Genomic DNA, 54,170 nt, shown 5'->3' on the forward strand with positions numbered 1-54,170 from the left:
ATCGAGGATCCGCACGATCAGGGCGGTGCCCTCACTGACCGCGTGGGCGTAGCCGCCCCAGCCCAAGCAGTGCGAGAGCGCCTGTCCATCACTCTCAAGGTCCAGGGGATGGCGGGCGAGTCGCACCTGCCACGCGCCGCCCGGCCACGAAAGGCAGCGCTCCAGCGCCAGGTTCTCCGGCGTCAGGTGAAAGGGGGGCTGGCCGCTGAGTTTCTCGTCCAGGGCTTCGGTGGAGACGCCGACTTCCGAGCAAGCCTCGGCGCGCAGCCAAGCAGCCGTGGCGGCGCGGATGTCGTTGTACCCGGCCAGCGCAGCGTAAACCTGTGGCAGGCCAGGAATCAGTTTCAGTTGCCCGTCGTCCAGTTCTGGTTCTTCCTTGCCAGGCCGGGCGCGGGCGCCGATCCGCAGGTGTCCACTGCTGGAAAGAATGGCTTCCAGGCCCGTGAGCGGCAGGGTGCCGTCCCGGCTCAGCTCACACAGGCTCCAGAAAACGTCACGGATCTCGGAGGTGGCATGAATCAGTTCGCGCTCTGCAAAGGCGCTGTCGTCCCCGGCTCCCCGGAGGGTAGGGATGAGCGCGCCGAGGTCCTGAGCAGCGGCGGCTTCAGTACCCAGGGTGCCGGCCGCCGTCATGTCGGCGGCGGCGCCCAGCAGCCAGGCTTCGCGCCTCGCGCGCCCCTCTCCCGCAGCGCGCAGGGTCAGGCCCAGGCCGCCTTCATGCATGGAATTGCCCTCCGCAAGCTGGGTTTCAAAGACTCCAGCTACCCTCTGCAACGTCCGGGCACTGACGTCCGGGGCCAGCCGGGCGAGCAGTACCTGAGCGCTACGCGCACCTTGCACGGCGCCGTCCACGGTGGCCGCCTCGAAGCCCCGGGCGGCAGGGGACAGCGTCCAGGCCAGCGCCTGACGCGCGCGGGCGATAAAGGCGGCCCCACTGGGGTCGCCCAGTTGTCTGCTGACCTGCTCCTGGATCTGGCCCAAGTACATCTCGTTCTGGCTGCGGCGCTTGACGCGGCTGCCTTTGTCCCAGGGGAGCAGGCCTGGGCAGGGATATCCAGTGAAGTCGCTCAGGGTGGCGCTGACCAACACGGCCGTTCGGATGTCCTCGGCCCACCACGCGGGGTTCTTTTCTGTCCCCGGTCCGCCGGGGTTCCAGCGGCGCAGGTCCCAGAGGTGCCAGCGGTCCTCGGCGCGCCGCATTCAGTGCATGTCATCCCGGTGGAGGGTGGCCCGGGTGCCGCTAGGCCAGCCGTGGGTAGGTCCGGGAGCATCTACCCATGACGCGCTCAGGTCAAGAACGCTGCGCAGCCCAAGGGCGCCGCGCAGCCGGCGGGTCAGGGCTTTGGAGGCGCGCGCATCTTCAGGATTCACGCCAGCCAGCGGAACGAGCAACTCCGGAAGGGCGGCACCGTCGGCCACGATCTGGGCGTAAAGTGCGCCGAGGACGGCGTCGAGGGTTTCTCTGGGCAGCAGTTGCCACGGCACAGCGGTGGCCTGCCCCAGCTTGACGGTGATCTGCCGGGGGCCAGCCAGGATGGCGGCGTTCTCTTCTAGGCCGTTCGCTGGATCAGCGGGTACGTCCACGCGCGTGATGAAGTGGCCCAGCGCCTTCTGGCGCAGAAGATGCCCGGCGATCACCAGGGACAGCAACGGGTTGTTGCGCCGCAGGGCGCGGGCGCTCTTGGTGAATGTGGTCAAGCTGGGAGGTCTCCGGGCATGTTGTTCAAGATGGTCATGATAGCCGCGCCTCGCTGCGCTCAGCGGTGTACATTCTGCGGCGCTGCATCTCGGAAAAGCCCTGACCTTGAGCACCTGATGCTCAGCGATGGACTGGTCAGTGAGAGTGGGTGCCCATCAACGGAAAATGCGTAGCACGTCTTCACTGATCTTCTGAATGAATTTGCGAACATAGAAGTCGATTTCGGTGGGATTCATGGGCCGCCATGTGCCGCCCTGGTCCCCTTTTTGCTCCCAACCGAATGAGTCGATGGTGGCCTTCAGGGTGTCCTCGGTCATCACCATTTCCTGGGCAAACATCTTCCCCGAGCCGATGTACACGGCCTGTCCTGTCGTGGCGGCCTCGATGAGCGCCGGTACGTTGGCCGGTGTGCAGGGCAGAATCTCGAGCTCCAACCCATACCAGGGATCATGACGATGCACGGTGGTTCCCTCCAGTCCGGCGCACCAGACGTCGTAGGCGGCAACCGCCGTCGACTCGTTGTCGTAGACGCCCAGCACACGCGGTGGGAAGAGCGTCGATGTGTGGGAAAAAAAGTGGTTGGACGCGATGATCAGGGTGACGACTTTGTCGCCGGCGTGGATATTTTGTGGGATGTAGTGGTACATGGTGGCTCTCCTGTGGTGTGGTTGGCAAAAGGCGCGGTGCCAGGATTCTCCCTGTGGGTGCCGCGCCTTTGTGCTGTGTGGGACATGGATTTTTGAATCATTCGACGGTGTGCTGATGACGCAGGACGCTCCCGCGCCGTCCTGGGGCTCAGACCATCAAATCCACGGACCAGTGCATGGCCCCGTCGCGCCACGCGTGGTGGATGTAGGCCAGCTTCTGGCTGGGGTCGACGTTGATGCCCCAGGAGGCTGCCGGAGAATGCGCAACCTGATCACCGAACAGCTCCACCCAGGCGTGCTCCGAAACGCGCGCCGGGTTCATCGGTACGGTGCCCACGCCCAAGACATCCACAGCGCTGTGCGCCACCCGGGTGACCAATCCAGCGCCAGCCACCAGAAACGGTGCAGGAAGGGTGTTTTAGGTCAAGAGAAGGACACAGGGCAACAGTTGGCTTATCAAAGTCACCGACTGGGCTTCCGAGCTATCGCCAGGAACACAGATTCCCGAACTTTCATTAGACCTCCTGCGAAAGTCCCTGGTCAAGCTGTATGAGTGATGCACAGCCGTCTGGAACGCACGCTGAAGATGAACCGCACGCGCTTCAAACGGCGTACCGGGATCTCCCCCGAGACCTTTGCCAAGATGGAAGCCGTCCTGACCCGGCGGGAACGCGCCAAAAAGAAATCCGGCAGGCCCGCCGCCCTCAGTCCTGGTGAACAGCTCCTCCTGACTCTTGAATTCTGGCGGGAATACCGCACCTTCGCTCACCTCGGCGACGATTGGAGTGTCCATGAAACCACCGTGCAGCGCACGGTGGAACGCGTCGAAACCGCCCTGATCCAGAGCGAAGAGTTCCGACTCCCCGGCAACAAGAGCCTGAAACAGGAAGAAAACGTCTTCCAAATCATCGCCGTGGATGCCGCTGAAACCCCATGTGAGCGGCCAATCAAAAAGCAACGCCGCTGGTACAGCGGCAAGAAGAAACGGCACACCCTGAAAACGCAAGTCGTGATCAGCGTCACCACCTGCATGATCCTGTCCGTTGCTCCCGCCTTCGGGTCCATGCATGACCTCACCCTGTTTCGGCATTCGGGCGTCCGTGTCCACCCCGAGACGGCGCTGATCGGCGATGCCGGCTACCAGGGCATCTGGCGGCATCACGGTCATTCGATCACACCGCACAAAGGAACAAAAGCAACACCGCTGACGCCTGAACAGCGTCAGCAGAATCGGGAACTGGCGTCGACCCGCAAGCGGGTCGAGCATGTCATTCGGCGTCTGAAGATTTTCCGCGTGCTGAAGGCCATATACCGTCACCGAAGGCGGCGCTTTTCCTTACGCGTCAATCTCATTGCGGCAGTGTGTAACCGCTCCATTGCCGGCGTGGCATGACTTTCGCATGAGGTCTACTGAGCCGGAGGAGGAGGCGATACTTTCCCTTGGCGGCCAACCATAAGCAGTCCCATTGAGCCTGCTCCAGCAGGGTCCAGCACAAGAATATTCGTTCAAGAGGCGACTGAGCACACTCTTGCTGACCAACTCAGCGCGGTGGAGTGCCGTCTTGGTCGCCGTGTCCAGGAACATGAAGAGCGCAGCCCCCAGGCTGCGCTGCTGATACGACGTGGCGGGGACGGCCAGGAACTCATCTGCCAGAATGCGGACGCGCTCCCCCGGAATCTGTGACTTTAACATTCCCAGATTCTCTCGGCTGGGAGCGCTTTGCGGTCAGTTATACAGGTGCAACTCCTGAGTAAAAATCTTGAGATTATTTATCTGCAAGGAGTGATGAATAGCTTTGTAGCCGACTTCAGCATTCGTCAGCCTGTCTCAGCAAATATCAACATGTTTTTTATCTATCAAATTCCAGTTCCCCGACTTACTCTTGCCTCCCCCCAGTTCCAACCCATCGTTCAGGCGGCGGCGCGGCTGATCCGCACCGCGCCGGAGTTTGATGACCTGGCAAAAGCGGCGCGGCAGACGGCGTAACCGACGAGGCGGGTCAGGCCGCTCTGCATGCCGAACTCGACGGGCGCGTGGCCCACCTGTATGGCCTGACCGAAGCCGAGTTCACCCACATCCTGGCCACCTTCCCCCTGGTGACGCAGAAGGTCAAGGACGCGGCCCTGGCAGCTTACCGGCGACTTGGTGGCGCTGCGCCTACTGAGGCCCCGCAAGGTGCCTTGCAAGGCTGAAACCGGCGGCGTAAGAGTCAGGCGAAACGTTGGATGACCCTGCCGATCTCGTGGGGGACCGACTCGTCGTTGACTGAAACACTGGAGGCTGCTGTATGCAGCCAGATATTCAAAATCCACACCAGAAACAGCCATTTTTGCCAGTTTGGCTGTCAATGGCTGTCAGGATTTTGTCCCTCTAGGGACAACAAATGAAAAAACCCGCGCTAGGCGGGTCTTTAATTGGTGGGCGGTATAGGACTTGAACCTACGACCTCTCGCGTGTGAAGCGAATGCTCTACCACTGAGCTAACCGCCCGAACCTGTTGAACGTCGCCGTGCTTGTGGTGGGCCTTGCCGGATTTGAACCGGCAACCAATCGGTTATGAGCCGACTGCTCTAACCGTTGAGCTAAAGGCCCGCAGCCTCTGGCACTTTCCTTCCAAACTGCCACGGGTGCGGCGGTTCTTCAGGCGAGGGGAAGTGTAGCAACGGCCCCGCAGCTTGTCAAACCCCGCATGTCGCCAGAAGCCCCAGTGGCGGGTACAGTGTGGGCCATGCGTGTTGTTCATGTGGCCTCGGAAGTGTTTCCATTCTCGCGTTCGGGCGGGCTGGGGGACGTGCTGGGCGTCCTACCGGAGGTGCTGGCGGGCCAGGGCGCCCAGACCACCGTGGTCTCGCCGTGGTACGGCTCGCTGGCGGGGCAGCCCACCGAGCTGTGGCGCGGCGTGCTGCCGGAGCTGACTTCCGGCCCTGCACCCATCTACGAGGTCCGGGTGGGCGAGATCGTTCGCAACAGCGTGCAGTACCTGTTTATCGACCTGCCGGAGTTTGACCGTCCGGGGCTGTATTTCGATGACGACGTCCACCGCTTCTGCCTGTTCGGGCGCACGGTGCTGTCGGTGCTTCATCAGATCGGGGTGGTGCCGGACGTGGTCCACGGGCATGACTGGCAATCGGGGCTGGTGGTGGCTTACGCGCATCTGGCCGGACTCAAGACCGTTTTCTCGGTGCATAACCTGCAATACCAGGGCCGCTGGAATATCGAAGAGGCCGCGCGCTGGACCGGCTTGCCGCAGTGGACGCTGGGGCCGGACGCGCTGGAATACCACGGCGATCTCAACCTGATGAAGGCCGGGCTGACCTTCGCAGACGCCGTGACCACCGTCAGCCCCACCTACGCCCAGGAAATCACCACCCCCGAATACGGCGAGGGCCTCCAGGGCCTGCTGATCCGCCTGACCATCGAGGGCCGTCTGAGCGGCATCCTGAACGGGCTGGACCAGGAGCGCTGGGACCCGCGCACCGACCCGGACGTGCCGCAGTTTGGGGACCCGGCGGGCAAGGCGGCGGCCACCGCGCTGCTGCGGAAAGAATTCGGGCTGGACGACGCGCCGATCCTGGGCGTGGTCAGTCGGCTGGCCGATCAGAAGGGGATTGATCTGCTGATCGAGGCGCTGCCTGAGCTGACTCCGCACTGGAACGTGGTGGTGCTGGGCGGTGGCGACCCGTTGCTGACCGCCGCGCTGTCAGGCTGGGCACAGCACCCGCGCGTGGCCTTCGTGGGCGGTCTGAACGAACCGCTGGCCCACCGCATCTACGCCGGGGCCGACATCTTCGCCATGCCCAGCCGTTTCGAGCCGTGCGGGCTGTCCCAGATGATCTCCATGCGCTACGGCACGCTGCCGGTGGTGCGCCTGACAGGTGGGCTGGTGGACACCGTGCCCGCCGACATCGGCTTCCGCTTTGCCGACGCCACCCCGCAGGCACTGAGCGCCGCCTGTGCCGAGGCCCGCGCCGAATATGACCGCCCGGACGCGTGGCAGGCCCGCATGGAACGTGCGATGGCGCTGGACTTTAGCTGGCAGGGTCCGGCGGCGCAGTACATGACCCTGTACGAGCGACTGAGCCGGTGAGCTTCAGGATTCAAACTCTGCCGCCCGCCGAACTGCTGCCCGCCTTCGCGGCCCTGTACGGCGCGTCCCCGGAGGACCTGGCCTGGATGGCCGTCGCCTGCACGGCAGGTTTCGTGGCGCTGGATGACGGGGAGGAACTGCTGGGCGCGATCGGCACCCGGCCCAGCCCGCAGCACGGCGCGGAACTGGTGGGCGGCGTGTTCCCTGGCCCGCAGCGCGATGACGTGGCGCTGGCCCTGATCCGGGCGGCCCATGAAGCGGTGGGACGGGTCTACGTGTTCGCAGAGGGCTACCTCTTCCCCGCCGAGGCGCTCCTCTCCGCCGGGCTGCGCGAGGTAGGCGCGTACCGCCGCCTGAGCGGGCGCGTGCCGTACCGCCATGTGGACCCGCCCGCTGGTGTGCAGTTGCTGCCACTGGCCGGGGTGCTGGACGCCGAGACCCGGCTGCAAGCTCTACAAACCTACGAGGACCGCGTCGGCCACCATGCCGTGACCTCCGATGCGACGGCGGACGGCGCAGGCGGCTTCGATTCGCACCTCAGCGTGGTTGCGCTGGACGACACGGGGCGCGGCGTGGGCGTGTGCCGCGCGGCCATCGAGGACGGCGAGGCGCGGATAGACTCGCCCGGCGTGGCCTCCGAGTGGCGGCATACCCATTTGCGCGCCGCGCTGCTGAACGAGGCCAATACCCGGCTGCGTGCGGCAGGCATCACGCGGGTCAACGTGGATTCCTGGGGTGACACGGCAGAGGAACTGGCGCATGACCTGAAACTGGGTCTGGACATCCGGGAGGAAACGCCGATTCTGGCGCTGGGGTAACGGGTGAACGTTGCCCCCACATCCCCGCCCCCTGGCCTGCTAGCATTCCGCCCGTGACTCTGGCTGTCGTCCTCGTTTCCCCCAAAACCCCCGGCAATATCGGCTCGGCGGCCCGCGCCATGTTGAATATGGGCGCCAAAGACCTGCGGCTGGTGGCCCCGCGCTGCAACCATCTGGATTCAGGGGCGGTGGCGATGGCCGTCCACGCCGCCGATCTGCTGCGTGGCGCGACGATTTACCCCACCCTACGTGAGGCGCTGGCGGACCGCGATCTGAGCGTGGGCACCAGCGCCCGCATCCGCTCTGATCTGCCGCAGCCGCAGCATCCGGCACAGATCCGGCCCTTCGTGCGCGCGGCCACCGCCCCGGCCCTGGTCTTTGGGCCAGAGGAATCGGGCCTGACCAACGCCGATCTGGAGCAGTGCCAGATGACCGTCCGCATTCCCACCGGGGATTACGCCAGCCTGAATCTGGCGCAGGCGGTGCTGCTGGTCTGCTACGAGTTCCTGCAAGGCCAGGACGAACCTCTGGACCGCACCCGCAAGACTGCCACGCGCGAGGAGATGGAGGCCATGTACGGCCACCTGCACGACACCATGCACCTGATTGGCTACACCGACGCCGTGCGCGCCCGCCACACCCTGCGCCTGTGGCGCGCACTGCTGGACCGCGCCCTGATGAACAGCGCCGAGAGCCGCCTGTTCCGGGGTCTGCTGCGACAGGTGCAGTGGAAGGTGGAGGACGCGGCAAAACGCGGCACGACGGAGCCGAGGCCAGGGCAGGCGGTCGAGGCTCTGGATCAGGATTGAGCGGGCTGGAATCTCAATCCGGCTTGGAAGACAGCGATTCCAGCCACGCCACCGCCTCTGACGCGTCCAGCAGGCGTGCGCCGCGTTCGGGGGGAAACCAGGCCAGCAGCTTTGCCTGTGCTGCCGCCTCGGCTCCAGACTGAGGGTCTACTGCGAAGATGACCTTGTGATCGCCGTCCAGCAGAGAGAGCAAGCCCAGCACGGGCATCTCCAGCACGGTTCCCACCTTCAGGGCTGGCCCCAACCATACGGCGTCAATCTCCGCACCGTCGGCGGGATTCAGCGTGCCCGGCAGACAGCCGTAGTTGACTGGGGCTGGATAAGGCTCGGTTCGCAGCGGCTCAATTCTGCCCTCACGCCACACGAACCGCTCGCGCGTTCCCGCCGTCCACTCCACCACGCCCCGGTAAGAGCCAGGAATCAGGGCAGGACCTCGTACAACTCCACCTGCCGCATCACCGCGCCGCCAAAACTCAGCACCGCGCGGTATGCGCCCTCATCGGGGGCGGTCAGCTTGAAGGTCGCCGTGCGCTGGCTGGCATCCAGATACACGCTGTCGCTGCCGATGGCGCGGGTGCTGTCGAACCAGTTCACGCTCAGGTAACCCGGCTCGAAACGGCCATCCACTGTGGCGGTCACGGTCAATTGATCTCCGTCGCGCTTGAGGCTGGCGTCCGTGACGCGTGGTGGCAGATTCGGGGCCACCACCGGGGGCAGCAGCGGCACGAAGTTGTAGCGGCACCCACCAAGGCCCAGGGTCATCGGCAGGGCCAGGACACACAGCAGGGCGGGACGCAGAAAAGCGGGCATGGCGGCATGCTAGAGCCTTCAGGTGTGAATGCATCCAGGAAAGCCCGGACGACTGCGGGATGGCGGGAGCCGGGCGTCCTCTCCTCTTCCCTAGAGCGGGTAAGTTGGGGCAGTGCCGACTTGGTTCAGAGCAGCAAACCTCAAGCCAAAAAGGCTCTACCAGCTTTTCGGATCGCTTTCCAGTTCCTCTGCGAGCAGCCACAACTGGCGGCCATGCCCGGCGGCGTCGCGCTGGGCGTCGAGCATCACGCGCTCCAGCTCGCCGCTCAGGCGGGGGTGGCGACGGCGGAAATGCTCGAAGTCGCACAGCAGCAGGCCCAGGCGGGGGGGCCGCACTTCAGCATCGGTCAGCACGTCGTACAGGGCGTCCCAGTTGCGCCCGAAACTGTCGGTCAGGGCCAGACCGCGCAGCACCGCCAGCATGAGGGATTCCTTGTCATGCACGTCCAGAAAACTGATTTCCCGCAGAGACACCTGATAGCCAGCGGCCAGGATGCGCGGATCGTGCGGGGCCTTCTGAATGCCTTCCGGGGCCTGATCGAACACTTGCATCACGGGCGAATCCTCCTGAAGCTGGCGTAGTGATCGGCGGTGTAATAGCACTCGGCGGTGCTGGTCACGGGCTGGCCGCCGCACACGATGCGCCGCGCGCCCCGGTCCCCCTCGCCGGGGGTGGGCACGGTGTATTCGCGGTAGTAGCCGCTGTTCTGCCGGGGCAGGATGCGCTCGCGGTTGCCAAAGGTTACGCCGTCCTTGCTGTAGCGGAATTTCCCGCCCTGGGAAATGGTCCGCAAAAGCTGCGTGCCCTCACGCGGCAATTCACTGGCATTGACCCAGTTCAGGCCGCTCTGCGGGTCACGGCTGGCGGTCTGATTCTGCTGGGGCTGTGGGGTCTGGGTTTGCTGAACCTGAGTCTGGGCCGGAGGTTGACTCTGCGCCGTCTCCTGACCCTTGGCAGGCAGATCGCACGCGGCGAGGAACACAGCCAGCAGGGGGGTCAGGAAAAGGGCGCGGAAGTTCACGTCCCTCACTCTAGAGCGCCCGCGCGTCCAGCCAGATGAGGAGGTCAGGCATGACCCCAAGCAAACCCTTGTAAGTCTGCTGCTCTAGCGTCATGGTCCGTAGCGCCGCAGCCAGCGCACTGGCCTGGGCTGGGGTTTGAGCGGCGAGGTGCAGCGGATAAAGGTAGGGCCGGATGGTGAACAGCGCCCCGTGCGCCGCCGGAAAGCCGATCAGCGTCTGCCGCTCCACGCGCAGGAAAGCTGTATTGGGGTCAAATGGGGCCTCCGCCTCCACGGTACTGGGATGATGGTCCAGCCGATCATCCGGCGCGACACCCCAGGCGAAGCGCACGAAGGGGCCGCGCCCGATCACCGCGTCCATCAGCCGAGGCGCGGTGGCGTTCATGGGGCCACTGCCCGCCACCGGGGAATGCACCGCCACGAAGTCCCGCCCCAGCTTGTCGCGGGGGTCCCAGCGCTCCGGTGACAGCACATGCGTGGCTGCCAGCCAGTCGCGCCCAGTCTGCCCGTCACGCGCGATGATGGCGAGGTCTTCCTGTGCATTCAGGCACAGGAAATCCAGTGCGCCCAGCGGTTCGAGGTCACCACGCAACCCAGCCAGCGGTGCGTCGAAACGGCGCAGGTCCGCCACTCTCCCCCAGCACAAATCCAGCCGCGCCTCCCAGCCCAGCAGGGAATTGTAAAACGTCTGACCGTCCCAGGTCATCGCCCCGCCACTCTCGGCAGCCAGGGTGCGTGCGGTGAATTTAAGGGCTGCCCCACGCAGTTCGGGAGACAGGTTCGCCTCGCCCGCGTATTCGTGCAAGGCCCGGCGGTGGGCCGCCCACTTGCTGACCACGAACCGTTCGTAATCGTCATCCAGCGAGAAGGTGTGCATTTCCGCCGCGCCGTCCTCGCGCCAGGGGATCACCTGACCTGTCGAAGCCGCCCCCAACCGGAACAGCCCTGCCGAAACGGTATACATGCCGTTCAGGAAGGGGCGATAAATAGTGGGCGCGGGCATGGGGAAATTGTGGCAGATGGAGGGCCGCCCCCTCTCACCTTCCAATTCTGGAAACGCGTCCGCGTTAGCCTGAAGCCATGCCTGAACGTCCCCGGCGACTGCGCCGCACCCCCGCCCTGCGCGCCCTGACCCGCGAAGTCCATCTCAGCCCGGCGCACTTTATCTACCCGATCTTCGTCCATGAACTGCCGGACGAGTCTCCCATCGCATCCATGCCCGGCATCAGTCGCCACAGCATTAACGGCGCGGTGGCGCAGGCGCGTGAGGCCCTGCGGCTGGGCGTTCCCAGCGTGATCCTGTTTGGCATTCCTGACCACAAGGACGCACACGGCAGCGGCGCGTATGCCGAGGATGGCATCATCCAGCGGGCCACGCGCGCGATCAAGGCGGCAGTGCCGGAACTGACGGTCATGGCCGACACCTGCCTGTGCGAGTACACCGATCACGGCCACTGCGGCCCGCTGTGCGAGGTGCCCGGCCAGAGCGGCGCGGAAGCATGGACGGTGGACAATGACCGCAGCCTGGAACTGCTGGCCCTAACCGCTGTTTCGCAGGCCCGCGCAGGGGCCGATGTGGTGGCCCCCAGCGCCATGATGGACGGGCAGGTGGGGGCCATCCGCGCGGCGCTGGACGCGGCAGGCTTCAGCGATATTCCGATCATGAGCTACGCGGTCAAGTACGCCAGCGCGTATTACGGCCCCTTCCGCGACGCGGCAGGCAGCACCCCCAGCGTGGGCAACCGCGCCACCTACCAGATGGACCCGGCGGGCGGCCACCGTGAGGCGCTGCGTGAGGCCCGGTTGGATGCCGAGCAGGGCGCGGACACGCTGATGGTCAAGCCCGCGCTGGCCTACCTGGATGTGGTTCGCCTGCTGCGCGACAATTTTGACCTTCCACTGGTGGTCTACAACGTCAGCGGCGAATATTCGCTGGTCAAGGCGGCGGCGCAACTGGGCTTCATGGACGAGCGCCGCACCGTACTGGAAAACCTGACCGCCATGCGCCGCGCCGGGGCCGACTCGATCATCACGTACCATGCGCTGGACGCTGCCCGCTGGCTGCGCGAGGACGTGTTGCAGGAAGACGCCCTGCGGCCAATTACGGAGCCAACTTTGGAGACAACCCAGGAGACAGTGACGTCCACGCAAGACACCGTGCCGGAGAATGGCGCGTGATCTCTTCCTCCAGCCCGAAGCATGAAAACCCTATTCGCGTGGACTGGATTCCCACCGGCCTGTGGCCCGGACGGCTGGGCCTGACCTTTGCCCCCGGCAAGAAGGGCCGCAGCGTGGTTCAGAAGGGCGTGACGCATGACCGCGACGTGTACGGCGACATGCAAACCCTGGCGGCAGACGGCGTAAACGTCCTGGCCCCGCTGATTGAGGACTTCGAGTTCGACATGCTGGGCATGGACGGCTACCACGCCGCCGCCGATCTGAACAATCTGGAAGTCAAGGCCTACGCCATCCCCGATCAACACGCCCCTGGCAAGCGCACCGATTTTGCCGCCTTCATTGACGAACTGATGACCGATCTGCTGGATGGGCGCGGCGTGGTGGTCCACTGCCGGGGCGGACTGGGCCGCGCGGGACTGGCCGCCGCCTGCCTGCTGGTGCAGGGCGGCATGACAGCGGACCGGGCCATCGAACTGGTCAGAGAAACCCGTGACCGCAAGGCCATCGAAACGAGCGAGCAGATGCAATTCGTCCACGACTTCGCAGACGCCCTGCCCGTCCAGCACCGCTCCTGAAAGCTCCCGCCAGAAGGTGAGCGCCCCTGACATTCAGGCTCATGGCCCCGTCAGGCCCGGCGTTTACACTGAGACTCTCCCCCTTTCTGCTGAGCGCCGCCTTCGCGGGCGTGCTGGCCTCCTGCGCCCCCACCGTCACCGGCCCGCAGGTGGGCCGCATCGTCAACAGCGTCACCGGGCAGGAGGGAACCGTCAGCTTTGTGCGCGGCACGCTGCAACCGCGTCTGGGCGATCCTTTCGCCGCCGACAACGCCACCATCCGTATCGGGGGCCAGACCTACAGCGGGCGCACCGCCATCGTGAACGGCGGGCCAGTCAGTCCCTTGCCCGCTGGCCTGGGTGTCAGCCTGTCGCTGGGCGGCACCGCAGCCATCGGCAGCAACGGCGCGGTGGGCATCGGCACCCGCGTGGACACCCCTCGTCCGCGCGCCGCCGTGACCCGCAGCGGCAACCTGATCGCCCGCACCGCCAGCGCCCCAGTCCTGACCCTGACCTGCACCATTACCGTGGACGAGTCCGAACACGGCATCGGCGAATGCAGCGGCAACGACGGCGTGAAATACGCCCTGCAATTCTGAGCCGCAAACTTTGAATCAGGACCGTCCGGTGATCGTCTGCCTGTGCGGCAGCGTGCGCTTTCTGGACGGGTTCGATGCAGCCTCCCTGGCAGAAACGCTGGCAGGCCGCATCGTGCTGAGCGTGGGCAGCCACCTCCGCCACGACTCCGACATTTTTGCAGGGCTGACGGCGGCAGAGAAACAGACCGCGCTGGAAAGCCTCGCCGAACTCCACCGCCGCAAGATTGATCTGGCCGACGAGATTCTGGTGATCAATGTCGGCGGCTAAGTGGGCGAAACCGCTCAGACAGAAATCGAATATGCACGCGGGCAGGGCAAAAGGATTCGCTGGCCCGAACTGCAAGAAGGAGGGCGCGGAAAGCCGTAGCCTCCGCGCCCCGCTCTGAACTTTTTGCTTACGCCTGCTGGTACATCACCGCGCGCTTGACTTCCTCGATCAGTTGCGTGATCGGGATGTCGCGCGGGCAGGCTTCCGTGCAGTTGTAGGCGGTGCGGCAGCGCCAGACGCCCGTATTCTGGTTCATGATGTTCAGGCGTTGCTGCGTGGCTTCATCACGGGTGTCGAAAATGAAACGGTGCGCCTGGACAATCGCGGCAGGTCCGAGGTACGAACCGTTGACCCAGAAGATCGGGCAACTGGTGGTGCAGCACGCGCACAGGATGCAGTTGCTGGACTGGGCCATACGCTCGGCCTCTTCCTCGGACTGGATGCGCTCGGCGGCGGGGGCCGGAGACTCGTTGATGAAGTAAGGCATGATCGCCTTGTAGGAGTCGAAGAACGGCTCCATATCCACCAGCAGATCCTTTTCCACCTTCAGGCCACGGATCGGCTCGATGGTGATGGTGCCGCCGTCCTTGGCCACGTCGCGCACCAGCGTCTTGCAGGCCAGTCGGTTGCGCCCGTTGATCAGCATGGCGTCGGAACCGCAGATGCCGTGCATGCACGAGCGCCGGAAGGTCAGGCTCTGGTCTTGATACCACTTGACCTCGTTGATGACGTCCAGCACGCGGTCGCCGGCCTGGGCCTGGGCCTCGTAGGTTTCCCAGTGCGCTTTGCGGTCCTTCTCGGGATCGAAGCGCAGGATCTTGACTTTGATATGCAGCATCGGCAACGCCTGCTTGGCAGCGGCGGGCGCAGTGCTGGTCTCGTGTTGCATCTGGGTCATTTACGTTCCTTTGAGGGAGCTTGCCATGCAGACAGCCCGCCCCCTCCGTTCTCAATCAGTAGACGCGGGCTTTCGGCTCGAAGGCGCGGGTGAAACCTTTCAGCGCCACGTCTTTATAGCCGATCTGCACGTTGCCGGGCTTGTCCAAGTCCTTGTAGGCCATGGTGTGCTTGAGCCAGTTCACGTCGTCGCGGCTGTGGTAATCGGCGCGGTCATGCGCCCCACGCGACTCGGTGCGGTTCAGGGCGCTGGCGGTCATGGCCTCGGCGCAGTCGAGCATGAAGCCCAGTTCCATGACCTCAATCAGCTCGGAGTTGTAGCGCAGGCTGGGATCGGCCACGTTCACGTCCTGATAACGCGCCTTGAGGCCCTTGATGATGTCCACCTGAGCTTCCATGTCCGGGCCGTTGCGGAAGATGCCGACGTTGTTCATCATCGACTCCTGCATTTCCTTACGGATCAGTGCCGGATTTTCCTTACCGCTGCCGTTCTTCAGGCCGTCGAACAGGTCCCTGGTGCCACTCTGGGGATCATCGGGCAGATCAGGGAATTCCACCTGACGGGCGTACTGCGCGGCGTAGATTCCAGCGCGGCGGCCAAAGACTACCAGATCGCCCAGACTGTTGGTACCCAGACGGTTTGCGCCGTGCAGCGACACGCACGCCTGCTCGCCCGCCGCATACAGACCCTCGATGCTGCCACCGTTGCCGTCGGACAGGCACAGACCGTTCAGATCGGTGGGAATACCGCCCATCGCGTAGTGCGCCGTGGGCTGCACTGGCACGAGATCTTTCACCGGGTCCATGCCCAGATAGGTGCGCGCCAGATCGGTGATCTCGGCCAGCTTGCCCTCGATGACCTCGCGCGGCAGGTGGGTCAGGTCGATGTTGACGGCATCGCCGTCGCGGCCCACGCCCCGACCCTCACGGATCTCGCTGATGATGCTGCGCGAAACGATGTCGCGCGGCGCGAGGTCTTTGATGGTGGGCGCGTAGCGTTCCATGAAGCGCTCGCCGTCTACATTTCGAAGGATGCCGCCCTCACCGCGAATGCCCTCGGTGACCAGGATTCCCAGCTTGGCCAGACCGGTGGGGTGGAACTGGTAGAACTCCATGTCCTCCAGCGGCAGGCCCTTGCGGTAGTAGATGCTCATCAGGTCGCCGGTCAGCGTCAGCGCGTTGGACGTGATCTTGAAGATGCGCCCATAGCCGCCCGCCGCCAGAATCACGGCCTTGGCATGAAAGGTATGGGTCTCGCCCGTCGCCAGTTCGTAGGCCACCACACCCCGGCAGCGCCCGTCCTCGATCAGTAGATCGGTGACGTGGAACTCGTTGAAGAACTTGGTCCCTTCCTTGACATTCTGCTGGTACAGCGTCTGGAGGATCATGTGGCCAGTACGGTCCTTGGCGTAGCAACTGCGCTCCACTGCGGCCTTGCCGAACTCGCGGGTGTGGCCGCCGAACTTGCGCTGGGCGATCTTGCCGTCCGGCGTGCGCGAGAAGGGCAGGCCCATGTGTTCCAGCTCGTACACGGCGTCGATGATGTCCTTGGAAAACACCTCGGCGGCGTCCTGATCGGCCAGATAATCGCCGCCCTTGACCGTGTCGAACATGTGCCATTCCCAGTGGTCTTCCGCAATGTTGCCCAGCGCTGCGCCAATGCCGCCCTGCGCCGCTCCGGTGTGCGAGCGGGTGGGATACAGCTTGGAAATACACGCCACCGAGACATTGCCCTTGGCCGCGTACAGGGCGGCCATCAGCCCCGCGCCACCTGCGCCGATTACCAGTACGTCATAACGATGTTGCATAAGTCAGTTCCGTCCTTTTGGTGCCTGGAGGAGAAAAATCAGATGGAGAACAGCCCGATGGTGCCAAAGGCGAAGATCAGCCCCACCACGGTGTAGAAAACGCCCTTAACCCAGGCCCGGTTGGGGCGGGTGCGAACATAGTCCTCGATGGAATAGCGTGCGCCGTTGGTACCGTGCATCAGCGCCAGCGCCAGGATCAGCCAGTCATAGAACTTCCAGGCCGGGTTGGCCAGTTTGCCCACCACCGCCGTGAAGGTGGCATCGGACTCGGACACCTGAATAAAGGTCATGTAGATGTGGCCCAGCACCAGGAACACCAGGATCAGGCCGCTGATACGCATGAAGATCCACCAGTTCAGCTCGGCGTTGCTGTGGGACTGCGTTTTGGCGTCCATAAACGTTCTTGCGCGGATCATCTCAGTAGCCTCCGATCAGGCGCGGCAGCAGGGTCCAGGCCGCGTACAGCCCGCTGATCAGGGTAATGACCATCACGCCGTACCACATCTGGCGCTGGTAGGCCACGCCCGCCCCGGTAAAGTCCATCACAATAATTCGCAGACCATTGAAGGCGTGATACACCACACCCGCCGTGATAAAGACCAGTCCAACGCGAAATCCCGGCCAGTCGTAGGTCTCGTGAATCGCCATGTAAAACCGCTCACCGAACATGAACGAGCCGATGCTGAAGACATGAATCAGCAGGTAAGCCAGGATTGCGATCCCCGACAGGCGGTGAAGCAAAAACGCCCATTGCCCCTCTCTTCCCTTGTACATTCGTTCCTCCCCAGGTTGCCCGTGGGCCTTTAAAACCTGCAACCCACAGCCCGGACTTCTGCTCGTCTCATATGTTAAGGCGGACATTTTGCCGTGTGGGTAACTAAACTGACCGTTTACTTCGGATGATTTTCAGCTCCCGCAGGATAACACCCGGTCCCGCAATTCACGTCCCGGCCCAGCCCTGTCGCGGCGGGCGTCCCTGTCACCGCGCGGGGAGCAGGCCCCCAGCAAAGGCCGTTTTCCCGGTGGCGGCGCACACGCGCTACTCTGGACCCCATGAGCGATGCCAATCCCTTCAAGACCCCCGAACAGGAGGCCGAATTTACGCGCAAGCTGGTGCTGGGCCTGCTGAGTACCCTGGAAACCAAGGGGCTGCTGAGTTCACCGGAACTGGACTCGATCCTGCGCGCCGCCCGGCTGGCCGCCTATCCGGTGGCCCCGGCGCGCAACGCCGGTCCGGCTGGCCCCGGCACCCACTGGGTCAGGCCCGGCCAGCCGTCAAAGGAAATGGACCGCAGCACCCCCATCGGTATTCCTGACGTGCGGGCAGGCGGTAAGGACGGGAAGGAAAACCCGTTGATGATCGATATGGAACTGGACTGAGCAAAGGTTGAGGAAAACATGCAGTTCAGTCCCGGACAACTCGATTTCGACAGTCTTCTGAATGGCATTTCTACCGTTTGAGCATTTGATCGCAGCTTGATAGGCAGTGGTCCGTGAAAAACGGGTTCCGTCTGTGACGTGGTAGAAATCGGCGCTGTTTCGATTTCTGCACTCCACGCCCGGAACCGGTTTTTCTCCTGCTCACTTTGCTCGGATTTCCAGATGTTTCCGACACCCTCCAATAGAGTCCAGGTCAGAAAACAATCCAAGCCGCTAATTACAGCGAGATTCCCATGTTCCGCAGCCATTCCAGTGCGATCAGGGTGTGGCCCACGGGCGTCGGATGCACCCGGTCATGCGCCCACATCTGCGGCGGCGTGACCTCGCAGGCCGCGTCAAAGGCGGATTGTAAATTCACCAGCGGCGCACCGAACTCGCCCGCCAGTTGCGACACGATGGCCGCGTACTGTTCCACCGTCACGCGCATGGGATCGGCGCGGTCTGACTCCACCAGAAAGGGCGCGATCAACACCATTTTGCTGCCCGAGTCGGCGGCGCGGCCCAGCAACTCGCGCAGGGTGGCGGCGTACTCGTCGGCTGGCACGGCCTCGTCGGGTTGACCGCTGAAGCTGCGCCACACGTCGTTCACGCCAATCTTAACGCTGAGCCAGTCGGGGCGCTCGGCCAGCACGTCCCGCTCCCAGCGCTGCGCCAGATGCCGCACCGTATCGCCGCTGACGCCCCGGTTGACCACGATCAGATGCCGCTCGGGGTGGCGGGCCAGCAGCAGTTCACGCACCCGCGATGCGTAGCCGTCGCCGTACTCGCCCCCGCCACCCGTGCGCCCCGCGTCAGTGATGCTGTCTCCGATAAAGACGATTTTCTGGCCCGCTTTCAGTTCCGTGTTCATGTCCGTTCCTCACTATGCAGCTTTCCATTGCCCAGCGCCGCCGCGCCCAGCAGCGCCGAGGCTTCAAAATGCGTCGTCAACTGGCAGGAGACGCCCTGCCGGGCGGCCTCCAGAGTGGACTGAAAATTTTTCCAGGCCCGCGCCACGTTGCCGCCGAATACCACGGCGTCGGGCCGAAATTGGGCCACCCAGGGGGCCAGGATACCGCCCAGATGCGTGCCGAGTGCCGCGTAGACTGCCAGCGCCCGCGCGTCTCCAGCGTCGGGCAGGGCAGCAATTCCGGCGGCACTGGCACTGTATTCCTCATGACGAGAGGATTGGTAGGCCCGCCTCATGGCCTAACCAGAGGCGAAATCTTCAGCAATTCCACCCCCATACGGGACGTTCCACAGCTCGCCGTCCGGGGGTACATCTGGGCCAGACGTGAGCACCTGCCCACCCGCCACGAAGCCGGAGCCGAGGCCCGTTCCCAGCGTGACACCGATGACCCGCCCGGTTCTCCGCGCCGCGCCGCCCCACCACTCGCCCAACGTGAACAGGTCCGCGTCGTTGCCGAAGGCGAGCGGCACCCCGTCCAGTACCGTTCCCGTCCAGCAGTCCTGCAAGCCGCCGCGCACATTGACGCCGTGCAGGGCGGCGAATTTATGGGTCATCCATGACACGCCCGCCGCGTGATCAAAGGGACTGGGCACGGCAATGCCAATGCGGGCAGTCATCCCGTCCCCGCCCAGCGCCTCCAGTGCGGCGGCGGCCCAGGCGTTCAGCAGAGCGTCCGCGCTGGCGTTTGGGTCTACGGTGCGGTGAACTTCGCCGGGGAGGACCGTGCGCATGTGCGCTACGGCGACGGCGTAGACAACCTGAATCTGGAGGTCCGGCCCGGCGAAACCATTGCTCTCGTCGGTCCCTCGGGACCGGGCAAGAGTACCGTGATCAACCTGCTGATCGGCTTTCTGCGCCCCGGCAGCGGGCAGATTCTGCTGGACAGTCAGGACATGGCGGGGCTGGACCTGCGGACCTACTGCTAGCACCTGTCCGTGGTGCCGCAGGAAACCCTGCTGTTTGACGGCAGTGTGCGCGACAACATCCTGTACGGCACCGAGGGGCTGCCCGACGGAAGGCTGGAGCAGGTATTGGCCGACGCCCACATTCAGGCGTTTCTGGCCGATCTACCAGAAGGTCTGGACACCCGCTTGGGCGAACACGGGGCCAGACTGTCGAGCGGGCAAAAGCAGCGCATCGCCATCGCCCGCGCCCTAGTACGTGATTCGCGCGTGCTGATTCTGGACGAGGCCACCAGCGCTCTGGACAGCGTCTCTGAACACCTGATCCAGAACGCCCTGTCCCGGTTGCTGCTCGGGCGCACCTGCTTCGTGGTGGCCCACCGCCTCAGCACCGTGGCCCGCGCAGACCGCATCGTGGTCATGGAGCGGGGCCGCATCGCCGAGGTCGGCACGCACGCCGAACTGCTGGAACGGGGCGGTCTGTACGCGCTTCGGCGTCAGGCTAGAGGAGGGGGGCGCGGACAGTTGGGTGGAACAGCACCGTAGGCCCGTGCGTAGCGTTCCCAACACACCTGAGCGTCCTCCAGCCTGTTGCGCTGGGTCAAAAGATCTATCAATGCCTCATGGGCTTCAAAACGGTTGGAATCAATGGTCAAGATTCGGGCGTAGGCCGTCTGAGCGCTCTGCCATTGCCCGGCGACAGTCTGGAACTCCGCCGTACGGAACAGCGCCCGTAGCGCCAGTTCGCGCAGATAGTCGCGTTCCAGTGCGTACCAGTCGGTAAAGGGATCGTCTTCCAGAAAGTCGCCCCGGTAGAGTTCCAGCGCCTGGGCGTAGGTGGCGACGGCCTCCTCACCATGCTGGGCGTCACCCTGCCGCACCAGCAGTTCAAATGCCTGGACATCCAGGTGAACAGGGAGATCCGGCGCGAAACGGTAGGCCCCGCCGTCCCGTACCAGCACCTGTTCTCCCTCGCCCTCTGGCGGCTCCAGGACCTGCCGCAGCGCGTTAAGAGTGACGTGCAATCGGGCCAGCACCCGCTGCCCACAGCCCTCGCCGGGCCACAGCGCCTCGCACAGTTCCTCAGTGGTCACCGGACGGCCCCAGCGGGTGATCAGCAGTTTCAGCAGCTCGTGCGCCTGCCGCCGCTTGAAATCACGGGGCGCGAGAATCTGACCCTGACGGCGCACGCGGAAAGCCCCCAGCGTCTCGATGTCCAGCCACGGGACTGGGGGCGGCTCAGGCAATTCCCGCTTCAGATCCAGCGCGTTCGCGGCCAGCCGGGCCATCCACAACAGCGGCGCGGCGGCCTCGGTCAACACGCCAGGCGACAGGTGCTTCGGGAACTGGACGGTTTCCACGCCGATCACTTCGCGGCCCTGCCAGACAGGCAGACAGACGGTTCGCACATCACGGGGCTGCATGGCGCAGTTCAATTCGGGGTGCCCCGAAATCTGCACCAGACCGTGCAGCGCCGGGCAGCGCTCGGGTCCGGGGCAGGGATGAATGTGGCCGGGATGGGTTTCGACTGTCGCGCCCTGCCTCGGGTGCAGCGCGGCCCGCAATGCGGAGGTGGCCTGCAAATTCTCCTCCAGCAGTCCCAGTGCCCGCTCCTGGGGTGTATGGCCCGCCTGCACCCTCTCTAATGCCCGCTCGCCCAACGAGGTCAGCACCGCGTACAGGCTGGCGGCCAGGAGCGGCGCAATCTGCTCCAGCCGTTGCCGCGCTCCCTCCACCTGTTCGGCGCTGTGGGCGGCCAGATTCAATACACCGATGACCGCATGGGGCAACACCAGCGGCACGCTGATAAATGCGTGATAGCCCAGCGCCTTGACCCGTCCGCGCAGAAAACGGGCGTCGTTCTCCAGATCGGTGCATTCCAGCACCTCGCGCTCCTGCGCGGCGCGGCCCGGAAAGCCCTCGCTGAAACGAAAGACCGTGCGCTCAAAGAATGCCGCCTGATCCCCACCCGAGTAACCACTCAGGAACAGCGTGGTCTGCTGTGGATCGGCCAGAAACAGCTCGGCTACACCCATTCCTGTCGCCCGGCACAGATCGGCCAGCAAGACCCGCACCACATGGAAAAACTGCCGTGGATCGCTGCTGAGCGTACCGGCAGTCCAGCTCATGGTGTTCAGAAGTTGGCCCGGCATTGATGCAGTATGCCAGCTTACACATCTGAACTTGTCTCTTCTAAGCACTTGTAGATGCAGGATGAATGGAAAAGCAGTGTGTCAGCTTGGTTTTTCCGCACCTCGGCGTCCGTAGAACCACCAGTTGAGGGCCAGATTCAGCAGACAGAACACAGCCAGACCGTAGAAAAAGCCCTTGACGTTGCCGCTGGTTGCCAGATTAAAGCTGATGAGCATGCTGACGATGAACGGCCCGAAGGCGGCGATGGCCGCTGTCCACCCGATCACCCCCGCGCTGTAAGGGGGGTTGAAGATAACGGGCATCTGCCGGAAGGTGGAGGCGTTGCCGATGCCGCTGAAGAAGAAGATGGCGAGCATGGTGCCCACGAACAGCGGGAAGGTGGTCAGATCGGTGGGCGTGACGAAGAAGGTCACGGCAATGGCGGAGATGCCCATGCCAATGGCGCTAATGCTCGTCAGGATCGCGCCGCCCGTCTTGTCGGCAATCAAGCCGAACAGGACGCGCACCGCCGAGCCGATCAACGGCCCCAGAAAGGCGAACTTCAGAGGCAGGGGCGCGTTCTCAAAGCCACCGTACAGCGTCTTGATCAGCAGAGGAAAGGCGGCGGCCAGTCCGCTAAACGCCCCGAAGGTCATCATGTAAATGCTGGTCATGATCCAGGTGTGCTTGTCGCCAAAGATGGCGAGTTGCTCTTTCATGTTGGCCTTGATCGGCACATTGCGAATCAGGAGCCAGCTCAGAACAGCGGCAGCAATCAGCCAGGGAATGTAGACCCACGAGGCGTTCTGAAGCCAGATGGTGCTGGTTTTCCCGGCAAAGACCCACTCCTCAGATTTGCTGCCCAGGAACCAGAACAGGTTGACGCCCACCACCCAGGGCGTCAGAAATTGCACCAGCGACACGCCGAAATTGCCGATGCCTGCCTGAATGCCCAGCGCGGTTCCCTGCATCTTCTTGGGGAAAAATAGGCTGGTGCTGGGCATGAACGAGCTGAAATTGCCCCCACCCATACCGGCCAGAAAGGCCAGCGACAGCAGCACCCAGAAGGGCGTCAGGGGGTTTTGCACCGCCAGCCCCCAGCCTACCGCTGGAATCAGCAGGCCCAGCGTGGAAAGGGTCAGCGTGGTACGCGAGCCATACACCGATACCAGAAACATGTGGCGCAACCGGGTCAGTCCCGCCGACAGGCCCGGCATGGCGGTCAGCCAGAACAGTTGATCCTTGCTGAGATTGAAGCCGATGTCGTTCAGGCGCACGACGATGGCCGACACCATGAACCACACGGCAAAGGCCAGCGTCAGCCCAAAGGTGGTGACCCACAGCGTGCGCCAGGCGCGGGCCTTGCCCTCCCGCTCCCAGAAAATGGGATCGTTGGGTGTCCATTCGGGGAGGTCAGCAGAGGACTGGTGTTTGGATTTGGAGGATTCGGAGGTGGTCACACAGGCTCCTTGAGAGGGTTGGGATAGGCAGGATTGGGAGCTGGGTGAGGCCCCTATTCGCGTGGCTCACGCGGAATCAGCCGCACCAGCCACAGCGTCAGGGCAGCCATCAGCGCGCTGCTGATCGCGGCGGGCCACAGCAGGGCGTATTCCTTGCCCAGAAAGGCGTCCAGCGCCAGCATCAGAATGAACAGTTGAATGCTCCAGAAAATCAGGACGAAGGCCAGCAGCACGCCGACGATCAGACTGCGCTGGGCGTAGCGGGGGCGCGAGGAGCCGGTCAATGCCCTCCTCCTCCCACGGCCCAGATCTCGCCGTCACGGATCTCCAGCTTGACCAGGCTCAGCCCCCGCTGCGGCGGCCCGGAGATCACGTCACCCGTTCGCGCATTGAAATAGCCCTCGTGGCAGGGACATTCCAGCACCTTCTCGCGCGGTTCGTAATAGACAGCGCAGCCCAGGTGCGGGCATTTCTGGCCGTAGGAGCTGAAGGTGCCGTCCTCGTGGCGCACCAGCAGCGAGTACTGGCCCTTCTGCGGGTATTCAAAGGCGCTGGAGGAACCGGGTGGGAAGTCCTCCACCTTGCCCAGTCGCAGCGGCGGAACTTCCGGGACGGGCCGTGCGCCGACACTTGCCAGCCCGGCAATCAGCACCGTGCCTGCGGCCATGCCCGCGCTGCTCAGACCCAGGAAACGGGTGAATTCGCGGCGCGAGACGTAGTCGGTGGCGTCCCAGTCCACGCTGAAGTCGGTCTTCCAGTGCGGCTCTTTGCGCGGATCAGTTTTGGAGTATTTGGGCTGGCTCACAGGCGGCCTCTCAGGGTCTGGCCCTGCTCCATCGGCAGCGGCTCCAGGTGCGCGAAGGGATCAAGGTGGTCAAAGGCGTCCGGCTCGAAGCGGGCGTCCATGTGCGAGATCACGTCCATATCCAGGCCAATTTCACCGTCGGGCAGCACCAGAAAAACCTTGGTAGTAATCGTCTGCGCGCCAAACTGGAAGGAGTTCTGGGGTTTGCCGCCTCTCCGCGACTGGAATTCCTCCAGCGTGCCGTAAAACAGCGCCTCAGACGGGCAAACGCTGGCGCACATGGGCTTCTTGCCCACCGAGGTGCGGTCATAACACATGTCGCACTTGAGCATCTGGTCAATTTCCGGGTAGTAGCGCGGCACGCCGAAAGGGCAGGCGTTGACGCAGTTGGAGCAGCCGATACAGCGCGGGGCCTGACTGCTCTGCACCACGCCGTCCTCGGTGCGCTTGATGGCGTCGGCGGGGCAGACGGCGGCGCAGGTGGGCAGATCACAGTGCATACAGACCATCGGGGCCGTCTGGGTAGACGCGCCGCGCTCGATGTATTCCAGGTGGATCATGCTCTTGCCCTTGTGGGTGTCGCACTCGGAACACGCCTGCATGCACGCCTTGCAGCCGATGCAGCGGATGGGATCAACGAAGAAACGGAAATCGCTCATCGGCGCAGCTCCTTACGACGCTCCGCCAGGTTGTAGCCAGCGGGCAGGTTCTTCTCAGTGCGGGAACTCAGGAATTGGGTGCGCTCGCCCTCGGCCTGTTCTTCCGGCGTGGCGAGGCGGACGCGGCAGGCCGAGACCTTGTATTCAGGAATCTTGGAGATGGGGTCTAGCGCCCGCTGGGTCAGCAGGTTGGCACTTTGCTTGCCGCCCCAGTGGTAGGCCATGAACACCGTGTCAGGCCGGATGGTGTTGACCACGTTGGCCTGAATGATGACCTCACCTCGCCGCGTCTGAATGGTCACCCAGTCGTCGGTCTTGATGTTGAGTTCCCTCGCCATACGTGGGTGCAGTTCCAGCTTGGGATGCGGGAACTGATCCACCAGTGGCCCGATGCGCCGGGTCTGCGAGCCGCTGAGGTACTGACTGACCACCCGGCCGGTGGTGAACCAGATCGGGTACTCGTCGTCCACGACTTCGGCACTCTCACGCCAGTTGACCGCGTTGAAATGCGCCTTGCCGTCGGGGTGATAGAACTTGCCGCCCTCGTACAACCGGGGCGTGCCAGGGTGACGGTCATCCAGGTGATCGCTGTGCATGGTGACTTTTCCCTCATCGGTGGTCTGCGGACAGGGCCAGAAAATGCCCTGGGTGTCCACGATCTTTTCCCAGGTGATGCCGCTGTAGTCGGCAGTGCCACCGCGCGAGGCCAGCCGCAATTCGTTGAAGATTTCCTGGGTGTTGTTGAACTGGAAGTATTTGCCCCGGCCCAGGCGGCCCGCAATGTCCAGCAGAATTTCCCAGTCGCGCCTCGCCTCGCCGGGTGGGGTCACCGGCGCGTTGATCTTGATGACGCGGCCCTCGCCGCTGGTGGTGGTGCCCTCGTCCTCTTCCTGCAAACTGCCGGGCAGCACGATATCGGCGTGTTGCGCGGTCTCCGAGAGGAAGAAGTCGATGACCGTGTAATGCTCCAGCTTGTTCAGCGCCTCGCGGTTGAAATTGGCGTCGGGCAGCGAGACGAGCGGGTTGAAGCAGATGCTCAGCAGACCCTTGATCTTGCCCTCGTGGATCTCGTTGAGGATTTCCTGCGCGGTGATGCCCTTGCCGGGCAGTTCCTCGTCGGTGATGCCCCACACCTCGCAGATGTACTTGCGGTGTTCGGGGTTGGTGATGTCGCGGTTGCCGGGGAGCTGATCGCACTTGTGGCCGTGTTCGCGCCCGCCCTGGCCGTTGCCCTGTCCGGTGATGGTGGAGTGGCCGCAGCCCGGCTTGCCGATCTTGCCCGTCGCCAGCGCGAGGTTGGCGCAGGACATGACGTTCTCCACGCCCTTGACCTGATGTTCCAGGCCGCGTGCGTGCAGGATCATGCCCGTCTCGGCCTCGCCGTACCAGCGGGCGGCCTGTTCAATCTTGGCGGCAGGAACCCCGGTGATCTCGGCGGCCCATTTGGGCGTGGCGTCGGCCACAGCGGCGCGAACATCACCAAAACCTGTCGTGTGGGCCTCAATGAACGCTTCATCGGTCAGCCCGTCTCGGATGATGACGTGCAGCATGGACATCAGCAGGGCGCTGTCGCTGCCGCAGCGCAGCGGGAGGTACAGGTCTGCGGTACGGGCCATCGGCACCATGCGCGGATCGGCGTAGATGATCTTTGCGCCCTTGTCCCGCGCCCGCCAGATGTAATCGGTGGTGATCGGAAAACACTCGGCGATGTTGGTGCCGATGATGAAGATGACCTTGGCCTCGGTGATGTCCTCCCAGTGGTTGCTGGCGCGGTCAATGCCGTAGGCCTTCTTGTTGCCCGCACCCGCCGAGACCATGCACAGCCGTCCGTTGTAATCCAGATTGGCCGTTTGCAGGGCCAGCCGGGCAAACTTGCCCACCAGATAGCTCTTCTCGTTGGTCAACGAGACGCCCGACAGCATGGCAAAGCTGTTCCTGCCGTACTTGGCCTGAATCTCCTGAATCTTGGACACGGTTTCGTTTAGCGCCTCGTCCCAGGTGATCTGCTGGTAGCCGTGCTCGGTGCGGCGCATCGGGTGGAGCAACCTATCCGGGTGCGAGCCTTGTAGATACCGTTTGATGCCCTTGGGACACAGCTTGCCTTTGTTGAAGGGAAAGTCATAGCGCGGCTCAAAACCTACAATCGCATTGTTTTTGACCTTCAACTTGATGCCGCACTGCTGGCCGCAAAAGCAGCAATGGGTGTCCACCAGCGCGTCGTAATCTTCCACGCTGCTGAAACCTCCGGGCGGCGCGTAGTGCAGCGTGGGGCCGTAGGTGTCCAGAAACTCTTCCTGAGAAAGGGGTGGCTTGACCATTACATGAACTCCTTGCCCGTGGCCCGGAACTGGTTCAGGGTCAGCAGCTTGCGGCGGCAACTGGGGCACAGGTTCTGCCAGTTGCCCACCTGCGAATGGGTGTAATCCAGGCCCAGATCGGGCAGGATGGTTTTAAGGTCATCTTGCTGCATCTGGCTCATGTATTCGGTGTCGCAGCGGGCGCATTTGGCCTGCGGGCCATTGGCTCCGGCGGCTTTGTAGAACCACACGCCAACGTTGGCGATGCGCTGGAAAATGTGGAAGAACTTCCCGAACGGCAGGTACAGCAGCCACAGGTACACGGTGACGGCGTGGGTGGTGGTGATCCAGTAATAGAACTTGCCGTCCAGGAACAGGTTGGAAGCGGTCAGCATCATGCCGGTCACGGACACTGCGAACAGCAGGATCAGCGGCAAGATGTCGTTGTCAAAGCGCTGCGTGGCCAGTTCGGCCTCGTCCTTGATGCGCCGCCCCAGCACCAGCGCAATGCCGCCCAGGCACAGCACGGCGGCCACGTTCAGCCCGTGCATGATCAGCCAGCCCAGCGCACTGCGGGCGGGGAAGGTGAAGAAGTCCAGCCGCTGGCCCATCAGCACGATCATGTAATCGCTGGGTTTGGCAAAGTCGCTCTCAAAGCGCAGCCACCCAAAGGTGAGCGGAAAGGTGATCAGAATGGCGATGATGCAGCCCCAGAAGATCAACTGGTGCGCCAGCCAGCGTTTGCGCGAGCGCCTGCGGATAAAGCGCTGCTCAATCATCTTTTCCCAGCCCGCCTTGAAGAACAGGCCCATATTGTGCAGGCGCTGGCCCGGCTGCCAGAACAGTTGCCAGCCGCGTTTCCAGTACATGCGGGTGGGCGGGCGCTGGAGCCACACCACGTAGCGGTAGACCACCCCAAACAGCGCGAAGATGGTGGCGAAGCAGTATCCGGCCAGCGCTCCGTCAAAGCCGTGGAAACGCTGAGAGCCGAAATACACGGCGATAGTCAACAATGTGGCGAAGGTCAGGCCGTACAGCAGTCCCCGGCGATCCAGGGTCACGTCCATCACCGGGACCCGCACGGGTTCGGTGTCGCGCCGGGGCGGCAGCGCGGGCGGGGAAGGGTTAAGCATGATTCTCCTTGTGGTCAGACCCTGTTCTGTCAGGAACGGCAGCAAGAACGCTGGGCAAGTCCCGCAGATCTTCCACGAGTTGTTCTGCCCCGTCATTCAGGGATTTGAGGCGGCCCTGCCAGATGCCCCCAGCCGTGCGCCACAGCGTCATGACGTACTGGGGCCGACGGCTTTGCGGTTCACGCTCTGCGGAAAGGTCTGCCATGCGCGGAGTGTGCGGCGGGGCACTTACAAGTGGCTAACAAGACCGTGACTGTGGCCCATCAGAACGGAAAGTGGATGCCAGTGCTCCGCTCCTCAACCCAGTTCACCATCAGCCCCCTTCAATAGGTATCAGGGAATTTGCTGTTCCAGACGAAAGATTCCTCTCTACATGCAGGCACAGAGAGTGGGGCCGCGCAGCAACTGGAGGCGAGAGAGCCGCCCGGCCACGGGTCCACCCCATCTCCTTGCATTTGTTAACCACTTGTAAGTGGACGCCGCCAACATGCGCTCAGCCCTCCCGCAGGTCCAGACAATAGACGCGGGAAGATGGAGGTTTCCCCGAAATGACCACCCCTACCAGTCCCGTCCCCACCACTGCCGAGGCCAGTGCTTCCCGCCGCGTCCTGACTCTGTCCACGTTGGCCTTCACGCTGATGTTCGCCGTATGGCTGATGTTCGGCATCCTGGGTCTGCCCATTCGCAAGGAATTCGGCCTGAGCGACGTGCAACTGTCCTGGCTCTCGGCGGTGGCCGTGCTGAACGGCTCGCTGTGGCGGCTGCCTGCGGGCATCATCACAGACCGCCTGGGCGGACGCCGCGTCATGGGCGCGATGCTGCTGCTGACCGCCATTCCCGCCTTTTTAATCGCTTACGTGCAGAGTTACCCCATGCTGCTGCTGCTGGCCTTTCTGGTGGGTTTCGCCGGGAACAGCTTCTCGGTGGGCGTGGCCTGGAACAGCGTGTGGTTCCCGCGCGGGCAGCAGGGCGCGGCGCTGGGCGTGTTCGGGGCCGGGAACGTGGGGGCCAGCGTCACCAAATTCATTGGCCCGGCCATGATCGTGGCGATTCCGGCGGCGGGGCTGCTGGGCGGCCTTCTTCCCGGTGGGTGGCGGGCCATTCCTTTTCTGTACGGCGTGCTGCTGGTTCTGATGGGGCTGGCCGTGCTGATCTTTGCGCCCCATCAAGACCGCACGCCGGCACAGGGCCGTCCGCTCCAGGAGATGCTCGCGCCGCTGCGAAACGCGCGCGTGTGGCGCTTCGGGCTGTATTACGTGGTGTTCTTTGGGTCATATGTAGCGCTGGCTGCGTGGATGCCCAAATATTACGTGGACGTGTTCGGGCTGCCGCTCTACGAGGCGGCGCTGCTGACCGCGCTGTTCATCTTCCCGGCCAGCCTGCTGCGTCCGCTGGGCGGCTACCTCTCAGACCGCTACGGGGCACGGGCGGCCACCTACGGGGCCTTCGGGCTGATGGCTTTGGCCCTGCTGGTGATGAGCATGCCCAGCGGCCACATCGTGCTGTATCTGCCAGGAGCGGACGGCACAACCGTCACCCGCGACGTGATGCACTTCACGCTGGGCGTGTGGCCCTTCACGGCGCTGCTATTTCTTGTGGGCGTGGCGATGGGCATCGGCAAAGCGTCGGTGTACAAGCACATTCCCGAATACTTTCCCCGCGACGTGGGCGCGGTGGGCGGGCTGGTGGGCATGCTGGGCGGCCTGGGAGGCTTCTTACTCACGCCGCTGTTCGCCTACGCCAAATCCGCCACCGGCTTTCCGCAGAGTACCTTTATCGTCGTGCTGCTGATTACTCTCGTTGCCCTGGCCTGGATGCACCTGAGTATCATGCGGATGATGAACCGCGCCGCACCACACCTGCAAGACCGGATTGAGGCCCATCCGTGAGCGCCATTCTTGAGCCGCCGCCCCGGCTAGACGAGCTGCTGGCCCGAAGTGTCGCGCTGCACAACCACCTGTGTCCCCGCCAGATTCTCGGCGCACGCATGGGCCTACTGGCTGGTCAGGCGCTGGGCATGGCTGTGCCGCGTACCGACAAGAAACTGATGGTGCTGGCCGAGACCGACGGCTGCTTTGCCGATGGCCTCTCGGTGGCCACGGGCTGCTGGCTGGGCCGCCGCACATTGCGGCTGGTAGATCACGGCAAGGTGGCCGCGACGTTCGTGGAGGTGCGAACTGGACAGGCCGTGCGAATCGCGCCACACACCGATTTACGGGCGAGGGTGCGTGCGGGCCGCGCGGAAGGCGTGAAACGCTGGGATGCCTACATGGACGCGTACCAGACCTGGGAGGACCAAGACCTCTTTACTGTCATGCCCATTCGCCTGACCCTGGATCTGGCAGCCGTGATCAGCGTCAACGGCAAACGCGCCATCTGCGACGCCTGCGGAGAAGAAATCATCAACGAGCGTGAGGTACGTCAGGAAGAATCTGTGCTGTGCCGCGACTGCGCGGGGCAAGGGTACTGGCAGATGAAGTGATGTTCAGCCACAAATCGCCGCAGCGAGACTGGCTTCTGTCGGTGGTATTGTTCGAGCAAAATTGAAGCTGGTGGATTGGGCGGCTCAGAGTCATTCCTACCACGAACGCTCCGCGCAGACCTCCAACAGAGGATTGCCGCGGCATCCCGCCCAAGACGATCAGCGCAAGGAAGCGGCGTTCGATCTGAGTGATCTTTTTCCGCAGGCAGCGGGCATTTCCAATTGAGGCCACTTTTTCCAGTAATGACAATCGGGCCATCGTGACTATTTCAGGCTAAGGGGCAAAAGCGAAAACCCCGCGCCAGGCGGGGCCATCTGATCAGAACTTCTTGGAGCCAGTGATCCGGGTCGAACGGACGACCTACTGATTACGAATCAGTTGCTCTACCACTGAGCTACACTGGCCTGCTTTCTTTGCACAAGGCTCAGGGAGTATAGGCACGCCGCCACAGAGTGTCAAGGCAAATGCGCTTCCCGGAGCAACCTCATCCCGCCTATGCTGTCCAGCATGATCCAGCCGCCGCCCCATCCCTTCCAGACGGTCCACGGTACGCCGCAGTCACTGGACTGGCTCTGTCTGGCCCCCCACCCCGACGATGCCGAGATCGGCGCGGGCGGCACCCTGATCCGGCTGGCGCAGGCTGGGCGCGCGGTGGGCATTCTGGAACTCTCGCGCGGGGAACGGGGCACGCAGGGAACACCGGAAGTGCGGGTGGCCGAATGCGCGCAGGCAGCGGCCATCATGGGCCTGTGCTGGCGCGGCAATCTGGGCCTGGGCGACGGAGAGTTGACCGATACCCCCACTGCCGCGCATGCCCTGGCCGCCGCCCTGCGGGCCGTACGCCCGCGCGTGCTGCTGGTGCCGCACCACAAAGACCGCCACCCAGATCATTTCGGCACCTACCATCTGGCGCGGCGGGCAGTGCATCTGGCGCAGCTCCGCAAGGCCGATCTGGACGGCGAGCCGTGGCGCATTGCCAGAACGCTGCTGTACCAGGGAAACGCGGACATTCAACCTGATGTGCTGATTGATGTGGGGGGCGTGCAGGGGCAATGGGAGGCCGCCGTGCGCGCCCACGACAGCCAGTTTTCCGGCGAGGTGATTTCCGAGACGGTCACGCCCGAGATCATCGAGCGCCGCCGCGCCCGCCAGAGTTACTGGGGCACGCTGGCGCGCGTGCGCTACGCCGAAGCCTTCGAGGCCCAGGACCCGCTGCTGCTGGACCCGCTGGCCCTATAAAAAGCGGTGCTGTAAAAAACGGCCCTATAAACAGAGGCGCTGTAGGGGCGGATCAGTCCGCAGCTTCCGCCCGCACGCCCAACCCAAAGGCCGCATGCACGGCGCGGGTGGCGTCGTCCACCTGAGCGCCCTCGATGGCCACGCTGATGTTCAGCTCGCTGCTGCCCTGCGAGATCATCAGGATGTTGATGTCCTGGCCCGCCAGCGCCGTGAACAGCCGCGCCGAGACCCCTTTCTGGCCGCGCATGCCACTGCCCACGATGGCGAGGACCGCTACATCCGACTGGCGGTCCACCTTCAGTTCGCGGCTGACTCCGGCGCGTAGGGCGGCCAGGGTGCGCTCGGCGTCGCTGCTCTGCACAGCCAGCGAGACGTTGCTCATGGAGCTGCTCTGGGAGACCATCAGCAGGGTAATGTTCTCGCGGGCAATCGCGTCAAAGACGCTGGCGATCACCTCGGGGATGCCCAGCACGCCCGCGCCGCTGATGTTGATGATGGACACGTTGCGGATGGCGGTCACCGCCTTGACGGGCTGCCCAGCCTCGTCCTGGGCCTGGGCCTGCACCAGGGTGCCGGGAAAATCGGGATCAGCGGCGCTCTTGACCCGCAAGGGGATTCCACTTTCCTGCAATGGCGTGACCGCCAGCGGGTGCAGCACCTTCGCGCCAAAGTAGGCCAGCTCCATGACCTCGCCGTAGCTGAGGACTGTGATGTTGCGTGCGTCTTTAACTACGCGCGGATCGGCGCTCATCACGCCGTCCACATCCTTCCAGGCCCACACCTCGTTCGCGCCCAGCGCCTTGCCGATAATCGTGGCCGAGAAATCGGTGCCGCCGCGCCCCAGCGTGGTGATCGCGCCGCGTTCGGTCTCGCCCATGAAGCCGGACACCACGGGGGTGACTCCGGCGGCCAGCAGCCCGCTCAGACGGTCCTTGACGCGCTCGTAGGTCGTGGGCAGCGGCTTGGCGTTGCCAAAATGATGATCGGTCAGGATGCCCGCCTCGCCGCCGGTCAGGTGATGAGCGCGGAAGCCCTGGCCCTCCAGCGCCACAGCCATCAGCGGGGCCGAGAGGCGCTCACCGAAGGCCACGATCAGGTCCCGGCTGCGCGGGGTCAGTTCGCGCAGCAAGTACACGCCGTAGACCGCCTGACGCAGCATTTCGTGCATCTCGCGGATGTCGCGCACGGTGGGGCTGTCGGGGGCCGCGCCGAGTTCCTGGGCCGCCGTGAAGTGGCGGGTTCGCAGCGCAGCGATCTCGTCGTTGGCGGCGGCGATGTCCCCGGATTCGGCGGCGTCGGCCAGGGCCAGCAGGCCGTTGGTCACCCCGGCCATCGCAGAGACCACCACCACCACGCGCACGCCCGCCGAGAGGCTGCGGCCCGTCAGCGAGGCGCTGTGGCGAATGGCTCTGGCGTCCTGCATGTTGGTGCCACCAAATTTCATTACGAGAAGGGTGTCGCTCATGGGGGTCAGTATGGAGCGAGGCGAATGACCGGGGGAAAGGAAGTCTGGGCAGCCAACGAAAAGGGAGGGCGGATGCTCACCACGCTCCCCGCCGGATTCGGCTTCAGTGGTCTGAATGTTCCGTTCCGCTTCCGTGCGTTGGTGGAGCCTGACCCGACAGGGATGCTGTCACGCCCAGCACCGCCAGTAGCGTCAGCGCCTCGGCGGCCAGACGGGGGCGCACACCCTGACCTACGGCAAAAGCGCGGCGAACGACGATGGCGGCCAGCAGTGCCAACCCCACCAGCGCCACCTTGAGCAGCAGCGTGCGCCCATAGCCCGATGCGGGGAGTTGCAACAGGTTGCCCGCATGTTCCAGTGACATCCACACGCCACTGACGCCCAGCACCAGCACCGAACCAAGAGCGTAGGGCGTGAATCTACGGGCCAGGGCAGCCGTGGCTCCACGCCGCGTCAGCAGCGCGAAGACGCCGCCCACCCACAGGCACATCGCCCCGCCGTGCAGGGTGTGTAGGACGTAGACAAGCTGCCCGTGCGAGGCCCCGTGCCCAATTCCAGCCAGTCCCCACAGCAGCACACCTGAAGCGCCCAGCGTCGCCAGCCACGTCAGGTCCGCGATTTCGGCAGCCAGCAGGACTAACGCCCCGATCCACACAATCAGGACGGCGCGGCCCGCCACCGTACCCGTCAGGTAATCCAGAATGTCAGCAGGGGCGGTGAAGCCCAATGCGGCCAGGGTGGTGTACACGCCCAGACCGCCGCCCAGGATCAGCAGCGCCAGCCCTGCGCCCAGCCAGACCAACCCCGGATGCCCTGGCGTCAGCAGCCTCCGGGCAAAGGCACCACCCACCAGCAGTGCCGCGCCCAGGTACAGCAGCAGGTTGGGCAGCAATTCGGGTGTCATTTCACCGTAAAAACGTTCTGGCCCGTGACCGGGTGGCCGTCCTCAGACAGGATTTTCCAGGCGACAACGTATTTCCCGGCCTTCAAATCGGGCTTGAGAGGGATGCGGAGTTGCGCGGCCAGATTCCTGGCAGTGAGCGGCAGATTGGCAAGTTCGGAGGCGTCCGCTTTCAGGGCCAGCGCCGTTTTTGCACCATCCTCGGGCTTCATTCCCGTGCCCAGAGCCATCACCCGGAAGGTAGAAAAGCGCAGTTCAATGGGTTCGCTGAATTTCAGGACGACTTCTTTCGGGGCGTTGACGGTGGATTCGGCGGCGGGGGTCATGGACGCGATGGCGGTGTGGGCCGAGGCGGTGCCCAGAATCAGGGCCAGCAGGAAAGGAATTGCACGCATGGATTCTCCGTGAGGCTTTGAGACAGCGGGGGCAGAGTCTCCCCTGCCCCGGTCAGTTACTTGACGGTGGTGTGGCTGGCGGGCGTCTTGTCGGGCTGGGTGTCGTCCCAGGCCACCACGCTGCCATCGGCGTAGGTCTGGTAAACCTTCCAGACCAGTTCGCCAGGTTGGGCCGGATTGACGGCCTGAAAAAAGAAGCGGGCGTACTCCATCGAGGCAATGTCACCCTTCCAGACCACTTCGGTCACCAGTCCGTCGGCATTTTTGGTCACGGTGCGGGCAAAGCCGGGCGTGACCTGAAAGCGGCTGATACCCACGCCTGCGGGGATGACAAGGCGAACCTGGGTGGTAGCCAGTTCCTTTTCCACGGGGACGTTCAGGCGGTAGGTTTCGGATTTTCCGGCGGCGGATTCGCTGGTTCCCGCCTCGGTGCGGACGGTGGCGTGGGCGGCGGCGAAGGACAGCAGCAGAGCAGCGGACAGGGTCAGAATTTTTTGCATGGTGGACGTTCTCCTCTGAAAAAGGGTGTGGGATGCAGGGTTTTCAGAGGGAAACGGGTGGTGCGCGGGCATCGGCGTGACGTGGTACAGCGGGGACGTCAGCCACGGCAAGAGGCAATGGCCGGGAAATCTGGCGCGGCGGGGCCGTGGGCAGCGGCAGGACGCCAGCCTCCAGCGCAAAGGCTCCGGTCACACAGAAAGGACAGTGCGCGGCGTGGTTGTGGCTCTCCCTGTCACCCTGACCCTGCTGGGGCTGCGGAACTGGAAGTGCAGAGGCGGCGGACGGCCCGACAGGCATCCCGGCCATCTGGTGTCCAGACATAGGGTACCCGGCCATCCGCACCATGCCCGACATTCCCAGCATCGGCAGGTCCACCATGCCCCCCACCCGCGCCTGAAACGCGAAGGCGGCCAGCACCGTCAGCACGGCCATCAGGCGGCTGAGCAGAGGCTGGAGACGGCGGGCAGACTTCACAGTTACAGAAGTCTAGTTGACACCCACCGGGGTAAGCGTCCCTACAGCCAGGTGCAGCACGCCCGTTTAACATCAAGCCATGAAGCAGGCTGCCCTTTCCCTCATTGGTGTGCTGGGGCTGGGCGCAGCTCACAGTCAGGCCGCACCCTACGCGGCGGGCGGCGGCAACGCGACGTTCGAGTACCGCGTGACCTTCGTGAATGTGAAAGGGACGATGGAAGGCGTGACCAGCACTGTGAATCTGGACACCGACGATCTGGCCGCCACCACAGGTCTGGTCACCGTGCCGCTCTCAGAATTGAAGACCGGCAATAGCCTGCGCGACAGCCACGCCAAGGGCACAGGGGCGCTGAACACCGCTCAGTTCAGAGATGCCACCTTCAAACTGGAGAAGCTGACGGGCGGCAAATTGACGGAGGGACAGACCCTGGCGACAACAGCCAGTGGCCAACTGACCGTCAAGGGCATCAGCAAGCCGGTCAGCGTGCCGGTCAAAGCCACCCTGAACGCAGGCAAGGTCAATGTCAGCACGCAGTTCAAGTTCAATCCGCTGGAGTACGGCGTGCGCTATCCAGGCGGGGCCGACGTCATCACGGTGAACGTCGGTTTCGTGCTGACCGCGCGCTGAACGTTCTCCCAGCCGCGTATTGACCTATCTGTGTTGACAAGCTTACGCTTTGGTGTAGATGAGACACCAAGCCGAAACTGACGCCAGCCGTTAGACTGGGCCATGAGAGGTCTGTCGCCGCCCGCAGTGGGCTGTTCTGCTGTGGGGTGGCGGCCCTCAAGACTGGAGGAAGCATGACGGGAAACAATTCGGGCAAGATGAAAGTCGGGATCAACGGGTTTGGCCGCATCGGACGCTTGGTGTTCCGCATTCTGGTGGAGCGCGGCATTGACGTGGTGGCGATCAACGACCTGACCGACAACAAGACGCTGGCCACATTGCTCAAGTACGACTCCACCGCCGGACGCTTCAAGGGCACCGTGGACTACGACGACGACAGCATGACCGTCAACGGCCAGAAGATTCACACGCTGGCCGAGCGCGATCCCGCCAACATCAAGTGGGGCGAGATGGGCGCGGACATCGTCATCGAGTCCACCGGCATCTTCACCAGCCGTGAGGGCGCGAGCAAGCACCTGGCCGGCGGCGCGAAGAAAGTGCTGATTACCGCCCCCGCCAAGAATGAGGACTTCTCCATCGTGCTGGGCGTCAACGAGCAGGATTACGATCCCAAGAACCACAACATCATCAGCAACGCGAGCTGCACCACCAACAGCCTGGGCGCGCCAATGAAACTGCTGGACGAGGCATTCGGCATCGAGAAGGCCATCATGACCACCGTCCACAGCTACACCAACGATCAGCGCATCCTGGACTTGCCGCACAGCGACTTGCGCCGCGCGCGTGCCGCCGCCATCAACATCATCCCCACCAGCACGGGCGCGGCCAAGGCCGTCTCACAGGTGTACCCCAAGCTGAAGGGCAAGTTCGACGGCACCTCGTTGCGCGTGCCCACCCCTGTCGGCAGCATCAGCGACGTGGTGGTCATCCTGGGCCGTGACGTGACCGTGGAAGAGGTCAACGACGTGTTCCGCAAGGCCGCCGAGACCACCCACAAGGGCATCATCAGCTACACCGAGGACCCGATTGTCCTCCAGGACATCGTGGGTGACTCGCACAGCGCGATCATCGACGGCGGCCTGACCATGGCGATGGGCAACCTCGTCAAGTTCTTCTCGTGGTACGACAACGAGTGGGGCTACAGCAACCGCATCGCCGATCTGGTGGAACTGGTTCAGGAAAAAGGCGTCTAAACAGCGCCCGCAGATGGTGGAGGGCTGAGGCCTTCTGCCATCTTTTTTATCTACAGGAGAAACGATGAAAAATCTCGATCAACTCGACGTCAACGGCAAGCGCGTGCTGGTGCGCGTGGACTACAACGTGCCGATCAAGGACAGCGTGGTGCAGGACGACACCCGCATGACGGCCAGCCTGCCCACCATCAGGAAGCTGCTGGAGATGGGCGCGGCCTCGGTGGTGCTGATGAGCCACTTCGGACGCCCCAAGAACGGGCCGGAGGCGAAGTTCAGCCTCAAACCCGTGGCGGATGTGCTGTCTAAAATACTCGGTCAGGACGTGACCTTTATCGACAGCCTGCCCTCCAGCGACGAGACGCTGGTGGCGGTGCGGAACCTGAAGGCGGGCAGTGTGGCCCTGCTGGAAAACGTGCGCTTCGAGGCGGGTGAGGAGAAGAACGACGCGGGACTGAACGCCAAACTGGCTCGTCTGGGCGACGCCTTCGTGCTGGACGCCTTCGGCAGCGCGCACCGGGCGCACTCGTCGGTCAGCGGCGTGGCCGGGGAGCTGCCGCACGCGGCGGGGCTGCTGCTTCAGCGCGAGGTAGATGCGCTGGGCAAACTGCTGCACGATCCGGCACGGCCCTATGTGGTCATCATCGGCGGGGCCAAGGTCAGCGACAAGATCAAGGTGATCGAGAACCTGCTGCCGAAAGTGGACCGCATGTTGATCGGCGGCGGCATGGCCTACACCTTCATCAAGTCGCGCGGCGGCAAGATCGGCGACAGCATCCACGAGGATGACCAGTTGGAACTGGCAAAGCGTCTGCTGGCCGAATACGGCGACAAGCTGATGCTGCCCAGCGACGTGATCGCCGCCGACGCCTTCGATGCCAACGCCAACACCAAGGTCGTGCCGAGTGACCAGATTCCCGACGGCTGGCAGGGTTTAGACGCCGGGCCAGATACCGTGAGGGCATACACCGAAGCTTTGCAAGGCGCGAAAACCGTGTTCTGGAACGGGCCGCTGGGCGTCTTCGAGTTCGAGGCGTTCGCGGGCGGGACCAATGCGATTGCCGCCACCGTGGGCAACCTGGCGGGCGCATACACCGTCATTGGCGGCGGCGACAGCGTCAGCGCCATCAATAAGAGTGGGCAGGCCGACAAGGTTTCACACATCAGCACCGGTGGCGGTGCGAGCCTAGAATTGCTGGAAGGTCAGGCTTTGCCGGGCGTGGAGGCGATGGCCTAAGTGGCTCCCGTCACCTGCTTCCTGACCTACGAGGTCAAACCTGAGCGGTTGGCCGAGTTCGAGGCATATGGACGCAAATGGATCACGCTGATCAACTCCTTCGGCGGCCAGCATCACGGCTACTTCCTGCCCTCCGAGGGAGCATCGGATCTGGCTTACGCGCTGTTTACCTTTCCCAGTCTGGCGGCCTATGAACGCTACCGGGAGCAGTCGATGGCAGACCCGGTGTGCCAGGACCTGTTCCGGGAAGTGCCGAGCCTGATCCACCGCTATGACCGAACATTCTTAAGACCCGTCCTGGATGGGCTGGAGACATGATGACTCAGAACTTGCTTGCCCTGAACTGGAAGATGAACAAGACCCCCGCCGAAGCCCGCGCCTGGGCCGAGGAACTGCGCGAGAAGCTGACGGCGAACGACACCGAACTGGCCGTCATGGCCCCGTCTATCGCTTTACCGTCGCTAGCCGCACATCTGCCCCCCGGCGTGGCGCTGGGCGCACAGGACGTGTCGGCGCATGAGTCTGGTGCATACACCGGAGAGATCAGCGCCGCCATGCTGATCGACGTGGGCGCAAAATACGCCGTCGTGGGCCACAGCGAACGCCGCGAGTACCACCACGAGTCCGACGCAGATGTGGCCGCCAAGGCCAGGCAGGCGCAGGCGAACGGTCTGATCCCCATCATCTGCGTGGGCGAGGGCCTGGACGTGCGCGAGAAGGGCGAACAGGTGGCCTATACGCTGGGCCAGTTGGAAGGCAGCCTGAGCGGCGTGGGGCCGGAAATCGTTGTGGCCTACGAACCCGTCTGGGCCATCGGCACGGGCAAGACCGCCACCGCCGACGACGCCGAGGAACTGGCCGCCGCCATCCGGGGCGCGCTGATCGAGCGCTACGGCAGCGACGCCGACGGCATCCGCATCCTGTACGGCGGCAGCGTCAAGCCGGACAACATCGCTACCCTCTGTGCCAAACCCAACGTGAACGGCGCTTTAGTGGGCGGTGCGAGCCTCAAGGTGCCGGACGTGATCGGCATGAATGACGCCCTGAAGTAAAGCGCACAACGTAGAACTCCCCCACCCGAATCTGGGGTGGGGGAGTTCTGCTGACTGGGCCGTTGTACGCCACGCGGGTGGAAACCTGGATGGGGCATTTCCGAAAACAGACCCTGGCACGTTCCTGTGGCGATCTCACGGTCAGTACCTCGATATGGGGAACTGACCCGCCTGACCTCCACCAGCAAAAGAATCGGGGCCAGACCCACTACCGCTCCATTCACAGCCTGCATGCCCCAGCGTGACAGGACGGGCTACAGCGCCGCGATTACCGCGTCCGTGAACTCCTTCGTCCCTGCCGTGCCGCCCAGATCGCGGGTGCGCGGGCCTTCGGTCAGCACCTTATTCACGGCGTTGTCGATGCGCTTGGCCGTCTCATGATCGCCCAGTTCGTCCAGCATCAGCACGGCGGCCAGCATAGTGGCGGTGGGATTGCTGACGCCCTGCCCAGCGATATCCGGGGCGCTGCCGTGGACCGACTCGAAGATACCGAACTTGTCGCCCACGTTGCCGCTGGCCGCGATGCCCAGCCCGCCCACCAGTCCGGCGGCCAGATCGCTGAGAATATCGCCGAACATGTTGGTCATCACCATCACGTCGAACTGGCGCGGGTTGCGAACCAGTTGCATGGCGGCGTTGTCCACGATCATGGTACTGACGCTCAGGCCCTCCACGGTTTTGGTGTGGTCCAGAATAGTGTTCAGAAACAGGCCCTGCGTCACGGGCAACACGTTGGCCTTATGCACCACGGTCAGGCGTTTGTCGCGCTTCATGGCCAGTTCGGCAGCGTATTTGCCGATTCGCAGACTGGCCTCGCCCGTGATCACGGTGTCGGCAATGGCGGTGTCGCCGTAACGCCGCTCCTGTTCCACGTACAGGCCCTGGGTGTTCTCGCGCACGATGACCAGATCGACGTTCTCGTATGCGCCGGGAACCGGACGGGTCTTGGTGGGGCGCACGTTGGCGTACAACCCGTACTTCTGGCGCAGGTGCCGGATCGCGCCGGAGAAGCCAGGGGGTTTCTCGCCCGTAGGGCTGGTGGCCGCGCCGAACAGCGTGGCATCGGTGTTTTCCACCGCGTCGTAGGTGGCCTGCGGAACGCTGGTGCCGTGGTCCAGGTAGTACTCATACCCAGCCTCGGCGTCCACGTACTCGGCGTCAAAGCCTGCGGCCTCCAGCATGCGGCGGGTGGCGGGGATGACTTCGTGCCCGATGCCGTCGCCCTCGATAGAACAGATGCGGTATTTCGCCATAATCGATAGTCTAGTTCACCAGCGGTGGGGTTCGCAGGCGTTACCGGGTGTGTGACGAAAACAGGAAGCCACTCTTTCCGGCCCCTATTTTTTAGCTTCTACAATCTGCCCCGCCAGCTCGCGTGCCAGCAGTGGACCCAGCAAAAAGCCCTTGCTGCTCAGGCCCGACAGATGCCACACGCCGTCCTCGCCCCGCCCAGTCTTCAGCCCGGAGAGGCGCGAACCGGTCCAGCGCCCAGTCACGTTCACGCCGCTCAGGTCCGCCAGCGCCTCGCCCTTGCCCAGCAGCCAGCCCAGAGAGGCCAGCGGCAGCGTCGGGGTCTGCCACCCCTGAGCAGGAGTCTCGTATGTCGCGCCCAGCACGCCGCCCTGCGCGGATGGAGCCAGATACGCGCCGAAACTCAGGGGCACGTCTGTCGCCGCCCGGTCCAGCGTGAGCAGCGTGCCCAGGCGCTGTGTGCGGTCCTCGCCCGCCCAGCCTGAGCCGATGGAGCCGCCGCAATGGATCACGGCGTGAAAGGTGGGGAGCGTGGGGCCGTCCGCTTCCCGCAGTTTTGCCGAATGCGCCGTCCAACTCGCCGCCTGCCCCCGGATCACCGCTACGCCCGAAGCCTCCAGCAAGACCCGCGTGAAGGCCGCGCCGTCCACCCAGCCGCCCTCCGGCAGCCACAAGGCATGTGCCCAGGCGGGGGGCAGCGGCACGGGCAACTCACCCCGGCTCAACCAGCGGTGCGGCAATTCAGGCGGGAGGTTGCGCTCGAAGCGGGCGCGGGATTTATCGTCGGGAACAGGGCGCAGCATCCCTGTTTGACCATTCGGGACGTGAAAACCTGCCACCTCCAACTCGCGGAGCAGTTCCCAGGTCAGCCGCATTCCCTCCAGCGCCCGCGTGTCCACGCCGCCCGACTGCCCGCGGACCGGGTTGATCAGGGCAGACGGCACCGAACTGGCCGCGTGGATTCCCGCATCGATGACCGTGACCTGTGCGCCGAGTTTTGAAAGAAAATAAGCGACAGATGCTCCAGCGATGCCGCCGCCGATTACCAGAATCCGGGTCACCGCACGGCCCGCAGGCATTCGCGCTTGCCCGGCGCTCCGGGTCTGCGTTCCACACTCAGACCAGCCGCTGCCAGGGCACGGCGCACATGCCCAGCGGCGCTGTAGGTGGCCAGAATGCCGCCCAGCGCGAGGGTTCCGGCCAGCCGCGAGATGAAGTCCGGCGTCCAGACCTCCGGGTTGCGCGTGGGTGAGAAGCCGTCCAGATACAGCGCAGTGGCCCAGTCCTGCAGCAGATCGGCACTTAGAACGTCCACAAAATGAACGGTCAGGCGCACGTTTTCGGTCTGTATTTCAAATGGGGCGTGCGGCCAGCGGTCCAGGACCTCTTGCCATGCCGGATGCTCCGCGCCTGCTCCATCCTCTGAAACTGCGCGCAGCAGTTCGGCGGGGGCCGGGTCAAATTCGTAGGCCACGTAGTCCAGCCTCACCCCACGCGCCACTGCATCTGCCAGCGTGGCGCGGAAGTTGACGCCCAGACCGAAGCCGATTTCCAGCACCCGTGGGGCCGGATGCACGTCGGTGCGCGTACCCTCCACGAAGACATGCCGCGCCTGCGTGTGTGCGCCGTGCCGGGAGCCGTATGCCTCGCCAAAGCGCAGGTTGTGGGCCGTGCGTGAGCCGTCGGGCGTCTCGATGATCTGGTGCGGCGGATCGGCGGGCGGTGTGGTGACAGGCGGCAGGGACATCGGCGCTGAGGATAGTGCAGACCTGCCGACTTGTTACACGGATTCCGTATCAGTCAGAGTTTTGATGACTGGCAGAGTTCAGGTGACTGGCACGGGTCCTGAACAACGATTACGCCAATCCCAGCAGCTTCCGCACAGCGAAGCGCACGCGGCCCAGGTTCGCCACTTCATCGAACGCGGTCAGCAGCACCTGATCGCCGTGGGGGGTCAACAGCACCGGGCCGCCATCCAAGTCCAGCACAATTTCCTGCCACGAATCGGCGGCCATCTGGCTTTGCAGGCTGCCGATCACGGCGCGGCCCGCCGCAACCAGACCCAGCTCGCTGCTTATCTGGGCCTCGGACATTCCAGCGCTGGCGACCACCTCGCCTGCCGGGCTGACCAGTACGGTGTGCCGCACGCCGCGCACTTCCAGCAGTGTGGCGATCACGAGCGGTCCACGCGGGGCAAGCTGTCGACTTCCTGCGCCAGCTTGGCCAGGGCCTGCTGGGCGGCGCGGGTGTCGCTGCTGCGGGCCAGCGCCGCGCCCATCATGAAATCGCCCACGGCCAGCGCCACCACCTCAATGCGGTCACTGGTAAAGGCCAGCCGGGTGACCTCGCCGGACCCCAGGCGGCGGCCCATGCGGTCCAGACTGGTCCTGAGCGAGGCCAGCTCAGCGGCCAGCACCTCGCCGCCGTCACCGTTGGATTCGATGGGCAGGCCGTCAGGGCCGACCAGGGCGCTGGCGATCACACCGGGAATATTGTTCAGAACATCGATCTTCATGCTTGGTTCCTCGGTGGGTTTGCCACGAATCTGGCCTCTCGGACAACCTGAATCAACAGGGTCAGGACACTCACAGCGTCTGCTCCAGCTTGCGGGCGGCCTCGCGGCCATACAGGCGGGCCTGACCCAGATTGCTACGGGCGTCCAGGGCCAGCAACAGAAAGTATTCGGCACGGATGGGCTGCAGGTACACGCTCAGGCGTTCGCCGCGCAGGTACAGTTCACGGGGCTGCCCAGCGTTCAGGGTCTGGGTATAGGCGGTGCCTGCGGCCACGAGCAGCCCGGCGTGTTCGGCGATCAAGAGGTTCAGGTCCGTGTCGGTGATGGAGTGGCCCTCGATCAGCAGGCCGTCCAGCCCGCCAATAGCCGCCGCCCACGCGCCGTCCACGTCTTTGACCAGTTGGGTGAGGAGAGCAAGCATTCTGAGGATCATGATACGGACGGTCTATTTCAAATCACGCACAAATTCCGCGCCAGAGGTGAGAAAAGTCGAATCGACAGGCCCGACAGCGTCTGACACGTAGGCAGCCGGGATACGGCGGGCGTAAATCTTCACTCCGGCTCAGCCCTTCATCAGCCTGCGGCCCAGCGCCGCCTGTTCGGCCTGAGAGAAACCGTAGGCCGCCAGATACGGGGCGACACCGCTCCAGGTTGAATTCAGATGCGCCAGGGGCCGCAGAATGTCGTCCACAACAGTGGGGATGAATGGGGCATCCCGCCTCTGATGCTCGGGAGTCCGGCGCAAACTGCCTCTGGCATAAAAGTCCACCAGCTCCGGCCCAGTGGCGACATAATCGGCGGCAATCTCATCGCGGCTGAAGCCTGCCAATTCCAGGCACAGCGCGGCGATCAGGCCGGTGCGGTCCTTTCCAGCGTGGCAGTGGATCAGCACCGGGCCGGGCGGGGCGTCCAGCAGTGCGCCCAAGATGCTGACAATGTTGTTCGCGCCGTAATCCAGAACAGCGCAGTTATAGACGCCATTGCTGCCTGCCAGACTGGCCTCGTTGAGTTCGCGAACACAGTGAGACAAGAGCGACAGATTCAGGTATTCCGCCCGTCCGACAAATGGCGGCGCGTCAATGTGCCGTTCTGCCCGCGTTCGCAGATCGAGGATACGGCTCAGGTTCAGGGCCAGCATCTCAACTCTCCCCTGCTCGCTGAGGAAGCTGAGATTGCCGCTACGGTACAGACCGGGCAGCGCGCGGCGGAAGTTGAGCGCACCGTCGGGAGGGATTAGCATGACGTACAGAATGCCCACGGATCAACCCACTCTCAAGCGAGGCGAATCACCGTCTTTGCCGACATTTTCGGGTACAATAGACCCATTGAGGGAACCCCTTCGGCGGAACGAGATTCATTACGTCAACAACATAATGTGCTAGAATCGTTTCACTCCTGGCAGCCGCGCCAGGCCTCCATCACCCCCACATTGCCGGGCGGTTTCTACCCGCCCCGACTGGAGCCACATGACTGGAATTCATCCCGTTGACATCACCAGCGAAGTCAAGACCAACTTTATTACCTACGCCATGAACGTGATCGTGGACCGCGCGCTGCCCGACGTGCGCGACGGTCTCAAGCCCGTGCAGCGCCGGATCATGTACGCCATGATGCTGGAGGGGCTGTACAGCAACCAGAAGCACGCCAAGTCCGCGTCCGTGGTGGGCGAGGTCATGAAGAAGTACCATCCGCACGGCGACTCCAGCATCTATGACGCGATGGTGCGCCTGGGCCAGTGGTGGAACATCCGTTACCCGCTGGTGCATCCGCAGGGCAACTTCGGCAGCATTGACGGCGATCCCCCCGCCGCCATGCGTTACACCGAAGCGCGCATGACCAAGGTGGCCGAGGAAGTGCTGGCGGATTTAGAGAAAGAAACCGTCGACATGAAGCCTAACTACGACGACACCACCGTGCAGCCCTCGGTGCTGCCCTCGGCGGTGCCGAATCTGCTGATCAACGGTGCAACCGGGATCGCGGTAGGCATGGCGACCAACATCCCGCCGCACAACCTGACCGAGATCTGCAACGGCCTGCTGGCGATGGTGGACAAACCGGAGATCACCCTCGATGAGATGATGGAATACGTCCAGGGGCCGGATTTCCCCACCGGGGGCCGCATCAGCAAGATGGGCATCCGCGAGGCTTACGCCACCGGGCACTCGGGCCTGAAGGTGCGCGGCAAGGCCCGCATCGAGGAAAAGAACGGACGCAACCAGGTCATCATTTCCGAGATTCCGTATCAGGTGAACAAGACCAACCTGATCCAGACCATCTCGGCGATGTACAAGGCGGGCAAGATTCCTGATATCTCGGCCCTGCGCGACGAATCGGACCGTAAGGACCCGGTGCGGATCGTCATTGAACTCAAGCGCGGCGCGATTCCCACCCTCGTGCTGAACCAGCTTTACAAATACACGCAGCTTCAGGGCACCTTTACCGTCATCAACCTGAGCATCGTGAATGGCGAGCCACGCGTGCTGCCCCTGGTGGACACCATGCGTTACTTCCTGGATCACCGCCAGGACGTGGTGACGCGACGCACCGCCTATGAACTGAAGAAGGCCGAGGAACGTTCCCATATCCTGGAAGGGCTGCTCAAGGCGCTGGACGACATCGACGAGGTCATCGCCCGCATTCGCGCCAGCAACACCAGTGCTGAGGCCCGCGACGCGCTGATGCAGCGCTTCACCCTGTCCGAAATTCAGGCTCAGGCGATTCTGGACATGCGCCTGCAACGTCTGGTGGGCCTGGAGCGCGAGAAGATTCAGGGCGAGTTCGACGAGCTGAGCGTGATCATTGCCCGTCTGCGCTCCATCCTGGGCGACGAGAAGCTGCTGTGGCGCGAGATCAAGAAGGAAATCCGCGACATCCGCGACAAGTACGGCGACGAGCGGCGCAGCACGATTTCCATTCTGGAAGACGATATTTCCAAGGAAGACCTGATCGCCGTGGAAGATATGGTGATCAACATGACCAAGGCGGGCTACCTGAAGCGCAGCAACCTGACCGCCTACCGCGAGCAGAAGCGCGGCGGGCGCGGGTCTTCGGGCGGCAAACTGCGCGACGAGGACATCAACACCCGCGTTTTCGTGGGCAGCACGCACGACTTCCTGCTGTTCTTCACCGATCAGGGCCGCGTCTTCCACGAGAAGATCTATGACCTGCCGGAAGCGGGCCGCGACGCCAAGGGCACGCATATCCGTAACCTGCTCCCCAGCCTGCGCGACAACGAAAACATCGCCAGCGTGCTGAGCGTCAAGAGCTTTGAGGAAGAGGGCTGCTTCATCTTCGCCACCCGCAAGGGCGTGGTCAAAAAGACCCTGATCACCGATTACGGCAACATCACCTCTGCGGGCCTGATCGCCATCAACCTTGTGAACGGCGACGAGCTGATCGGGGTAGGCATCGTGCAGGACGCCGATCATGTGGTGCTGGCGACGCGCAACGGCAAGGCCATGCGCTTCCAGAGCGGCGAGGTCCGTGACACCGGACGCGCCACCCAGGGCGTCATCGGCATCCGCCTGCGTGAAGGCGAGGACGACGCCGTGGTGAGCATGGCCCTGGTCCCCGGTGGCGACGACACCAGCGAACTCCTCTCTATCAGCGAGTTGGGGCTGGGCAAGCGGACCCCGGTCGGCGATTACCCGGCCAAGGGGCGCGGCGGCATGGGCGTCATCACGCTGGACGTGACCGACAAGACCGGCAAGCTGGTCACACTGGCCCGCGTGGCCGGCGACGAGGAGCTGATGGTGCTGACAGAGAAGGGCACCGTGATCCGCACCCGCGTGGAGGAAGTGCGCGTCACCGGGCGCAATGCCCAGGGCGTCAAGGTCATCAACATCGGTGACAAGGACAGCGTGATCAGCGCCTTCCCGATCCGCCGCGAGGACGAGGTTTGAGCCTGAGCGACTAAGCTTCGGGCATTAACCCACAATTTACAGAGAGGCGGTAGAAAAGGCGTCCGGGGCAACTGGCTTCGGGCGCTGTTCTCGCTCTGGTGGCCTGCCCGTTTCCAATTCTGAAGCTTTCTCCAATGCCTGGGCACAGGCTGGGAAAAAACCAGATTGAACCTTGACACCCTCTGGACACGTATCACAGATGAAGTCGAGGTGAGAGTGAAACCAGAGACACGAGGCGAGATTTTGCAGTCCAGATCAGCGGTTTCGTTCATCAGCTCACCGTCAGACTTTGTCAGCTAAACAGTGTTTAAAGAAACAAAAGTGTTTACAAAATTGTAGAGATAGGTTACACTGTAAGCACGTCGGGAATGGCCCCGACCTCACTATCTCCCCAGAAAACGCCCAGGAGGCGACCACAATGACTCAGACCCAACACAGCACCGCCCGCACCTTCGTCGATACCGTGACCTACCGTCCCGGAGCCGTCATCCTCTACCCCGGAAAGAGCGACATGCTGTACCGCGTTTCCAGCGGTTTGGTGCGCGTGCATACCATGGACGACGACGGCAACGGTCTGACCCTGCGCTATGTCAAGCCCGGCGAATATTTTGGCGAGGAAGCCCTGGCCGGAGTGAACCGCGCCTACTTTGCCGAGGCCGTCACCGACAGCAGCATTGACGTGATCAACCCCGCCCTGATGAGCGCCGAGGATAATCTGGTGGTGACCACCCATCTGGTCAAGACCCTGGAACGCGCTTACGAGAGCATCTACCGGCTGGTGGGCAAGCGCCTGCGCGCCCGCATTGCTGGCGAGCTGCTGGAGCTGAAGGACACCGCCCTGGCCACCCAGACCGAGAACGGCGACACCATGATCTACGCCACCCACGACGAACTGGCCGCCGCTGTGGGCAGCGTGCGCGAAACCGTCACCAAGGTGGTCGGCGAGTTGAGCCGCGAAGGCGTGATCAGCGCGGGCTACGGAAAGATCACCCTCAAGAACGAGAAGGCACTGGCGACCATCGCCGCTGCGTAATCCTCCCCAGCACTGATTTCTAAAATCTGCGCCGCCCCGGACAACTGCCGGGGCGGCGTTTTTCTGTTCTTTGCGTCCAGAGTTTTGGCGGTGATCCCCTCACCATCGCCGCCTTCGTCACCTGTCTCCGTAAGCGGCTGTACCAGTCGTCCTCAAGGGGAGAGAAGAAAAAGACTCACGCCATCGGCAACTCAACCATACCTGTGCCGCCGTCCTCACCCCGGCCTTCCATACGGGCAGTTACGGCCAGTCCCGTCGGCGTTTGCGCCAGCCCACCCTCCGCCGTTTCGCGCAGTTCGGCGGGCATCATGCGGCCCACAGCGGCCATCGCGCCCAGCACCTCGTCGGGGGGAATGAAGGATTCTAGTTGTGCCAGCGCCAGTTGCGCCGCGCTGACGGCGTGGACGGCAAAGAAGGCGTTGCGGCTGACGCACGGAACTTCCACGTAGCCGCCCACCGGATCGCAGACCAGACCGATGGTGTTCATCAGGGCCATGCTGGCGGCCTGAATGGCGGCGCGGGGCGTCCCTCCCAGCAGTTCCACGACGGCGGCGGCAGCCATCGCCGCACTGGAGCCGATCTCGGCCTGACAGCCGCCCGCCGCGCCGGAGATGAACATGCGCTTGCTGATGGCCTTGCCCACGCCAGCGGCCAGAATCATGGGGTCCACCAGTTTTTCGTCGGGGATGCCCAGATGATCGGCCACGCCCAGCAACGCGCCGGGAATGGTCCCCGCGCTGCCCGCCGTGGGCGCGGCGACAATCCGGCCCATACGAGCGTTTTCCTCGTTGACGGCCATCGCGTATGCCTGCACGCGGCGAATCAGTGGGGCGTTCAGGGCGTCAGGAGAATCCCACAGGCCCTTGGCGTTCCAGCCCACCATACCGGTGATACTTTTCGCGCTGCTGTTCAGGCCGCGCTCAATGCTGTCGCGCATCTCGCGGATGCGGCGGGCCATCTCGTCGCGGATGTCCTGGGGGTCCAGCCCGGTTTCCTGGCAGTCGCGCTCCAGCACCCAGGCCGAGGCAGGGGCGGGGGCGTTCATCAGGGCTTCTAGCGTGGTCATGATCAAGTCCTCCAGATAGGGCGAGAAACAGCGGTATAGAGACCCATGCTAACGCGCCTGTCTGAGTCCTCTAGACGTGTGGACCGCAACGGCGTCCATACAGGCCGGACGCCTGACTTTATCCGGCCACTTCTAACAGCTCGCCGCCCACCACCAGCTCCCGCAAGCGCAGCAGATCGGGACGGTAATAGCGGTCTTCTTCCATAGAAGGGACCACCTCGCGGATACGTTCGTAAGCGGCCTGCACGCCCACGCCTGCGCGGAGCTGCTGGAAATCCAGCGCCTGCGCGGCGCACAGCAGTTCAATGCTGATCACCGTCTGGACATGCCCCAGAATCTGGCGCAACTGGCGTGCGCCGTGCGCGCCCATACTGACGTGGTCCTCCTGATTGGCACTGGTAGGAATGCTATCCACGCTGGCGGGGTGCGATAAAACCTTGTTCTCGCTGACCAGCGCCGCCGCCGTGTACTGCGCGATCATCAGGCCGCTGTTGAGGCCCCCGTGCGCCGCCAGAAAGCCCGGCAGACCGCTCAGGGCCGGGTTGAGGAGTTGCTCGCAGCGGCGTTCGCTGATGCTGCCCAGTTCGGCCACGGCCACCTTAAGGGCATCGGCAGTGACGGCCAGCGGCTGCCCGTGGAAATTGCCACCGGAGACGACTTCGCCCGTCTCTGGAAAGACCAGCGGATTGTCGGTCACGGAGGCAAATTCGGTGTCCAGAATGCGGGCGGCCTGGGCAAGCGCATCATGGGTTGCGCCGTGGACCTGGGGCACGGCCCGCAACGAGTACGGGTCCTGCACCTTGCCGCATTCGGCGTGACTGGGGGCAATTTCGGAATCGCGCAGGAGGTGGCGCAACTCGGCAGCCACGGCCACCGCGCCGGGATGCGGACGCAGGCCCACCAGATCGGCGCGGAACGGCTGATGCGAGCCGTAGAGGGCTTCCACCGTCATCGCCGCTGCCAGATTGGCCGTTCCCAGCAGTGTACGGGCGTCCGCAAGGGCCAGACCCAGCAGGCTGCCCATCAGTTGCGTGCCGTTGATCAGGGCCAGACCTTCTTTCGCCTGCAAGGTCAGCGGGATGAGATTCAGTTCGGCCAGCACGTCGGCAGCGGGGCGAACTTCTCCCCCGTATTCAATCTCGCCCAGACCAATTAAAGCCAGCGCCAGGTGCGCCAGCGGCGCAAGATCGCCCGACGCGCCCACGCTGCCCTGTGCAGGAACCACCGGATGCGCCCCGGCGTTCAGCAGGTGTAGCAGCAGTTCCACGACTTCCGGGCGCACACCCGAATGGCCCTGGCACAGCGAGACAGCGCGCAACAGCAGCATACCGCGCACCACCTCGGCAGGTAGGGCATCGCCCACACCAATAGCATGGGACACGATCAGGTTGTACTGAAGCTGCTGGAGGTCATCGTTACCTACCCGCACGCTGGCAAACTTGCCAAAGCCGGTGTTGATGCCATAGACCGCCGCGCCGCTCTCCACGATACGCTCGATGACGGCGCGTGCCCTGAGGATGCGTTCCCTGGCGGCGTCCGACAGCTCCACTTTCTCGCCGCCGCGCACCACACCAATAAAATCTTCCAGCGACAAACTGCGGTCAAGGATCATCGTTTCACTCCTTTCACAAATACATCTCGCACTGGGTTCGCGCCCAGCGTATACGGCAACTCGCGCCAGTCGGGGCCGTGCAGGGCCAGGAAATCGGCGCGCATTCCGGCGCTCAGGCTGCCCCGGTCAGACAGACCCAATGCGGCGGCAGCGTTGACGGTGGCGGCGGTCAGCGCCTCGGCGGGAATCAGGCCGTTCAGGCGGACGGCCAGAGCAAGGGCCATCTGTACGCTGAACAGCGGAGAACTGCCGGGATTGAGGTCCGTTCCCAGCGCCACCGCCGCGCCCGCGTCAATCAGAGCGCGTCCCGGTGCTGCGAGAAGGCCCAGATGCAGGGTCACGCCGGGCAGAATGGTTGCCACCGTGCTGGACGCGGCCAGCGCCGCGATCTGCGCCGGGCCACTGGCCTCCAGATGATCCACGCTCAGGGCGTTCATCTGGCAGGCCAACTCCGTACCGCCAATGGCGTGAAATTGATCAGCGTGGAGCTTAACTTTCAAGCCGTGAGCCTGAGCAGCAACAAAGATTTGCCGGGTCTCCTCCACTGAGAACGCCTCGGCCTCGCAGAACACGTCTACGGCAATGGCGAGCGATTCGGCGGCAACTTGGGGAATCAGCGTGTCGCAAACGCCGCGCACGTAATCCTCGCGGTTCTCGGTGGGCGGGACATGAATCAGGAGGGTGGGCGATAAATCAAACTCACGACTTAACACCTGAACCGCCCGCAGCATCCGCACCTCGGCGTCAAAGTCCATGCCGTACCCGCTCTTGACCTCAATTGTCGTCGCGCCGGATTGCCGCAGGGCCACGAGGCGCGGGCGGGCCAGCGCCACCAGTTGGTCCACCGTTGCCGCCGCCGTGGCCGCGATGCTGGAGCGGATGCCGCCACCCGCTGCCAGAATGGTTTCGTAGGGAACGCCCGCCACCCGCGCCTCAAAATCGGCCAGTCGGTTTCCGGCCCAGACGGCATGGGTGTGGGGGTCAATCAGGCCCGGAACCACAGCGACGCCGCCCAGATCATGTTTATCAGAACGAGAGGGAGCCTCCCTCACTGGCCCAACCCAGGCAATCTGGCCATCACGGACGAGCAGGGCGGCGTTTTCAACCACCGTTAATTCGCGCATAGCCGCGCCGCGCTGGGGACCGGGGGCGGGAGTGACGAGCTGAGAAATACCAGTAAACAGTGTCTCAGTCATGAAAAACCTCGCACAACGTTTCCAGGATCAGCCGTGCGGCGATCAGCTCACTGCGTCCAGTGGGGTCAAGGTTGGGGGCCAGTTCCACCACGTCCAGCGCGAGAATCTGGTGACGGCGGGCCAGGGCCGCGATCACGCGCAAGGCCAGCGCATACGAGAAGCCGTCCGGCTCCGGGCTGCTGGTGCCCGGCAGCACGGCGGGGTCAAAGGCGTCCACATCCACGCTCAGGTAAACGGGGCGGCCTGGGGACAGCGCCTCCACAATCTGCGTGCAGCGGGCCTCCACCTCCTCCATCGGCACCAGCGTATGCCCACGCGCCCGCGCTGCCGCCACCGCTTCCGGGTCATGGCGCAGCCCGCGCAGGCCGATGGTGGTGATGTGGACGAGATTGGGCAGTTCCTCGGCGGCACGGCGGAAGGGGCTGGAGTTGCTGTAGCGTGTGTCGTTGCGTGTGTCGGTGAAGTCCAGATGCGCGTCCAGTTGGATGACGTGCAATTCAGGCTGATCGTTAAAGGCGCGGAGGAGCGGATACGAAACGCTGTGATCGCCGCCCAGAAAGACGGGAAATCGGCAGCGCGATCTGACTTGCCGCGCCGCCGCCGTGATGCGTTCCCGCGCCAGCTCCGGCTCCAGCGAGGGCAGCACCACATCCCCGGCATCCACGAAGTTCACGTCCTGCAAGCGGGTCACGCCGTCCAGTCCGGTAAAGGGCGGCACGTAACGCAACGACGCCTCCCGCATGGCACGCGGCGCGAAGCGTGCGCCGGGGCGGAAGCCTAAAGCGATGTCGTAGGGAATGCCCAGCACGGCCACGTCTGCGGTCCAGTCGCTGTCCGGCTGAACAATGGGGGCGCGGGCGAAGGTGGGGATTCCAGCGTAGGGAAGGTGGGTGGGGGTCATCGTTTCACAGTACGCGAGAGCTTTTTCAGATCGTCAAGGCTTAGGTTTGTTGGATCTTCTTCTGTAAAATCCAGCCAATCCTGCAAGCTTGAAATTTCACTCAGAAACATATCTAGCGTATCTATAGAGTCTCTAAGATTTTCTGCCAACGGAGTGGAATCAAGCCCAGTACCAGAAAGCTCTAAATTACTCAACTTATCCTGCTCTTGATCTTTAACCAAATCAATTGAGTCATAGGCTTCTGATAAAAGATTTTCTAATCTATTTTTTGTATCCGAGAAAGCATTAAGCGCTTCTTTTAGACTAGAAGAATATTCACGTATGACCAGCCTTCCGTCTTGATTCATAATCTACTTTATCCCCAGGCTCGGCAAATCCAGCCCACGCTCCCGCGCCACGTCCTGCGCCAGCCCATATCCGGCGTCGGCGTGGCGCAACACGCCCATTGCGGGATCGTTGGTCAGGCAGCGGCTCAGGCGTTCGGCGGCTTCCGGGGTGCCGTCGGCCAGGGCCACCAGACCGGAGTGCTGCGAGAAGCCCATGCCCACGCCGCCGCCGTGGTGAAAGCTCATCCACGCCGCGCCAGACGCAATGCCAATGCCGAAGTTCAGCAGGGGCCAGTCGCTCACGGCGTCAGAGCCGTCCAGCATGGCCTCGGTTTCGCGGTAGGGGCTGGCAACACTCCCCGCATCCAGATGATCGCGTCCAATGACGATGGGAGCTTTCAGTCGGCCATCGGCCACCATGTCGTTGAACAACTTCGCGGCTTTATCGCGTTCGCGGTAACCCAGCCAACAGATACGGGCGGGCAGCCCCTGAAAGGCGATCTGATCGGCGGCATAACTGAGCCAGGATTGCAGGCGCACGTCGTCGGGAAACAGTTCCAGCAAGGCTTTATCGGTGGCATAAATATCTTCGGGATCGCCAGAGAGGGCCACCCAGCGGAACGGCCCGCGCCCCTCGCAGAAGGAATCGCGGATGAAGGCGGGGACGAAACCGGGGTAATTGAAGGCGTCCTCCACGCCCGCTTCCTTAGCGCGCTGGCGCAGGTTGTTGCCGTAATCAAAGGCCACCGCGCCGCGTTTCTGGAGTTCCAGAATGGCCCAGACATGGGCGGCCATCGCGTCATAGGCCCGCTGCTTATAAGCCTCGGG

The 54,170-nt window shown here is 63.8% G+C and carries 59 protein-coding genes, 3 tRNA genes and 3 pseudogenes (2 of these 65 cut by a window edge); 20 read left to right on the forward strand and 45 right to left on the reverse strand.

All coding sequences use genetic code 11. The features are described from left to right. The 4 genes from DAAJ005_RS11530 to DAAJ005_RS11545 all read right to left on the reverse strand — a co-directional run. Positions 1–1,200: the 5' portion of a hypothetical protein gene (locus DAAJ005_RS11530; RefSeq protein ID WP_151847227.1), read on the reverse strand. It extends 960 nt beyond the left edge of the window; 1,200 of the gene's 2,160 nt are visible here — the first part of the coding sequence; it begins with the start codon at positions 1,198–1,200; the stop codon falls past the left edge of the window. Further along, complete coding sequence (locus tag DAAJ005_RS18960; protein ID WP_192930742.1) at positions 1,201–1,698, reverse strand: hypothetical protein; 498 nt, start codon at positions 1,696–1,698, stop codon at positions 1,201–1,203. A gap of 156 nt (positions 1,699–1,854) precedes the next feature. Then, positions 1,855–2,346, reverse strand: coding sequence for a hypothetical protein (locus tag DAAJ005_RS11540; RefSeq protein WP_151847229.1), 492 nt, complete (start codon positions 2,344–2,346; stop codon positions 1,855–1,857). A gap of 148 nt (positions 2,347–2,494) precedes the next feature. Further along, entirely contained in the window at positions 2,495–2,698 is a 204-nt protein-coding gene (locus DAAJ005_RS11545) for a hypothetical protein (protein WP_151847230.1), read from the reverse strand. A 204-nt stretch (positions 2,699–2,902) separates the two neighbouring features. On the opposite strand from DAAJ005_RS11545, the gene DAAJ005_RS11550 reads away from it, so the two are divergent. Next, complete coding sequence (locus DAAJ005_RS11550) at positions 2,903–3,739, forward strand: IS5 family transposase (RefSeq protein ID WP_226342400.1); 837 nt, start codon at positions 2,903–2,905, stop codon at positions 3,737–3,739. A gap of 16 nt (positions 3,740–3,755) precedes the next feature. On the opposite strand, the pseudogene DAAJ005_RS19185 reads toward DAAJ005_RS11550, so the two are convergent. The 4 genes and pseudogenes from DAAJ005_RS19185 to DAAJ005_RS11565 all read right to left on the reverse strand — a co-directional run. Continuing rightward, positions 3,756–4,039, reverse strand: a pseudogene (locus DAAJ005_RS19185) (IS701 family transposase); the annotation flags it as partial. Between the two features lie 218 nt (positions 4,040–4,257). Beyond that, complete coding sequence (locus tag DAAJ005_RS18965) at positions 4,258–4,422, reverse strand: hypothetical protein (protein WP_192930743.1); 165 nt, start codon at positions 4,420–4,422, stop codon at positions 4,258–4,260. A gap of 340 nt (positions 4,423–4,762) precedes the next feature. Then, positions 4,763–4,837 (reverse strand) — tRNA-Val (locus DAAJ005_RS11560). Between the two features lie 26 nt (positions 4,838–4,863). After that, positions 4,864–4,939 (reverse strand) — tRNA-Ile (locus DAAJ005_RS11565). A gap of 136 nt (positions 4,940–5,075) precedes the next feature. Between DAAJ005_RS11565 and DAAJ005_RS11570 the strand changes: the two genes are divergently transcribed. The 3 genes from DAAJ005_RS11570 to DAAJ005_RS11580 are packed head-to-tail and all read left to right on the forward strand — an operon-like array spanning position 5,076 to position 8,061. Then, the gene (locus DAAJ005_RS11570) at positions 5,076–6,434 is read left to right on the forward strand and encodes a glycogen synthase (protein ID WP_151847232.1); all 1,359 of its coding nucleotides are present in this window, start codon (positions 5,076–5,078) and stop codon (positions 6,432–6,434) included. Next, complete coding sequence (locus DAAJ005_RS11575; RefSeq protein ID WP_151847233.1) at positions 6,431–7,252, forward strand: hypothetical protein; 822 nt, start codon at positions 6,431–6,433, stop codon at positions 7,250–7,252. Before DAAJ005_RS11570 ends, DAAJ005_RS11575 begins: the two co-directional genes overlap by 4 nt. A 53-nt stretch (positions 7,253–7,305) precedes the next feature. Beyond that, positions 7,306–8,061 carry an RNA methyltransferase gene (locus DAAJ005_RS11580; protein WP_151847234.1) on the forward strand — a complete coding sequence of 252 codons (756 nt, stop codon included), beginning with the start codon at positions 7,306–7,308 and terminating at the stop codon, positions 8,059–8,061. 13 nt (positions 8,062–8,074) lie between these two features. Here DAAJ005_RS11580 and DAAJ005_RS11585 read toward each other — a convergent pair whose 3' ends face one another. The 5 genes from DAAJ005_RS11585 to DAAJ005_RS11605 form a co-directional block, all read right to left on the reverse strand. Beyond that, positions 8,075–8,461, reverse strand: a complete 387-nt coding sequence (locus tag DAAJ005_RS11585) for an inorganic diphosphatase (protein ID WP_370519706.1) — start codon at positions 8,459–8,461, stop codon at positions 8,075–8,077. Between the two features lie 20 nt (positions 8,462–8,481). Continuing rightward, positions 8,482–8,871, reverse strand: a complete 390-nt coding sequence (locus DAAJ005_RS11590) for a hypothetical protein (protein WP_226342401.1) — start codon at positions 8,869–8,871, stop codon at positions 8,482–8,484. A gap of 156 nt (positions 8,872–9,027) precedes the next feature. Then, positions 9,028–9,423 (reverse strand): barstar family protein, encoded by a 396-nt coding sequence (locus DAAJ005_RS11595; RefSeq protein ID WP_370519825.1) that lies wholly within the window; start codon positions 9,421–9,423, stop codon positions 9,028–9,030. Next, the gene (locus DAAJ005_RS11600; protein ID WP_226342402.1) at positions 9,423–9,893 is read right to left on the reverse strand and encodes a ribonuclease domain-containing protein; all 471 of its coding nucleotides are present in this window, start codon (positions 9,891–9,893) and stop codon (positions 9,423–9,425) included. The genes DAAJ005_RS11595 and DAAJ005_RS11600 overlap by 1 nt, the downstream gene beginning before the upstream one ends. A gap of 10 nt (positions 9,894–9,903) precedes the next feature. Beyond that, entirely contained in the window at positions 9,904–10,896 is a 993-nt protein-coding gene (locus DAAJ005_RS11605) for a heme-dependent oxidative N-demethylase subunit alpha family protein (RefSeq protein WP_151847237.1), read from the reverse strand. Positions 10,897–10,973: 77 nt separating this feature from the next. Between DAAJ005_RS11605 and hemB the strand changes: the two genes are divergently transcribed. Genes hemB through DAAJ005_RS11625 form a run of 4 tightly spaced genes read left to right on the forward strand, consistent with a single transcriptional unit; the run spans position 10,974 to position 13,492 of the window. Further along, complete coding sequence (gene hemB / locus DAAJ005_RS11610) at positions 10,974–12,071, forward strand: porphobilinogen synthase (RefSeq protein ID WP_151847238.1); 1,098 nt, start codon at positions 10,974–10,976, stop codon at positions 12,069–12,071. Further along, the gene (locus tag DAAJ005_RS11615; RefSeq protein WP_226342403.1) at positions 12,068–12,646 is read left to right on the forward strand and encodes a cyclin-dependent kinase inhibitor 3 family protein; all 579 of its coding nucleotides are present in this window, start codon (positions 12,068–12,070) and stop codon (positions 12,644–12,646) included. The genes hemB and DAAJ005_RS11615 overlap by 4 nt, the downstream gene beginning before the upstream one ends. 41 nt (positions 12,647–12,687) lie before the next feature. Then, positions 12,688–13,224: a hypothetical protein gene (locus DAAJ005_RS11620; protein WP_151847240.1), complete on the forward strand. Its 537-nt coding sequence runs from the start codon at positions 12,688–12,690 to the stop codon at positions 13,222–13,224. Between the two features lie 10 nt (positions 13,225–13,234). Further along, positions 13,235–13,492: a hypothetical protein gene (locus tag DAAJ005_RS11625; RefSeq protein WP_226342404.1), complete on the forward strand. Its 258-nt coding sequence runs from the start codon at positions 13,235–13,237 to the stop codon at positions 13,490–13,492. Positions 13,493–13,619: 127 nt separating this feature from the next. Here the strand turns inward: DAAJ005_RS11625 and DAAJ005_RS11630 are convergent, their stop codons facing one another. From DAAJ005_RS11630 to sdhC, 4 genes are read right to left on the reverse strand one after another with little or no spacing between them, the layout of a single operon-like run. Continuing rightward, complete coding sequence (locus DAAJ005_RS11630; protein ID WP_151847241.1) at positions 13,620–14,390, reverse strand: succinate dehydrogenase iron-sulfur subunit; 771 nt, start codon at positions 14,388–14,390, stop codon at positions 13,620–13,622. 55 nt (positions 14,391–14,445) lie between these two features. Then, positions 14,446–16,197 (reverse strand): succinate dehydrogenase flavoprotein subunit, encoded by a 1,752-nt coding sequence (gene sdhA / locus DAAJ005_RS11635; RefSeq protein ID WP_151847242.1) that lies wholly within the window; start codon positions 16,195–16,197, stop codon positions 14,446–14,448. A 38-nt stretch (positions 16,198–16,235) separates the two neighbouring features. Then, positions 16,236–16,613, reverse strand: a complete 378-nt coding sequence (locus DAAJ005_RS11640; protein WP_151847243.1) for a succinate dehydrogenase hydrophobic membrane anchor subunit — start codon at positions 16,611–16,613, stop codon at positions 16,236–16,238. Between the two features lies 1 nt (position 16,614). Next, positions 16,615–16,971: a succinate dehydrogenase, cytochrome b556 subunit gene (sdhC, locus tag DAAJ005_RS11645; protein ID WP_151847244.1), complete on the reverse strand. Its 357-nt coding sequence runs from the start codon at positions 16,969–16,971 to the stop codon at positions 16,615–16,617. Between the two features lie 279 nt (positions 16,972–17,250). On the opposite strand from sdhC, the gene DAAJ005_RS18970 reads away from it, so the two are divergent. Continuing rightward, positions 17,251–17,577, forward strand: a complete 327-nt coding sequence (locus DAAJ005_RS18970) for a hypothetical protein (protein ID WP_192930744.1) — start codon at positions 17,251–17,253, stop codon at positions 17,575–17,577. 277 nt (positions 17,578–17,854) lie between these two features. On the opposite strand, the gene DAAJ005_RS11655 is transcribed toward DAAJ005_RS18970, so the two are convergent. Together DAAJ005_RS11655 and DAAJ005_RS19190 are read right to left on the reverse strand one after the other, a co-directional pair. After that, the gene (locus tag DAAJ005_RS11655) at positions 17,855–18,487 is read right to left on the reverse strand and encodes an SGNH/GDSL hydrolase family protein (protein ID WP_151847245.1); all 633 of its coding nucleotides are present in this window, start codon (positions 18,485–18,487) and stop codon (positions 17,855–17,857) included. Beyond that, positions 18,484–19,317, reverse strand: a pseudogene (locus DAAJ005_RS19190) (ROK family protein). The gene DAAJ005_RS11655 and the pseudogene DAAJ005_RS19190 overlap by 4 nt, the downstream one beginning before the upstream one ends. Between DAAJ005_RS19190 and DAAJ005_RS11670 the strand changes: the two are divergent. After that, positions 19,318–20,034, forward strand: a pseudogene (locus DAAJ005_RS11670) (ABC transporter ATP-binding protein). On the opposite strand, the gene DAAJ005_RS11675 reads toward DAAJ005_RS11670, so the two are convergent. The 7 genes from DAAJ005_RS11675 to DAAJ005_RS11705 form a co-directional block, all read right to left on the reverse strand. Then, positions 19,986–21,641 (reverse strand): GAF domain-containing protein, encoded by a 1,656-nt coding sequence (locus DAAJ005_RS11675; RefSeq protein ID WP_151847248.1) that lies wholly within the window; start codon positions 21,639–21,641, stop codon positions 19,986–19,988. The pseudogene DAAJ005_RS11670 and the gene DAAJ005_RS11675 sit on opposite strands and share 49 nt — an antisense overlap. Before the next feature lie 81 nt (positions 21,642–21,722). Then, positions 21,723–23,081, reverse strand: a complete 1,359-nt coding sequence (locus DAAJ005_RS11680) for an MFS transporter (RefSeq protein WP_151847249.1) — start codon at positions 23,079–23,081, stop codon at positions 21,723–21,725. A gap of 53 nt (positions 23,082–23,134) precedes the next feature. Further along, positions 23,135–23,365 carry a DUF6755 family protein gene (locus tag DAAJ005_RS11685; RefSeq protein ID WP_151847250.1) on the reverse strand — a complete coding sequence of 77 codons (231 nt, stop codon included), beginning with the start codon at positions 23,363–23,365 and terminating at the stop codon, positions 23,135–23,137. Then, positions 23,362–23,886, reverse strand: a complete 525-nt coding sequence (locus tag DAAJ005_RS11690) for a ubiquinol-cytochrome c reductase iron-sulfur subunit (protein WP_151847251.1) — start codon at positions 23,884–23,886, stop codon at positions 23,362–23,364. Before DAAJ005_RS11690 ends, DAAJ005_RS11685 begins: the two co-directional genes overlap by 4 nt. Then, positions 23,883–24,545, reverse strand: coding sequence for a 4Fe-4S dicluster domain-containing protein (locus DAAJ005_RS11695; protein WP_151847252.1), 663 nt, complete (start codon positions 24,543–24,545; stop codon positions 23,883–23,885). Before DAAJ005_RS11695 ends, DAAJ005_RS11690 begins: the two co-directional genes overlap by 4 nt. After that, positions 24,542–26,863: a molybdopterin oxidoreductase family protein gene (locus tag DAAJ005_RS11700; protein WP_151847253.1), complete on the reverse strand. Its 2,322-nt coding sequence runs from the start codon at positions 26,861–26,863 to the stop codon at positions 24,542–24,544. Before DAAJ005_RS11700 ends, DAAJ005_RS11695 begins: the two co-directional genes overlap by 4 nt. After that, positions 26,863–27,975 (reverse strand): MFS transporter, encoded by a 1,113-nt coding sequence (locus DAAJ005_RS11705; RefSeq protein WP_151847254.1) that lies wholly within the window; start codon positions 27,973–27,975, stop codon positions 26,863–26,865. The genes DAAJ005_RS11700 and DAAJ005_RS11705 overlap by 1 nt, the downstream gene beginning before the upstream one ends. A 548-nt stretch (positions 27,976–28,523) precedes the next feature. Here DAAJ005_RS11705 and DAAJ005_RS11710 point away from each other — a divergent pair. Both DAAJ005_RS11710 and DAAJ005_RS11715 read left to right on the forward strand, forming a co-directional pair. Further along, positions 28,524–29,864: a nitrate/nitrite transporter gene (locus DAAJ005_RS11710; RefSeq protein WP_151847255.1), complete on the forward strand. Its 1,341-nt coding sequence runs from the start codon at positions 28,524–28,526 to the stop codon at positions 29,862–29,864. After that, the gene (locus DAAJ005_RS11715; protein WP_151847256.1) at positions 29,861–30,457 is read left to right on the forward strand and encodes an FmdE family protein; all 597 of its coding nucleotides are present in this window, start codon (positions 29,861–29,863) and stop codon (positions 30,455–30,457) included. The genes DAAJ005_RS11710 and DAAJ005_RS11715 overlap by 4 nt, the downstream gene beginning before the upstream one ends. Before the next feature lie 330 nt (positions 30,458–30,787). Here DAAJ005_RS11715 and DAAJ005_RS11720 read toward each other — a convergent pair. Beyond that, a tRNA-Thr gene (locus tag DAAJ005_RS11720) sits at positions 30,788–30,862 on the reverse strand. Positions 30,863–30,965: 103 nt separating this feature from the next. Between DAAJ005_RS11720 and bshB1 the strand changes: the two genes are divergently transcribed. Next, positions 30,966–31,697 (forward strand): bacillithiol biosynthesis deacetylase BshB1, encoded by a 732-nt coding sequence (gene bshB1, locus DAAJ005_RS11725; RefSeq protein WP_151847257.1) that lies wholly within the window; start codon positions 30,966–30,968, stop codon positions 31,695–31,697. A gap of 52 nt (positions 31,698–31,749) precedes the next feature. On the opposite strand, the gene DAAJ005_RS11730 is transcribed toward bshB1, so the two are convergent. The 5 genes from DAAJ005_RS11730 to DAAJ005_RS11750 all read right to left on the reverse strand — a co-directional run bounded on the left by DAAJ005_RS11730 (position 31,750) and on the right by DAAJ005_RS11750 (position 35,433). Continuing rightward, a complete protein-coding gene (locus tag DAAJ005_RS11730) occupies positions 31,750–33,162 on the reverse strand; it encodes an aspartate kinase (RefSeq protein ID WP_151847258.1) in 1,413 nt (470 codons plus the stop codon). Between the two features lie 103 nt (positions 33,163–33,265). Beyond that, positions 33,266–34,066 (reverse strand): CopD family protein, encoded by an 801-nt coding sequence (locus tag DAAJ005_RS11735; RefSeq protein ID WP_192930745.1) that lies wholly within the window; start codon positions 34,064–34,066, stop codon positions 33,266–33,268. Further along, complete coding sequence (locus DAAJ005_RS11740) at positions 34,063–34,458, reverse strand: copper resistance protein CopC (RefSeq protein ID WP_151847259.1); 396 nt, start codon at positions 34,456–34,458, stop codon at positions 34,063–34,065. Before DAAJ005_RS11740 ends, DAAJ005_RS11735 begins: the two co-directional genes overlap by 4 nt. 56 nt (positions 34,459–34,514) lie before the next feature. Next, entirely contained in the window at positions 34,515–34,958 is a 444-nt protein-coding gene (locus DAAJ005_RS11745; protein WP_151847260.1) for a DUF1775 domain-containing protein, read from the reverse strand. Between the two features lie 43 nt (positions 34,959–35,001). Then, a complete protein-coding gene (locus DAAJ005_RS11750) occupies positions 35,002–35,433 on the reverse strand; it encodes a hypothetical protein (protein ID WP_151847261.1) in 432 nt (143 codons plus the stop codon). Between the two features lie 79 nt (positions 35,434–35,512). Here DAAJ005_RS11750 and DAAJ005_RS11755 point away from each other — a divergent pair, with 79 nt between their 5' ends. From DAAJ005_RS11755 to tpiA, 5 genes are all read left to right on the forward strand, one after another. Then, positions 35,513–36,061: a YceI family protein gene (locus tag DAAJ005_RS11755; protein WP_151847262.1), complete on the forward strand. Its 549-nt coding sequence runs from the start codon at positions 35,513–35,515 to the stop codon at positions 36,059–36,061. A gap of 197 nt (positions 36,062–36,258) precedes the next feature. After that, on the forward strand, positions 36,259–37,254 hold the full coding sequence (gene gap, locus DAAJ005_RS11760; protein ID WP_029481744.1) for a type I glyceraldehyde-3-phosphate dehydrogenase: 996 nt from the start codon (positions 36,259–36,261) through the stop codon (positions 37,252–37,254). Positions 37,255–37,318: 64 nt separating this feature from the next. Beyond that, positions 37,319–38,488, forward strand: a complete 1,170-nt coding sequence (pgk, locus tag DAAJ005_RS11765; protein WP_151847263.1) for a phosphoglycerate kinase — start codon at positions 37,319–37,321, stop codon at positions 38,486–38,488. Beyond that, positions 38,489–38,806, forward strand: a complete 318-nt coding sequence (locus DAAJ005_RS11770; RefSeq protein ID WP_151847264.1) for an NIPSNAP family protein — start codon at positions 38,489–38,491, stop codon at positions 38,804–38,806. It begins immediately after the preceding gene. Then, complete coding sequence (gene tpiA / locus DAAJ005_RS11775) at positions 38,806–39,540, forward strand: triose-phosphate isomerase (protein WP_151848537.1); 735 nt, start codon at positions 38,806–38,808, stop codon at positions 39,538–39,540. Before DAAJ005_RS11770 ends, tpiA begins: the two co-directional genes overlap by 1 nt. Before the next feature lie 254 nt (positions 39,541–39,794). Here tpiA and DAAJ005_RS11780 read toward each other — a convergent pair whose 3' ends face one another. From DAAJ005_RS11780 to DAAJ005_RS11810, 7 genes are all read right to left on the reverse strand, one after another. Beyond that, a complete protein-coding gene (locus DAAJ005_RS11780; protein WP_151847265.1) occupies positions 39,795–40,793 on the reverse strand; it encodes an isocitrate/isopropylmalate dehydrogenase family protein in 999 nt (332 codons plus the stop codon). Positions 40,794–40,877: 84 nt separating this feature from the next. Then, the gene (locus tag DAAJ005_RS11785) at positions 40,878–41,852 is read right to left on the reverse strand and encodes an FAD-dependent oxidoreductase (protein WP_370519708.1); all 975 of its coding nucleotides are present in this window, start codon (positions 41,850–41,852) and stop codon (positions 40,878–40,880) included. Beyond that, positions 41,849–42,538 carry a tRNA (5-methylaminomethyl-2-thiouridine)(34)-methyltransferase MnmD gene (mnmD, locus tag DAAJ005_RS11790; protein ID WP_151847267.1) on the reverse strand — a complete coding sequence of 230 codons (690 nt, stop codon included), beginning with the start codon at positions 42,536–42,538 and terminating at the stop codon, positions 41,849–41,851. Before mnmD ends, DAAJ005_RS11785 begins: the two co-directional genes overlap by 4 nt. Before the next feature lie 109 nt (positions 42,539–42,647). Continuing rightward, on the reverse strand, positions 42,648–42,968 hold the full coding sequence (locus DAAJ005_RS11795; RefSeq protein ID WP_151847268.1) for a roadblock/LC7 domain-containing protein: 321 nt from the start codon (positions 42,966–42,968) through the stop codon (positions 42,648–42,650). After that, positions 42,965–43,306: a roadblock/LC7 domain-containing protein gene (locus tag DAAJ005_RS11800; RefSeq protein WP_151847269.1), complete on the reverse strand. Its 342-nt coding sequence runs from the start codon at positions 43,304–43,306 to the stop codon at positions 42,965–42,967. Before DAAJ005_RS11800 ends, DAAJ005_RS11795 begins: the two co-directional genes overlap by 4 nt. A gap of 70 nt (positions 43,307–43,376) precedes the next feature. Beyond that, entirely contained in the window at positions 43,377–43,727 is a 351-nt protein-coding gene (locus tag DAAJ005_RS11805) for a roadblock/LC7 domain-containing protein (RefSeq protein WP_151847270.1), read from the reverse strand. A 141-nt stretch (positions 43,728–43,868) separates the two neighbouring features. After that, positions 43,869–44,546, reverse strand: coding sequence for a tyrosine-protein phosphatase (locus tag DAAJ005_RS11810; protein WP_151847271.1), 678 nt, complete (start codon positions 44,544–44,546; stop codon positions 43,869–43,871). Between the two features lie 226 nt (positions 44,547–44,772). On the opposite strand from DAAJ005_RS11810, the gene gyrA reads away from it, so the two are divergent. Together gyrA and DAAJ005_RS11820 are read left to right on the forward strand one after the other, a co-directional pair. Then, complete coding sequence (gyrA, locus tag DAAJ005_RS11815; protein ID WP_151847272.1) at positions 44,773–47,208, forward strand: DNA gyrase subunit A; 2,436 nt, start codon at positions 44,773–44,775, stop codon at positions 47,206–47,208. A 418-nt stretch (positions 47,209–47,626) separates the two neighbouring features. Continuing rightward, entirely contained in the window at positions 47,627–48,241 is a 615-nt protein-coding gene (locus DAAJ005_RS11820) for a helix-turn-helix domain-containing protein (RefSeq protein WP_029481757.1), read from the forward strand. 175 nt (positions 48,242–48,416) lie between these two features. Here DAAJ005_RS11820 and sdaAA read toward each other — a convergent pair whose 3' ends face one another. The 6 genes from sdaAA to hutU form a co-directional block, all read right to left on the reverse strand. Then, positions 48,417–49,307: an L-serine ammonia-lyase, iron-sulfur-dependent, subunit alpha gene (gene sdaAA, locus DAAJ005_RS11825; RefSeq protein ID WP_151847273.1), complete on the reverse strand. Its 891-nt coding sequence runs from the start codon at positions 49,305–49,307 to the stop codon at positions 48,417–48,419. A gap of 118 nt (positions 49,308–49,425) precedes the next feature. Then, positions 49,426–50,919, reverse strand: coding sequence for a histidine ammonia-lyase (gene hutH, locus DAAJ005_RS11830; protein ID WP_151847274.1), 1,494 nt, complete (start codon positions 50,917–50,919; stop codon positions 49,426–49,428). Continuing rightward, positions 50,916–52,115: an imidazolonepropionase gene (gene hutI / locus DAAJ005_RS11835; protein ID WP_151847275.1), complete on the reverse strand. Its 1,200-nt coding sequence runs from the start codon at positions 52,113–52,115 to the stop codon at positions 50,916–50,918. Before hutI ends, hutH begins: the two co-directional genes overlap by 4 nt. Continuing rightward, the gene (gene speB / locus DAAJ005_RS11840; protein WP_151847276.1) at positions 52,108–53,016 is read right to left on the reverse strand and encodes an agmatinase; all 909 of its coding nucleotides are present in this window, start codon (positions 53,014–53,016) and stop codon (positions 52,108–52,110) included. Before speB ends, hutI begins: the two co-directional genes overlap by 8 nt. Next, positions 53,013–53,363, reverse strand: coding sequence for a hypothetical protein (locus DAAJ005_RS11845; protein ID WP_151847277.1), 351 nt, complete (start codon positions 53,361–53,363; stop codon positions 53,013–53,015). The genes speB and DAAJ005_RS11845 overlap by 4 nt, the downstream gene beginning before the upstream one ends. 3 nt (positions 53,364–53,366) lie before the next feature. Then, positions 53,367–54,170 carry the 3' end of a urocanate hydratase gene (gene hutU, locus DAAJ005_RS11850; RefSeq protein WP_151847278.1) on the reverse strand. Its footprint extends 870 nt past the window's final position, so the window shows 804 of its 1,674 coding nt (coding positions 871–1,674); its start codon lies beyond the right edge, outside the window; the stop codon is at positions 53,367–53,369.

Origin of the sequence: Deinococcus sp. AJ005, from assembly GCF_009017495.1 — a bacterium.
Taxonomy (GTDB): domain Bacteria; phylum Deinococcota; class Deinococci; order Deinococcales; family Deinococcaceae; genus Deinococcus.

Excerpts from the sequence above, each read along its gene's own strand:
- hutH (WP_151847274.1), bottom strand. The coding sequence starts at position 50,919 with ATGATCCTTGACCGCAGTTTGTCGCTGGAAGATTTTATTGGTGTGGTG.
- DAAJ005_RS11640 (WP_151847243.1), bottom strand. The coding sequence starts at position 16,613 with ATGATCCGCGCAAGAACGTTTATGGACGCCAAAACGCAGTCCCACAGC.
- sdhA (WP_151847242.1), bottom strand. The coding sequence starts at position 16,197 with ATGCAACATCGTTATGACGTACTGGTAATCGGCGCAGGTGGCGCGGGG.
- DAAJ005_RS11745 (WP_151847260.1), bottom strand. The coding sequence starts at position 34,958 with ATGCAAAAAATTCTGACCCTGTCCGCTGCTCTGCTGCTGTCCTTCGCC.
- DAAJ005_RS11550 (WP_226342400.1), top strand. The coding sequence starts at position 2,903 with ATGCACAGCCGTCTGGAACGCACGCTGAAGATGAACCGCACGCGCTTC.
- tpiA (WP_151848537.1), top strand. The coding sequence starts at position 38,806 with ATGACTCAGAACTTGCTTGCCCTGAACTGGAAGATGAACAAGACCCCC.
- hemB (WP_151847238.1), top strand. The coding sequence starts at position 10,974 with ATGCCTGAACGTCCCCGGCGACTGCGCCGCACCCCCGCCCTGCGCGCC.
- DAAJ005_RS11735 (WP_192930745.1), bottom strand. The coding sequence starts at position 34,066 with ATGACACCCGAATTGCTGCCCAACCTGCTGCTGTACCTGGGCGCGGCA.
- DAAJ005_RS11570 (WP_151847232.1), top strand. The coding sequence starts at position 5,076 with ATGCGTGTTGTTCATGTGGCCTCGGAAGTGTTTCCATTCTCGCGTTCG.
- DAAJ005_RS11755 (WP_151847262.1), top strand. The coding sequence starts at position 35,513 with ATGAAGCAGGCTGCCCTTTCCCTCATTGGTGTGCTGGGGCTGGGCGCA.
- DAAJ005_RS11710 (WP_151847255.1), top strand. The coding sequence starts at position 28,524 with ATGACCACCCCTACCAGTCCCGTCCCCACCACTGCCGAGGCCAGTGCT.
- DAAJ005_RS11700 (WP_151847253.1), bottom strand. The coding sequence starts at position 26,863 with ATGGTCAAGCCACCCCTTTCTCAGGAAGAGTTTCTGGACACCTACGGC.
- DAAJ005_RS18970 (WP_192930744.1), top strand. The coding sequence starts at position 17,251 with ATGAGCGATGCCAATCCCTTCAAGACCCCCGAACAGGAGGCCGAATTT.
- sdaAA (WP_151847273.1), bottom strand. The coding sequence starts at position 49,307 with ATGACCACGCTAGAAGCCCTGATGAACGCCCCCGCCCCTGCCTCGGCC.
- DAAJ005_RS11780 (WP_151847265.1), bottom strand. The coding sequence starts at position 40,793 with ATGGCGAAATACCGCATCTGTTCTATCGAGGGCGACGGCATCGGGCAC.
- mnmD (WP_151847267.1), bottom strand. The coding sequence starts at position 42,538 with ATGTCCCTGCCGCCTGTCACCACACCGCCCGCCGATCCGCCGCACCAG.
- DAAJ005_RS11595 (WP_370519825.1), bottom strand. The coding sequence starts at position 9,423 with ATGCAAGTGTTCGATCAGGCCCCGGAAGGCATTCAGAAGGCCCCGCAC.
- DAAJ005_RS11740 (WP_151847259.1), bottom strand. The coding sequence starts at position 34,458 with ATGCGTGCAATTCCTTTCCTGCTGGCCCTGATTCTGGGCACCGCCTCG.
- speB (WP_151847276.1), bottom strand. The coding sequence starts at position 53,016 with ATGACCCCCACCCACCTTCCCTACGCTGGAATCCCCACCTTCGCCCGC.
- DAAJ005_RS11620 (WP_151847240.1), top strand. The coding sequence starts at position 12,688 with ATGGCCCCGTCAGGCCCGGCGTTTACACTGAGACTCTCCCCCTTTCTG.
- DAAJ005_RS11730 (WP_151847258.1), bottom strand. The coding sequence starts at position 33,162 with ATGAGCGACACCCTTCTCGTAATGAAATTTGGTGGCACCAACATGCAG.
- pgk (WP_151847263.1), top strand. The coding sequence starts at position 37,319 with ATGAAAAATCTCGATCAACTCGACGTCAACGGCAAGCGCGTGCTGGTG.
- DAAJ005_RS11800 (WP_151847269.1), bottom strand. The coding sequence starts at position 43,306 with ATGAAGATCGATGTTCTGAACAATATTCCCGGTGTGATCGCCAGCGCC.
- DAAJ005_RS11820 (WP_029481757.1), top strand. The coding sequence starts at position 47,627 with ATGACTCAGACCCAACACAGCACCGCCCGCACCTTCGTCGATACCGTG.
- bshB1 (WP_151847257.1), top strand. The coding sequence starts at position 30,966 with ATGATCCAGCCGCCGCCCCATCCCTTCCAGACGGTCCACGGTACGCCG.
- DAAJ005_RS11655 (WP_151847245.1), bottom strand. The coding sequence starts at position 18,487 with ATGAACACGGAACTGAAAGCGGGCCAGAAAATCGTCTTTATCGGAGAC.
- DAAJ005_RS11540 (WP_151847229.1), bottom strand. The coding sequence starts at position 2,346 with ATGTACCACTACATCCCACAAAATATCCACGCCGGCGACAAAGTCGTC.
- hutI (WP_151847275.1), bottom strand. The coding sequence starts at position 52,115 with ATGACTGAGACACTGTTTACTGGTATTTCTCAGCTCGTCACTCCCGCC.
- DAAJ005_RS11845 (WP_151847277.1), bottom strand. The coding sequence starts at position 53,363 with ATGAATCAAGACGGAAGGCTGGTCATACGTGAATATTCTTCTAGTCTA.
- sdhC (WP_151847244.1), bottom strand. The coding sequence starts at position 16,971 with ATGTACAAGGGAAGAGAGGGGCAATGGGCGTTTTTGCTTCACCGCCTG.
- DAAJ005_RS11605 (WP_151847237.1), bottom strand. The coding sequence starts at position 10,896 with ATGCCCGCGCCCACTATTTATCGCCCCTTCCTGAACGGCATGTATACC.
- DAAJ005_RS11695 (WP_151847252.1), bottom strand. The coding sequence starts at position 24,545 with ATGAGCGATTTCCGTTTCTTCGTTGATCCCATCCGCTGCATCGGCTGC.
- DAAJ005_RS11805 (WP_151847270.1), bottom strand. The coding sequence starts at position 43,727 with ATGCTTGCTCTCCTCACCCAACTGGTCAAAGACGTGGACGGCGCGTGG.
- DAAJ005_RS11675 (WP_151847248.1), bottom strand. The coding sequence starts at position 21,641 with ATGCCGGGCCAACTTCTGAACACCATGAGCTGGACTGCCGGTACGCTC.
- DAAJ005_RS11705 (WP_151847254.1), bottom strand. The coding sequence starts at position 27,975 with ATGCTTAACCCTTCCCCGCCCGCGCTGCCGCCCCGGCGCGACACCGAA.
- DAAJ005_RS11590 (WP_226342401.1), bottom strand. The coding sequence starts at position 8,871 with ATGCCCGCTTTTCTGCGTCCCGCCCTGCTGTGTGTCCTGGCCCTGCCG.
- DAAJ005_RS11810 (WP_151847271.1), bottom strand. The coding sequence starts at position 44,546 with ATGCTAATCCCTCCCGACGGTGCGCTCAACTTCCGCCGCGCGCTGCCC.
- gap (WP_029481744.1), top strand. The coding sequence starts at position 36,259 with ATGAAAGTCGGGATCAACGGGTTTGGCCGCATCGGACGCTTGGTGTTC.
- DAAJ005_RS11630 (WP_151847241.1), bottom strand. The coding sequence starts at position 14,390 with ATGACCCAGATGCAACACGAGACCAGCACTGCGCCCGCCGCTGCCAAG.
- gyrA (WP_151847272.1), top strand. The coding sequence starts at position 44,773 with ATGACTGGAATTCATCCCGTTGACATCACCAGCGAAGTCAAGACCAAC.